Below are 57,315 nucleotides of genomic sequence, written 5' to 3'. Positions count from 1 at the left end.
TTCTTCTCCATGTCCATCGTGGTTTTGTTGTTGTTCAACATCCATTTGGGAGGCATAAAAGAGGAAGAATATGTTATTGAAATGAGTTTGGCGGATGAGGATATTGAAAAACTACTGGAAGAAGAGGAACAACGTTTGGAAGAATTGGCCAATAACGACCCCATTAAAAGTCACATGGCCTTGAACGAAACTGCAAAGCCAACCATTGGAAATCCAGAACCGCTCAAAACTTTGGAGGAACTCATGGAAGAAAGAGCCCTTAGCAGTGAACAAGGCGAATATTCCGATGTTGATGGTGAATTTGCAGAACAGTTAAAAGAACTGGCCAAACAGCGGGACGAAAAAAAACAACTTTTGGGAGAACGGGAAGCCCAGAAAGAGGAGTTTACAAATGCATTGAAAGACAAGCGTACGTCAATCAGCTTTTCCCTAATAGAAAGAAATGCCTATCACCTTCCACCTCCAATTTATACTTGTATTGAAGGTGGCAAAGTCGTTATCAACATCAAAGTGGATAATAACGGATATGTTACAGCAGCTGATTTCAACGATAGCAGCTCTGGAACCAGTAATGGCTGTCTGGTGGACAATGCCATTAGATATGCATTAAAAGCTAGATTTAGCCCCAGCACGAAGAATTCACAGATAGGAACAATAACTTACCTATTTCAGGCGAAGTAAGTTTTTTAGGTCCTCCAAAATATTTTCACCCTTGTTTTTGTTATACCAAAGCTGAAGATCTTTTTTAAAATCGGCAGTAAGTTGACCATGTTGTGCTTTAAAATCTTGCACCATTTTGGTAGCAATACTTGGCCTTGGTCCCCATTCCCCAACAACTTCATTGTTTTTCTTATCCAATATGATCAATTTGGGAATGGATCGGGTTCCATTGGTCAAAAAAGCATCCATAAGTTCCAAATTCTCATCCCTTAAGACAATTTTTAGATCAAAATTTGGATTTAACGCAACAAATTTGTTGATAATGGGTAAGCTAGGTGCGGCATCACCACACCAACTTTCAGTCAATACCAAAAATTCCAAACTAGCATCCAATTGAGCAATCTTTTCCTGTAAGTCAGAAGGAATTTTAAAGGTTTTGTCCCATCTTTTCATACGGCGATCTCCAAGTTGGGTATAGCTGATGTTCGCTTCGGATTGTACAGGACCTGTAGTTTGATGGCTCTCTGCCAAATGCTCTACCAAATCCCTGTATTGCTCATAGCTCATACCTTTGGCCAAACCCTCTAGAACAAGTTGTAATGGTTCTTTCTTCAAATTATTTTCAACAGCTTCCATATTTCGTTTTCATCAAAAATAAGTTCCAAAATCAGCAATATATCTGATTTTTGTCATTGGTTGGATTTCAACAGAAAAACTTACAGTGATCAAATTTGATGTGTTCCACTACAAAGCTTTAGGGTTAATGGCCAAACTCTTGAACAACATTGCTTTTGTATAAAAGAACTTGTTCTGAACCTCATTGCGTTTCAAGTTGGCATCGATGAGTTTGCTCTCCCTGGAGTTGATCAAAAACAAAGAGCTTTCCCCAAAGCTAAATTTTCGCTCCTCCGCGGCAAGCAAAGCCCCGTAATTATCAACGATATCAGCAATCAATTGATTTTGATTGGTATAAGAGTCCAACTCGCCATAAATGGCATATATTTTATTTTGAATTTCAACAAAGGCATTGTCTCTTTCAAACTCTGCATCCAACAATTTGAACTTGGCCAATTTTAAATCTCCTCGTTCTTTTCTAAGGAACAACGGAAACTTAAGACTGAATCCACCCTTATAATTATCGTTCACAAAAGAATTGATATTGTCTGGAGATTCTGTCAAGAAATTGTATTCAACATCCAGTTTGGGCAGTAGTTTATTTGCCTTTAACCGTTTGTCAACCAAAAGTCCATCTATTTTATAGTTCAAGGACCTTAATTTTGGGTGATTTTCAAGCGTAAAACTATCCAATGGCTTTCCCATAATCTCCAAAGTTCCATCAATATCAGAATTCACCTCTACATCTGGCACAACATCAGATTGTAATTCTACCGGCACATCATTGATCCATAAAAAATTGGAAAGTTCCAGAGACCGTTTTAGTAATTTTACTCTAGCCTGCTCCATGCTCAAAGCCCTGTTCTGAACTGCAATTTTGGCCTCTACCGTATCAATAATAGCAATATCCCCGGCAATCGCTCTTTGTTTAACTCCTTGTAGGCGAACTTGGGCATTTTCAAAAAAATCTCTGAACACTGCCATATCCTGATAAGCCCTTAACCAATCAAAATAAGCCAAAGAGGCTTTGTAGAGCACCTCATTCACCAAAAGGTCTTGGTCAGCTTTGGATTGCTCTCTAAAAAATTTTGCCTTCCGTAGAGTGGCCATCCGCTCGTTGATCCAGAAACCTTGTCCCAGAGACATGGAAACACCAGCACTATAAAGTCCATCATCTGGCAAATTTTCATCTGAATTGGTAAAATCACCTTCATTTTGGGAGAAGTTCCCTTTGAGCTCCACACCAAACCACGTTGGAATCTTAAATGTTGCATTAAGTCGATCCCAATATTCGGTGCCTTTAAATTCTTTCCGATCATAATCCACCTCAATATTTGGGTCAAAACCTCCTCTGGACTTCATCAAATTGGCCTGGCCAGCTGCAATTGTCAACTGAGCCTGTTTTGCCAGTGGGTGGTATTTCTTCACATAACCCAAATATTCCTTAAAATTGAGCACCAATGTATCTTGCTGACCATAGGTTAAACCCATGGAAAACAGAAAACAAAAAAGAAGGGTTAGGAGCTGGTTATTTTTTATCAGCATCGGCCATTTTATTTTCGGGTTGATAATAGTTGGGTGGGAATCCATTCAACTGTCTCCAAAGCTCAAACCAAATAGGCACATCATTTAAAAGTGCAAGTGTATTTGCACCGGACCCGACTCTTATAGCCTCTGGCCAAGGTTCATCATCTTTGTCCGGGGCCAGTAAAATTCTGTATTTTCCATTATCACTGATGAATGTTTCTATGGCCACTACCTTGCCTCCAAACGTACCAAAGGAAACATTGGGCCATCCATTGAACACGATAGCGGGCCATCCATCAAATTGAATTCTAACTTTTTCCCCAATATGAAGCAATGGTAAATCGATTGGTTCTACAAAGGTCTCAACTGCCATCTCGTAATCTGCAGGCATAATTCCCACTAAACGATCCCCTTCTTTAAAAGTTTCGCCAATTCCAGATTGCAGGGCTTTGTTGATATACCCGCTTTGTGGAGCCCTAATATATAAGAGATTATTTCTGATTTCGTAGTTGGTGTAGGCATTTTCCAACTTAGTCACCTGTGCTTCGGAATCAAATTGATTCGATTGTGCCGTGAACATATCGCTCCTCGCCTTAGAAATCTTATCGGTGTATTCTGCCAAAACACGATTCACCTCCACTCGGGCATTGATGACATTATTTTTGCTGGCCAATAATTTATTTTCTTGGGAAATTAGTTTGGCCTGCGTCTCCTGAAGTTTCAATCGTTTTTCTTCAACATCGGTAACTGCTTTAAGGCCTTCTTGCTGCAATTGAAGCGTCCGGTCATACTGTCGCTCAGCAATAGAAATATTGGTCTTGGCCGCTTCCAAATCAATACTATCACTTTGTACCTTAAGCTTAGATTGCATCAACTTATTTTTGGCCTGTTCCAATTTAAGTCCCCGCTCATTGGTCAGGGCACTAATTTGGGTGTTTAAGGCCTTTACCTTTTCTTGATAGGAAACCACAGACATGGATTTGGCCTTGATCTGCTGCCCAGTACGTTCTACCAGATCAGGGTCAAAATACTCACTTTTTACCTCCGAAATATAAAGAATTGTATCTCCTTTTTCTACAAAATCCCCTTCTTGCACATACCATTTTTCAATTCGCCCTGGTATTGGGGATTGAATGGTCTGCGGACGTTGATCCGGTCTTAAAGTGGTAAGATACCCCTTTCCAGAAATGGTCTGGGTCCACGGCAAAAACAAGACAATAAATGTAACGATGGAAAACACCACCAACAGCCGATTAAAATGCTTGTTGTGCTTTCTATCAAATACCTTCTTGGCAGCTTTGTAACCACTCAGGTCCACTTTTTGATTTAACTTATTAGGTGATATATTCAGCATGGTATTTCTTCTAAGATTCGTTGATCAATTTTCCGTTTTCCATGGTAAGGATTCGTCCACATCTTTCCATCCACTTTGTATTTTCACTAACAATGACCAATGCCCAGCCATTGCTTGAATCTGTTAAAAAGTCCATGATTTTTGTTGCCTCTACCTCACCAAACTGATCTAAAGGATCCTTAAGGATCAGAAGTTTTGGTCTTCGGACAATGCTTCGGGCCAAAACAATTTTTTTGGAAATAGTATATGGAATCTGCCTGCCTTCAGGATAAATCACCGTTTGCAACCCTTTGGGTTGTTCCTTGACAAATTGTGTTAAGCCTGTTTTTTCCAAGGCCCAGTATATATCTTCCTGGGTAATTTCCTTATCTCCAAAGGTGATATTGTTCAGCAAAGTACCTTCAAATGGGGTTTCTTCACTTAGTGATTGCCCCAAATGAGACCTATAATAGTTTAGATTCATTCCATGAAGGGCTACATTATTGATAAATATCTTACCCTCATCCGGTTCCAAAATTCCTGCAATCAACCTCAACAAAGTTGATTTGCCAGAGCCACTGGACCCTCTCAATAAAATTGTGCACGATGGAGTTATGGTCAAGGAAACATTATCAATGATTTTTTTATCCCTTTCTGGAACATTGTATGAAACCTCATCGAGTTCTACCGTGAAACCTTCATCACTCCCAAAGGGTTTTTCTCCCTCTTGATTCTCCAGGTCTTTGTCCACCACTTGACCCAATTTTTCCAAAGAGGTGAGCAAATCGTAGAAGGTTTCAAGGCCTAGGATTATTTTTTCAACAGAACTGATTACAAGAATGATGATGATTTCTGCAGCCACAAACTGACCAATATTCATCTCTTGATTCAATACCAGCAATCCTCCAATTAAAAGCAGTCCTGCAGTGACCAAGACCTTAAACCCAATCATTTGAATAAACTGGACTACCAGAATCTTAAAATGGCTTTCCCTTGCATCCAAATATCGGGCAACCAAAGTGTCATTTTTATCGAGTGCATGCGATGTTCTTCCGGATAATTTAAAACTTACCAGAGACCTTGCGATTTCTTGAATCCAGTGGGCAACCCTATACTTATTCTTAGACTCATCCAAACTGGTTTCCAACCCGCGCTGAGCGGTAAACTTGAACACCACATAAATCAAAAGCACCAACAGTAAGCCATAAAGAATAAAGAATGGATGGTAAAATGAAAGTAGCAACAATCCAAAAACTATCTGTAAAAATGCCGCTGGAAAATCAATCAAAATCTTTGACAAACCCTTTTGTACCGTTAGTGTATCAAAAAAACGGTTGGCAAGCTCCGGCGGGTAATAATTACGGAGTTCGTTCATTTTTATCTTGGGAAAACGATAGGCAAATTCAAAAGAAGATCTAGTGAATATTTTTTGCTGTACATTTTCAATGATTCGCATCTGCATGAGCTGTAACGTACCAGCAAAAGCAACGCCAAGTGTTACCAAAATTACCAGAACAACCCATGAAGTACTCACTTGTGCCCCTTGAATGAGGTTGATTATGGCCTGTATTCCCAATGGCAGGGAAAGATTGACCAATCCAGCGAAGATGGCATAGTAAAAAATCTGCAAAATGTCTTTTTTGTCTAAAGCCAGCATGCCCAGAAGTCGCTGCCATGCCGTTAAAACTTTTTCAGTCATTAGTGTTGGAATTTAAAATCCGAAAAACCAAATCAGTAAAATATTGGGTTGGGGTAACGGATTCGTTACAGTCAGTTAAGTTTGGGAAATGCTCCCTTAAAAAATATTGGTGCAAAGAACCTTCAAGAACCGTACTGGCCAAACTTGAAGGGTAAGGATAGTCTTTATCCAACATGATGATCATATCATGCAAACGATTTACCAAACGTTTGTAAATGACAAAATAACCTTCCTTATTTTCTTGATCCACCTCTTTAGTTAGATAAGATTTGGAATACTCATTGATTACAATTTTATTGAGCAATACTTCATTGACATGGGAGAAGGAAACATCTTCCTGAACTGTTTGGGTTAAAATTTCTATGGCTTTTCGTAGCTTTTCGCTTGGGTCTGAAATTCCATTTGTAGCAAATACCGTTTTATATTCCAACCAACCCCAATACCAAGAAGCCAAGTAAAGTAGCAACTTGTGCTTATTTTCAAAATAACGATAAATGGAACTTTCATTGGAACCGATTCTTTCGCCAAGTTTTCTGAAAGTAAAGCTCTCAAAACCCATTTCATCAATCATCAGAATACTTTGTTCCACTATTCTTTTTCCTAAATCTGAAGATTCTGGATCCTTTACATAAATTTTCTCGTTTATCCCTATTCGTATGGAATGCATCAGTCTTTCCATGGTTTTATAATTTTTCAGATTCCAAAATTAAAAGTATTACTATCATATTCTAATAGTTTAACACACTTTAACAATAGTAATTATATTTTAAAAGCGATTAATTCTATCTTTAATCTCAAAACTAAGCAGTTATGAAAAGAAATTTACTCTTTGTGAGCTTCCTAATACTCACCACATGTTTTCACGCTCAACAAAATAAATACCAATTAAAGGTTGAGCATTTTACAGAAAGTAGGGGAGATTATGACCACGAAAAACTTTTGAAGATTCCTCAGTCTCAGATGATTCTTGTACAAAACTCTTTGAATTCTTCATCGGGTTTTGGGCTTCGAATGAATTTTCATGGTCAAGTAGTGATTGTGGACCATATGGAAAAAATGTCTGATGGAAGTACTCAGGTAATTCTAAGAAGGGAGGATGGTAAAAACTTTTATGGATTCAAACCAACGATTAAAGCAATCTTGGTTAAATAATAGTACTAAAATTAAAAACTAACAAAATGAAGCATCTATTCTTAACACTACTCTTTTATGTTTGTACAACTAGCTTTTTGCAAGCTCAGGAAAACTATGTCGACCTTGTTCAAATAGGTGATCAACTTACCTTAGGAACCCCATCCGGAAATCACTACAAATATATTAGTGTTCCCCGTAAAAATTTTATCCTTAAACGAGGCGGAATAGGAGATATATCCTCCTTGGTGAATCAAAAAATTACGATTACCAACATCAGTTATGGAAAAGTAGCCAAGGTAACCTTTAAGAAAACTAACGGCGGGAAATTCTTTAGGGTTTACAAGACCTTTACAGCTGATTTCAACAAAGCAGTAGATGCAGGTGAAATAAAAATCCCCAGCAGTACATCTCAAGTAGCTATTGTTAAATAACTATATGATGGATGAAAAAGCACTTATCTTCACTTAAACAAAGTTTATTCAAAAGTAAAGGCCACAACAATGTAGACTCATTTTTGCTTATAGAAGGTGTTTTTTCACCCTCTGAAGCTGCAGATGTACTATTATCCTTGCTTAATGATAAAATTAAATTTCACTCTGTACAACTGCTTCATCTCAACGATTCCAATCACATAGACATCAGCAACTCCAAGAACAGAATTCAGGAACTTAAATCAGCAAAAGAAAAAATCACAAACATTATTTTAAATGCCAGAGACCAAGGCTCCAATCTAAAAATCCACAGTACAATTGAGATTACCGAAACAACTTCTACAGCCTAATATTTCTCATACCAATCAAAATTATTTTGTATGATTTTTTCCTTGTCGCCTTCCAAATAATTCAACAATGCCTCTGCTACGGGCGATAATTTTTTTGATGCCAACCAAACTAGGTTCCAAGTGGTTTGTATTGGGAGATTGCGTTTGGGAAATATTTTTAAATCACCATTACCCAATTCATTCTTAATCCCTATCAAAGGCATAATGGAACATCCAAGTCCTGCAATTACAGCTTGTTTTACCGCTTCATTGGAAGTCAGTTCTATACGCTTTCCCACCTGTATTTCTCCTTTTTTCAAATAATTTTCCATAGCCATTCTTGTTGCAGATCCCGGTTCTCTGAAAATTAACGGAGTATCTTGTGAAAACATCTTTTTTGACAATAAAATCTTATTGAAATGGTTTGGATTAGCAACTAAGTACAATACATTTTTCATTAAACTTACCTTACTCAACTTTAAATGTTCAGGAAGCACTGAAACCAAGGCAAAATCCACCTCATTCTGTTCTAGACTTTCAACTACCCTTGCCTTATTGGTCACATCCATTACTAAATCAACCCCAGTATGGGCCCGCATAAAACCAGATAGGAAATACGGCATAACATATTTACCGGTAGACACCACAGATATTTTTAATGTGCCTGCAAGTTTTCCCCTATAGGATTGCATTCTATAGTTGATTCCATCTACTTCATTTAGAATCTTGGTTGCCGAATCAGCAATTTCCCTTCCAAAATCAGTTATAAAAAGTTTTCTCCCCACAACCTCAGTCAAGGGAATTGGGAACTGTTCCTGAAAATTTTTAAGCTGTATCGACACTGCTGGCTGGGTCAAAAACAACTCTTCAGAAGCCTTTGTAATGCTTTGTTTTTCAACAATTTTAGAAAATATACGAAGCTGATGTAAGGTATAATTCATAAACTATATTTATGTTTTGTATAATAAATATAAATAATAATATATTGATTTGATGTGTAACCTTTGCAAAAAAACAAACATCATGAGCAAGGTTCTATTCTCTCAAAAAATTGAAAACAAAGCCACAAAATCGACTAAGGAAAATATTTATTACCCTTTGTACTATGCCCTTACCGGATTTCTCTTTGGTGGAATATTAGTTCTTTCAGCTTTAAACGATTTCCTCTTTTTTGGATGGCTAAGCATTTCAATATCAATTGTATTTGGGCTCATGTCCATTCACCTTACAGGTAAAAATCAAACAAAAAGGTCTTAATTAAAAATCAAGAAAAAATGGAAACAATTGTCAAAACAAATCAGAAAATTCAATTAGTTGACGGAACATTTACAGCTTCAGAGGCTTTAGATGTTATCACCAGTCTTTTGAATGAAAAAATAAACTTCCACAAACTTCAACGTTTGTCCTGGTGTGAAGGAAATCAGGATGCCAACACCAAATATCCTGATGGAAGGATTGCAGAGCTTGAAAATGAAATCAAAATTGCCCGAAAATTTATCAGCAGTGTAAGACAAGAAGGAAAACGTTTAAAAATAGATGGCATTCTTAACATAACCTTGGAAGAATAACCTTTATGGATCTACACCTACTACTGGATAACCTTACCAACCCCGCGCTGCTCTTTTTCTTCTTGGGTATTATCGCAGTTCAATTAAAAAGTGATTTAGAAATCCCCTCCAATTCTTCAAAGTTCATTTCCCTGTACCTCCTTTTTGCCATTGGGTTTAAAGGCGGGCAAGAGCTATCACACAGCTCCCTTAACATGGAAATCATTTGGTCACTTCTTTTTGGAGTGCTATTGGCTACAATTGTACCGATATACACCTATTTTATTTTAAGAAGGAAGTTCAATGTACAAAACTCTGGTGCTATTGCAGCAGCCTATGGTTCAGTTAGTGCGGTCACCTTTGTGACCGCAATTTCTTTTCTTGAAATTGAACAAATTGAATTTGGGGGCCACATGGTGGCTGTGATGGCCTTAATGGAAGCACCATCGATTATCATTGGCGTTTTGTTGATGACCCTTTTTAAAAAAGAAAAAGAACAAAGCTGTGATTTTTCAAAAATTCTTCGCCATTCATTTACCAATGGAAGTGTGCTGCTCATTTTGGGCAGCTTGGCCATTGGGTTTTTGGCCAATGACCAGCAAGCGGAGGGAATAAAACCATTCACTACGGATATTTTCAAAGGATTTTTGGCAGTATTTCTTCTGGACATGGGCATAACCAGCGGCAAAAAACTCAATGATTTCCTGAAAAAAGGTTGGTTTGCCCTCATATTTTCTATAGTGATTCCAATAATCAATGGATGTTTTGTCGCTTGGTTCAGTCAATTTATAACCGATAGTATTGGGAACAGATTTCTTTTCTCCATACTAGCCGCAAGTGCTTCATACATTGCAGTACCTGCAGCCATGAGAATTGCCGCTCCCAAGGCCAATCCAAGCCTATATTTGCCAATGGCCCTTGCCATTACATTTCCCTTCAACATTACATTGGGCATGCCCCTATATCTCTATCTCATTCAAAATCTTTAGCACTATGGATAAAGGACAAAAAACATCAAAATTGCAGGAAATTGCAAAAGAAAATGACATCCAACAAGAAATCAAACTTGGAACTACTTTTACTATAGGTCTTGCGGCCAACAACTCTTATCTTTTCTTGGGTAAGACCATAGCAGAAGTAGGCCCCGAAGAAAACTCTACTCTTCCTAAAAACAAATTGATTGGGCAAAAAGCTAAGATTGCAGGCATCATTAACCGTTCTTCCGGTTTTAAAATACATGTACTCCGCCGACAAGATGGTAAGAACTTTTATCACAGTTTAACCCAAATTTATGCAGACGTTGCCCGTGCCCTAGTTGCCAAAGAATTAAAATTACTCTAACCCTATTTCCACTATCTTTAGCAAAAACCAAATCTATATGAGCAAACATCGATGTGGTTGGTGCTTGGGAGATTCATTGTATGAAGCCTACCATGATCAGGAATGGGGCGTGCCTGTCAGGGATGACAAAACCCTATTTGAATTTTTGATATTGGAAACCTTCCAGGCCGGATTGAGCTGGATTACCGTGCTTAGAAAACGAGAAAACTTCAGAAAGGCCTTTGATGATTTCGATTATTTAAGGATAGTGGATTATAATCAAGGTAAAATCGATGAACTTTTGGAAAACAAGGGCATCATCAGAAATAAACTGAAGATTAATGCCACTATTTCCAATGCAAAGGCATTTATGCAGGTTCAACAAGAGTTTGGAAGCTTCAGTGACTACATTTGGGCATTTGTGGATGGCAAACCCATAAAAAATGCGTGGAAAAACTATAAGGACGCACCGGCCACCTCATCCGAATCTGATGCACTCAGTAAAGATTTAAAAAAGCGGGGGTTTAAATTTGTGGGCAGTACCGTGGTCTATGCATTTATGCAGGCCACAGGATTGGTAAACGATCATGAAGTGGGATGTTTTAGATACAATGAAGTATAGATTTCTATTTTGTTCTTTTCTTTTTTTGGTCGGACTAAATACTTCGGCCCAAAACAAGTACGAGCAAGAGTTTAGAATTTCTGAAGAGGATTTCCCTGCCAAAGCATTGGAATCCATAAAATCTTATGTAGAAGATGCGAAAAGAATTCGGTTTTATCGTGAAATAGATAGTGCCAAAACAAGTTTTGAGGCAAAGTTCAAAAAAGGAAAACTTCACTACAGCGTAGAATTCAATTCCAAAGGAGAACTTGAAGATGTGGAATTCATTATCAAAAAAACCGATGTGCCTGAAGATGCCTGGGTGCAAATTCAACAGTATTTAGATACAGAATTTCCTAGGTCAAAAATCAAAAAAATACAGCAACAATATCCTGCTAATAATGCTGAAACACCAAAGGTGTTAAGAGAAGCCTTTCAAAATTTGCTTTTGCCCTATATCCGATACGAGCTCATTTTTACAAGTAAAAGCAATCATGGCTTTCAGACTTATGAAGGGCTTTTTGATGCTGAAGGTCAATTGCGCAATCTCCGAAAATCCCTAACCCCCAATTATGACCATCTCTTATATTAATTGGTGGTTTGTTTTGATTTTCGGGCTGTTCACATTCATTTGTTCTGGTCAGGAAAATTTCACTGCATATTGGCAACCCCAAGTGGCCATAAATTACAACGTGTCCAACACTTATTCCCATAATTTTTCTTTGGGACATAGAGCTTATCTTGTAGATGAAGGCAATACCCTTTTTAGGGGAAGACAGTTGGATTTGGTTCATTTTTCCAAGTGGGGGTTATCCGATAATCAAAGTATTGCCATGGGTGTTCAATATAGATTCAGAGACATTTTTGATGGAAAATCCAATGAATTGCGGTTGACACAACAATACAATTTTACCAAGCGCCCTTTAGTGGTTCGTTTTGGACATCGCTTCCGAGCTGAGCAGCGAATCCTAAAGGAACTCACTGTTCATAGGTTTAGGTATAGATTCGCCATTGATTTCCCTTTAAAAGGGGAAAAACTGGATGTTGGAGAACCTTTTTTAGCTACCAGCATGGAAAATTTATTAAGTGTGGGTAAAGGAAGAAGCTCCCAATATGATAATCGAATTAGTGGGCAAATAGGCTGGAAATTCAACAAAGGTTTGAAAGTGTTGTTCGGCATAGAATATCGTTTGGAAGATTACACTTCCCAAAAAACCGATAATGTCCTGTTCTTGCTTAGTAATATCCAATTAGGACTTTAGGATTTCCATAAATTCCACTCTTGGAATCAATTTGGCCCCAAGACTTTCCAAATGCGACGTATGAATTTGGCAATCTATGAGTCTATAGTTCTTTTCGGCAAGTTCTTCCGCCATTCTAATAAATGCAAACTTAGATGCATTGGGTTGAAGGCTGAACATGCTTTCTCCACAAAAAACATGGCCCAAATCAACCCCGTACAATCCTCCAACCAAATCCTTGCCTTCCCAAACTTCATAGGATTTGGCAAAACCTTTTCTGAACAATTCATTGTAGGCCGTTTTCATTTTTGAAGTGATCCAAGTACCTTCCTGTCCCTTTCGTTCCATCCTTGCACAATTTTCCAAAACCTGGTCAAAACAGGTATTTTGGGTCAGCCTAAACTTTTTATCCCGGAGCACTTTGCGCATACTTTTGGAGATTTTGACCTCATCAGGGTACAAAACCATCCTTGGGTCTGGTGCCCACCAAAGAATTAAGGCATCATCATTGAACCAAGGAAAAATACCATTTTTATAAGCCAGTAAGAGTCGCTCCGAAGACAAATCACCCCCCACTGCCAAAAGACCATCTTCATTGGCCATTTCAACAGATGGAAATTCCAATCTATTGCTCAAAAAGTACAAGGGAAACTTATTCGCATCGTTTTCCAAGGCGCAACTTTTATTTTAAAGTTACATAAAAAGCTTTAAAAAATTAGAAGCCCGGCAACATAAATAAGGCTTCCAAAAAATAGGAATAGTAATGTATAAGGAAGGATTTCCTTGGCCTTTAATTTTGTGATTCCCAAAAGCGGCAACGCCCAAAAGGGTTGAAGCATGTTGGTAACTTGATCTCCATAAGCCAGAGCCATAATTGCTTTTGGTAAAGGAACTCCCAACTGTAATGCAGATTCTAGGACCAAAGGTCCTTGCACTGCCCATTGACCACCTCCACTTGGCACAAAAATATTGACCAGTCCAGCGCTCAAAAAAGTAAAAATAGGTAAAGTGGTTTCGGTACTTATCGAAACAAAAAAATCAGAAATAGTATTGATCATGCCACTGCCACTCATAATACCCATAATTCCAAAATAGAGCGGGAACTGAATCAAGATTCCCGCAGTATCACTTATTGCTTCTTCAACAGCCAACAAGAAACTTTTAAAGCTTCCATGTAAGAGAATAGCCAGGCCCAACATGAAGAAATTGAGCATGTTTGGGGTAATATTTAAGGTCTTGAGTGCAGGTAGGTATTGTATCAAAAATGTAACTAGCAACAAAGCTCCAAACAAGGTGGATACCCATTTGGAATGGTCTAATTTTTCTGCGCCATCCAACTTTTTGCCATCTACCGATTTAAATTGATACGTTTTAAGTTCCACGATATTCATATCAGTTCTTTTTCCTAAAAAATAGACCAAAACCGTTATCGACAAAACCACTGTTAGAAAAAGTATGAGGTTCCAACTACTAAATACAGTTAGCGATGTGGAGATGCTCTCAGGCAATTTTGAAAGTACCTCAGAACTTGAAACACCTTCCAATAATCCTTTCAAATGACCTGCTTCAGCAACTTTAATAGGAGCTGATCCGCTGATCCCTCCGTGCCATACCATCAAACCTGAGTAACCACATGCTCCTATTAATGGGTAATTAATGTTGATGTTATGCTCTTTGGCATATTCACCAACTTTTCTGGCCAAAATCGCCCCAAAAATCAATCCAAGACCCCAATTAAAAAAGGATACCAACATAGTTGGCAACGCAACCAGTACCGCAGCACTGGACCCATTGGACACCCATTTGGTAATGAGCAGTATAAGTCTTTCCATGGGTTTACTCAATACCAAAACATGCCCCAATACCAAAATGAGCATCATTTGATAGGCAAAAACCAAGAGTCCGTTATTCCAGACCCCATTTTCCCAATAGGATAGAATTGTGAACAGGTGGTTCTGGCGCGAGGTATTGTTAGTAAATACCAAGGCCAAAAGTATAGTGAAAACCGTAAGGAGTACCGCTATAGTAAACGGAGAGGGCAAATACCTCTTAAAAATACGTTCTATTACTTTGGTAAGGCCCAAAGTAGTTTAGAATGGGAGGTCGTCGTGGTCTTCCTCATTAAGGTCATCAGCAGGTTCAAAAGCTTCCATTGGAGGTACAGGCGGCATGTTTTCTGCATTATTTCCCGCTTCCAAGTTTTCAATGCGCCATCCTTGGATAGAATTGAAATATTTGGTCTCCCCTTGAGGGTTTACCCATTCCCTACCTCTTAGATTGATGCTTATTTTCACCGATTGTCCTACATTATAATTGTTCAGCAGGTCACATTTATCCTGAACAAATTCAACCAAAATATGCTGCGGATATTGCTCTTCCGTAGTAACAACCACTTCTCTTTTTCTGAAACCATTGTTGCCATAGGTTTTGGTTTCATCTATCATTTTTATTCTTCCCTGAACTTCCATGTAAACTTCTTTTCAATAAATTTCAAATGTACATAAAATGAAGCCCATTGGAAACCTGATGCGTATATGAAGTATCAACATATTTTTCCATTTTCCGCTATCTTTATTCACAATTCCATCAAAAACATGAACTTCAGCCCCAAAAGGAAAGCTTCCTACATCACTTTATTGATCTCTGCCTTTGTGATTGTAAGTCTCATTCTGTGGAATACCAATAGCTTTTTTAAAAAGTTTAAAGAAGAGGAACGATTAAAGATGGAAATATGGGCGACTGCACAGTTGGAGCTCATACAATCATCAGTGGATCAAGAATTAGGAAATTTGACCCTAAAGGTCATGGGAAACAACACTTCTACTCCCATGATTCTGGTAAATGAGGAAGGTTCCATTAAAACGCACAACATTACCGAAGAAAAAGCTTTAGATAGTGCATACATCCAAAGAAAGATACGACAATTTCGAAGCGAGAACGAACCCATTGAAATTGTTCAAGAGGGAGAGCTTTTGGAAACTTTGTACTATGGCAATTCCGAAGTTCTGAACAAACTCAAGTATTATCCCCTTGCTTTACTGCTCATCATATTTTTATTTGGGGCGGTAATCTTCTTCTTCTTTAAAACCAATAAAGCATCGGAACAAAACAAACTTTGGGCCGGCATGGCCAAAGAAACAGCTCATCAAATTGGAACCCCACTTACCTCGTTGCTAGGTTGGAACGAATTGTTGAAATCAGAAAACATCAATCCAGATATTACCAAGGAAATTGCAAAGGACATCACCCGTTTACAGACTATTACGGAGCGGTTTTCAAAAATTGGCTCTATTCCAGAACTGCAAGTACATGATATTGTGGAGGAAACCAAAAAAGCATATCAATATCTAAAACGCAGAAGCTCTAAATTGATTCATTTTTCCTTTACCACAGAGATTGAAGAACTTCCTGTACTCTTGAATCCTCCTTTATATAACTGGAGTATCGAGAATTTAGTTAAAAATGGCATCGATGCCATGAAAGGTAAAGGAAATATTAGCATCCATATTGAGAGAAAAGGGCAAAATGTCCATATATTGGTATCGGATACAGGGCACGGTATCTCCAAAAGTGATTTTCAAAATATATTTAATCCCGGAGTAACCTCGAAAAAAAGAGGCTGGGGATTGGGACTTTCCTTGGTCAAAAGAATAGTGGAAGAGTACCATAAAGGAAAAATTAAAGTACTTTCGTCCGGCAAGGAAGGAACTATTATGCAAATTTCCCTCAAATCAATTGAACTTTGAACTGATGACAAAGGAAAAGCGAATTGCAATAAAAAAAGCTGAAATCACCAACAACTGCCCTGAATGCTTTAATCAAGAGTTGGAGCTTACCTTCTACCAAAAACATACCTACAATCCTTTTTTTCATCGTACCACTCCAGAAGTAACCTACGAAATAAAGTGTAAAAAATGCCATTCAATTATATATCCAGTTGACTGGACCACAGATATTGAAAGAGTATTTGATTACTATAATAAATTGGTACGACCAGACAGACCATCGGTGCGGTTTACAACATTGTTTTTTGGTCTTTTAATACTGATTTTAGGCGTAATTGGGACCGTTTTCTACCTACACTTGGAAAATCTTATTTGATTTGATCTCTAATTTGCTCTGCTACTTTCTCAAATTCTTCAGCCGTTAGACTTTCCTTATATTGAAACGTGGCATTTTTCATTGATTGTAGCGGAATTAAATGTACATGGACGTGTGGAACTTCAAGTCCAATCACAGACATTCCCACACGCTCACAAGGAACAGCAGCTTCAATGGCCTTGCCAACTTTTCTGGAAAAAGCCATAAGCTTCATGTATGATTCCTCATCCAAATCCAATAGTTTGTCCACTTCCTTTTTGGGAACACAAAGTGTATGTCCCTTGGCATTTGGATTAATGTCCAAAAAAGCAAAATTATCTTCGTCCTCAGCTATTTTATAGCAAGGAATATCTCCATTGATGATTTTAGTGAAAATAGTGGGCATAGTTGGTTTGGTTTTAATAAAAAATCCCGCCATAAGACGGGATTAAATATAATGATTTTACTAGCTCTTACTCACGGGTAATTTCCAAAACATCAAACTTTAAGGTTCCATTGGGCACCTGAATTTCTGCTACTTCACCAACAGATTTTCCCAACAGACCCTTACCAATGGGTGAGGTCACGGATATTTTGCCCGACTTCAAATCGGCTTCACTTTCTGCAACCAAAGTGTATTTCATTTCCATACCATTGGCCTGGTTTTTTAATTTAACCGTTGAAAGCACCAGTACTTTTGAAGTATCCAGCTGAGATTCATCAATCAATCTAGCATTGGCCAAAGTTTCTTCAAGTTTGGAAATTTTCATTTCCAACAAACCTTGAGCTTCTTTAGCGGCATCATATTCGGCATTTTCGGATAAATCTCCTTTATCTCTAGCTTCAGCAATGGCTTGTGACGCTTTTGGACGTTCTATGTCCTTCAATTGATTGAGTTCTTCGCGTAAATTTTTTAATCCCTCCGCTGTATAATATGATATTTTACTCATCTCGTCATTTTTTTAATGCAAAAGAGCATTGCGGAAAATGTATTTATTTTCCCAATGACCTTTCTCTTTACAAATACAAAAAATCCTCAACGACTACTATGACCAGCATAGTTTTTAGCGAGGATTTAACGCAAATATAGGTAATTTTTGTTCAACTTTGTTCAGTAACATATTGAAATCCAAACTATGAGGCACGTATGGGGCTTTATCCTACTAGCATTTCTAATTTCTTGTAATTCAGACAGTACCAATCGAAATCCTTATCTCCAAGAAGTCAGTTTCCGATTCGATTTAAACCTTAATCTACCTCTCTATAATGGTCTCAACACCATAGGAAACCCTGTATATGTGGGCAATGATGGCGTTGGAACACGTGGAGCTTTTGTAATGAGAGCAGGTTTGAGCGGCACTCAATTTGTTGCTTTTGAAGCCAGCTGCCCTAACCATACGCCAAATAGTTGCTCCACAATGACCATTGAGGGCCAAACCGTAGTTTGTGGTTGTGAAGGGTATACCTATAGCCTTTTTACGGGGCAACAATTGGATAGGCCAGATGACGGAGAACGTTATTATGACCTCCTTTTTTACAGTGCTACCCAAAGTGGGGATGTTGTAATCATATCAAACTAAAAACCAATCAATGAATTATAGAAGACTTGGAAAGACCGGAATGGACATTTCCGAAATCTCGTTGGGCACATGGCAGGTGGGTGGCAAATGGGGTTCCGGTTTTGATGATTCCCTTGCAGAAAATATTATCAACGAGGCTATTGATGCCGGCGTTAATTTTATTGATACTGCTGATGTTTATGAAGCAGGCGCCAGTGAAGCTGCTGTGGGTAAAATGATAAAATCCAGAAGTGAGGAAGTCTTCATTGCTACTAAATGCGGACGGCAAATCAATCCGCACATCAATGAAGGCTATACTGTTAAAGCACTGCGAAAGTATGTGGAAGACAGCTTAACGAACACCGGATTGGAATGCTTGGATTTGATACAACTGCACTGCCCTCCCGTTGAAGTTTATTATCGACCAGAAATTTTTAGCCTCTTTGACCAGCTAAAACAGGAAGGAAAAATTAAAAATCTGGGTATAAGCGTTGAAAAAATTGAAGAGGCCATCAAAGGAATGGAGTTCGACAATGTGACCACAGTTCAAATTATTTTCAATATGTTTCGGCAACGCCCTTTAGAATTGTTTTTTGAGCAAGCCCAAAAAAAGGATGTTGGCGTCATTGTCAGAGTCCCTTTGGCCAGTGGCTTGTTAACCGGCAAGTTTTCTTCAAATTCCAGTTTTGAAAAAGACGATCACCGTTTTTTTAATAGAGATGGTGCTGCATTTGATAAAGGGGAGACATTTTCTGGTATTCCTTACGAAGTTGGTCTAAAGGCTGTGGAAGAACTTAAAAATGCATTCCCAACATACACTAACTTGGCTCCCATAGCCCTTCGTTGGATTTTAGACTTCCCAGAGGTAAGCTGTATCATTCCTGGGGCTTCCAAAGTGGAGCAACTACATTCCAATATTGAAGCAGTTACACTTTCAAGTTTGACAGAGGAACAGAAAAAAGCTGTGGATTCTATTTACAAAAATTATATTAAGGAACATGTGCATCAACTTTGGTAGGATTTAAATCCTTCCCAAAATCTTGTCCATTACCCAATTGGCCTGTAGTCCAGATTTTCCTGTGGAAGGGTGTTCAGCTATTCCTTGAAGATGGTTTTTGATATTTTCCGCATGAAACTTTTGAATATGCTCCGGATTTGGAATATCAAGGATATGATGCCCTGAAGCATTTTCCAACTGAACGGGTCCTTCGTCCAAAACAGTAAACGTAATTTTACCATCGGAGCCTAAAATTTCAACTTTATCCTCTCGATGCTGGGTGCCAAAGTTCCAAAAACCATCACCGGTAATGCCATTTTCATGTAGCCAAGCTCCCGAAATAGCATCATAAGCAGAATATAATCTTTGTTGATTAGTAGTAAAACCGTTTGCCTCCTTAATATCACCCAAGAGAAACGCGAACAAATCCAACCCATGACTGGCCAGATCATCAAAATATCCGCCGGGAGCAATTTTTTTGTCTGTTCTCCAGTTGTATTCCCTGCTTAAATCCAAATCATTTGGCGGTTTCGATTTTTGCCAATGAATGTGCCGAACTTCACCAATCTGTTTCTCATCCAACCATTGTTTTACCTTGAGAAATCTAGGTAATGACCTTCTATAATAGGCAATAAATAAAGGAATATTTTTCCTTTCAAAAGACTCATAAATCGCTAAGCTTTCTTCATAACTTGAGGCCATTGGCTTTTCTATACAACAAGGCTTACCAGCCTTAGCCACCTCAAGGGCATAAAACTTATGGGAATCTGGAGGAGTGGCAATGTAGATAGCATCAATTTCAGGGTTTTCAAGAAGTTCCTTTACATCTGTTGTCCACTTTGGAATTTGATGTCTTTGGGTATAGTCCTGAACTTTTTCAGCATTTCGGCCCATGACCATCTCCACCTCAAAGCCATCAATTCCTTGATAAGCTGGAACACTTTTTTTTTCGGTAACATTTCCACAACCGATAACGCCCCATTTAATGGGAACATTTCTCTTAAAATAAAAAGGGGATTCCATACTTTAAAAGTAAAGAATCCCCAACAATAGTTGCGATAAACACTAGAAATTTAAGGTCGCTCCCACCAAAAAGTTTATTCCCGCCTGGGGATAGAATCCAGCTCCTTCAATTGTGGTTATGGTACCTGGATTTGAGAAATCATCATCATAAGTGAAGAAATATCCATTGGAGACTATATCCTCATCAAAAATGTTGTTCACCAAACCTGTAAGTACAATACTTTTTACAAAGGCATTGGTTTCAATCACGTATTGTACATTAAAATCAGTTTGGGAGTAACTATCCAAAACTGAAGCCTCGGCATCTATATTCCCCATATATTGTTTGCCCACAAATTTTGAAAGCAGGGACACCTGTAGTTTTTCATTAGGCTGAAAAGCAAGGATATTACCTGCTACCACTTTTGGTGAATAAGCAATGTTTGTGTTACCTAGGTTTTGAAGCACTCCATCTCTTTGAAAGAAAAAATCGATGTTTTTATTATCGCTTAACGCAATATTTGGCCTTAGCGCAAACTTATTTCCCAATTTAAGGTTTGCATCAACTTCCAGCCCTAAACGGTAACTATCGCCAACATTGGCTCTAAGTGGAGCCCCCACATCGTTCAGTTCACCGGTCAGCACCAATTGGTCCTTGTAACGCATGTAGTAGACATTGGTATTGATTTGAAAACCGGAAGAAACATAGCGCCATCCCAATTCAAAATCGTTGAGACGTTCGGGTCTAGGATTACCATTTTCATAATCATTCCTATTGGGTTCTCTATTGGCCCGGGCATAGGAAAAATAAAAATTGTTGTTTTTATTCAAGTCGAACGTAAGCCCCGCCTTAGGATTGAAAAAGTTAAAGGTATCGTCCACCAAACCTGTATCCTCGCCATTCGCCTCATATCCAACTCCTCGATATTGTACGTCGCCAAATACAGACCATTGATTGTCCAACTTATAGTTGGCCTTTAGGTAAAGGTTAAAATCAGTTTTAGTGGAATTGTCGTCATAATAACGGTCACGAATAGTACTGTTTGAAGCAAAACGTGCCCAGATGACTTCACCAAAATGATCTCCTTTATATACATTGTATCCTCCACCAGGTATCAATGTTAGGCTTCCATTGTCGTAAGTTGCCGAAAAAACGGTTCCATAGAAATCATTGTCCAACCATCTTCTTCTGATCACATCGGTTGTGTTTACTTCCTCACCATCAACTGTTATGGGTTCAAAACCATAGGTTGCAAAGTCATCATCCTCACGAAATTGTTCAAAATAGCCCCTCCCACGGGTATAGTGCAGCGCAAAATTGGTGCTCCATTCAGCATTTATGGTTTGATTCCAATGTAATTGTGCATGGTCTTGTTTGTAGTTGTCCTCTTCCCTATCATAAAATTGGGTATTCCCATTTTCGTCAGTATACATCCCAGCAGAATTGAATGTTCTATTGCTTCGAAGTGTTTCTGCATCTATACCATTCCAAGATTGATAGGTAATTTCATGACCGCCAAAAAGCAAGGCTTTCAATAATGTTTTATCACTTTTGTACACTCCTTGTAAAAAGTAGGCATCTAATTCTGAACTGGCTCGATCAATATATCCATCCGAAGTAATTCTTGAAAGTCTTCCGGACAGCTCAAAATGTTCATTAAGAATTCCTGTACTGAATTTTACATTGTTTCTAAGCGTATTGAAGCTTCCGTAAGAAGAAGAAATTCTTCCGTAGGCTTCTTCGGAAAAAGCATCTGTCAACAAATTCAAGCTAGCTCCAAAAGCTCCCGCTCCATTAGTAGATGTACCAACACCACGTTGCAATTGCAAACTTTGAGTGGAAGAAGCAAAATCGGGCATATTGACCCAAAAAGTCCCCTGCGATTCCGCATCGTTGTAGGGAACACCATTAATGGTAACATTTACCCGGGTGGCATCACTACCTCGCACTCGAATACCCGTGTAGCCCACACCTGCGCCTGCATCTGAAGTAGTTACCACGGCCGGTAAAAAGTTCATTAAAATTGGGATGTCTTGCCCTAAGTTACGAGGAGCAATCTCCTCTTTGCTTAAATTGGAAAAGGTAATGGGAAACTCCTTGGTAACCCTAATGGCCTGGACAAGTACCTCATCCAGTACAATTTCTTTTCTCTCCAAAGAATCCTTTGGTTTTTCCTGGGCGTACAGACCCAGTCCCAGCCCTGAAAGGGCGAATGTTGTGCATAAAGTTTTAATGCGATGGCCTTTATTTTGTTTTACCTGTCGCATTGAACCGCATGGTAATCCCGCAGTCCTGAAATTAATTGAATAAAGCGGTTTCATTCGTAAAATTTTACGAATAAAAGGGGTCATTATTCTTGTTAATAAATGATTTTGTGTTTCTATATAGAAACTTAGAAATTCCAAGATGCGCTTTGCGCATTCCCTTGGCAGCATTACCTGCCCAGGTTCATTGGGTATAATCTCAGCCTTATTTAAAAAGCACCCCTTTGAGATGGGGCAAATGTAATAGCTGGCACTAAATTTTCATAATTATATACGCACTATTTGACTTTTTTGAGCATGTATAATGGAATCCGTCGCAATTGATGCGGGATAGATGCCATTTAAAACAAAAAGGCCGCAGTTGCGGCCTTTTCTACTTGGTCAACATTTCGGTTGACGCAGACGGATAACGCAAAGGTTAGTGTTTGCATAGCATCATCCAAAAGAGTTTAATTGCTGTTCCTTTTTCGTTTTCTATCATCGAGGGAATGGGAAACCACCAAAAAAATTGGCACTAAAAAGGATACCAGACTTACAATCAATACTATTTTATAAATCATCATATCAGTGTTCTACTCATAAGACACAACTATTTTATTCTGGTCACAAAAAAAGGTCGCACTAAGTGCGACCTTCAACCAAATCAACCAACCGAAAAAAACCAAGCTATTACGCTCAGACTAATTCAAATTCTCATGATGGATGATGCATCCAATCAATCCTTTGCCTTAGCTTTTCATTTATATGACACTTCTTTTTTATTCTGGTCACAAAAAAATCCCTTCCAAATATTATGGAAGGGATTTTTCATTAAAATAATAGCTTTTTTATGGCTGATGCGTGGGCTTCAAAAGATCATTTACTGTTTTAACCGGATTAAAGGTTACCAAGGGAACCTCTACAAAAATGGTGTTCCAAAAGGCCATGGCACCGTTCCAAAGTCCAGGAAGCTCCAAAGCCTTCAGCTCTTTTCCTTCTTTGGTCTTACCGGTAATGAATCCCTGTTTGGTATCCACAAAGTCCAAAAGATTATATTTTTCTCCTTTATAGTTTCGAACTCCACAAACCAAGTCTACTGGATTAAAATGGGTAGAATTTTTAAGAAGTCCAGCCTGCTCCTGATTGGACATGTCCACTTGGGCAGATTCAATGATTTGAAGTGATATGTTTCCGGCTCCATCTTTTATCCAAAAGGGACCTCCACCAGGTTCTCCTTCATTTTTAACCATTCCACAGATTCTAATAGGGCGATTTATGCCCTCTTTTAGCAAAGCAATTTGTTCATCAAAACTCAACTCTGAGAAATTTTCAGAAAATCTTACATTAAGCTCATTTTCCAAAAAGGTTTTGACTTCCGCCATCTGTTCTTCTGATATGTCGCTTGTTTCTAATAAAGCTGCATAGTCAAAAGCCTGTTCCTGGACTTTTCTTAAAGCTCCTGCCAACATTTTTTTGCTGTTGGCTATTTTTTCAAGATTGGCATCAATAACAACATTATCAATGTTTTTGATAAAGATGATATCGGCATCTTGATCGTTCAGGTTTTCAATCAATGCGCCATGACCCCCAGGTCTAAACAAAATAGAACCATCACTATTCTTGAAAGGCTTGTTTTCCAAATCTACTGCAATGGTATCCGTAGATGGTTTTTGCTGCGAATAGGAAACTGCAAATTCGGTGCCGGTTGTTTTAGCAATTTTAGGAGCTACTTTGCTTTCCTCATCAGCAAACATTGCTACATGCTGCTCAGATACTGTAAAGTGTAAGTTGGCCCTACCATCTGTTTTAGCATAAAGGGCAGCTTCTTTCAAATGCTCTTCAAAAGGTGTGGCTCCTTCTTCCCCATATTTGTGGAACGGCAGCAATCCTTTGGGATAAAACCCATAATTGAGTCCGTCTTCCATCAACATCTCTTTCACAAAAAGGTGGGCAGTTTCTCCCGGGTTCGATGTTTTGTCCTTAATTTTTTCCATAATCAAATCATAAAATGGAAATGCGGACATCTGTTCCGTAAATTGTTTTACGGCTTTATCTCCTGTCCGCTCAATATATGCTGAAAGTTCTTCTTGGGCAGGGTCGTAAGCATCCAAAAAATTGAACATGGCCTTGAACATTCTAGAAGCAGCCCCAGAAGCAGGCACAAATTTTAACAATTCCAGATTTACTCTGGCATCCTCAAAATATTGAACCAGGTCTTCCTGTTGGCTTTCGGAAAACCTTAATATCCCATCAGAAACTATAGCGGCCCGCACCAAGTCTGCAAATGGAATTCCTTCTTGAAATGTTTTGATTTGTTGGGATACTTTTTCTTTGGAGATCCCTTTTTTATCCAATTGTTCCAAGTCTTTTTGACTTAAGTCGATCATGTCTCTGAAGAAGTTTATCTATGTGTTTAACTGCAGTTTTGAGTCTTGTTTTTTTATCTCCCTTCAAGATAACGAAATTACGGTCATATTTTTTTAAGGTATCATGAAAATATGCAAACATATGTTCCCTCTCATTGGGTTTATCCCTTAAATCATCTGCTTCCCAAGGAATATCTATATAAGTAAGAAAATAGAGGTCATAGGTGTTTTCTAGAGCTGCCTTTTCTAGAATGGGGTCGCAATATCCCAAATAATATGCTTCTGAATATACTTTGGTCTCCAATAGGTCTGTATCGCAGATAAGCACATCTGTTGCTTTGGTCGCTAGCTCATTTTCCAATTGTATTTGCCCCTTGGCGATGGGCAATAAATCTTTGGGCTCACAGGTCTTGCGTTCGTTGTTCCATTTATTTTGAAGATACTCCCGGGCATATTCTGGCACCCAAACCGTATTGTATTGTCTAGCCAATTGTTCGGAAAGTGTTGTTTTTCCAGTTGATTCTGGTCCAAAAAGAACAACTTTTATGATGTCTGAGGGTTGCTGACTAAGCTTTTCTTCCATGCTAGATATCCCTGAATGGCCAATACTGTGAAAATGAGGTATTGCAATGAAAACATCCCCCATCCCCTATATGCGTACAAAGGTACGGTAATTAGGTCCCCAATAATCCAAAGTGTCCAGTTTTCCAGCTTTTTTGTCGCCATATACCACATGGCAGTAAAAAATATGCCTGAAGTAAAAATGTCAATATAGTTGGTAGGTCCTATTTCAACATCAAAAGCCTTGTAAACCCCAAAGGTAACCAACATGGTAAGCAGAAAAAGTACCACACCAATCCATTTTTCCTTTACAGTGGTTCTTGAAATATTTACCACAAATTCTCTATTGTTTTTTCTCCGGGCCCAATTCCACCACCCATAAATGCTCATGATGGAATAATAAAAATTCATCATCATGTCGCCCAATAAACGGTCAATAAAAAAAATATAAACTGTTATTGCTGTAGCTACAAGTCCGGTCGGGTAGACCATGATATCTTCTCTCTTAGCATAGATTACACTGGCTATTCCAAAGAAAAAAGCGGTAGCTTCCAAAATAATCAACGAGAGCTGTCTCTCTTGATATGGCCCTAGAAAAAAATCAAAAATGGGGCTCATAATCGCTTCGGTCCGATTTTACGATTTTCATATAGAGCAGTCCCCTTTCAATAAGTTCAAAGGCTTCTTTGATTTCAGTCTGAAGGAGTTCCATTACAGCATCGTAATCCCCATAAACTTGGGTACTCAATGGGTTTTCCAAAACCGTTAATCCAGAATTCCTTAAATTTTTGATGAAGTTAATGATTGCAGGTTCAAAATCATCCTGAAGCGGGGTCAAGGTAAGTTCTACGGATATTCTCATGGGCTATGCAAATTCTTAGGTGGCAAATCTACTAAAAAGACTGCTCTCATCCACCCAACATTTTAAGTGCATATACACATGTGAAACCTTCAAATTCCAAAAACTCAATTTCGTAATGGGACCTTTCTCCTTTATATAAGATTTTGGCTACGGTACGTGAGTCATCAAAGGCAAAATCCAATACATCAATGTGCTTTAAAAAACTAAGCCCTTGTTGTGCATATATTTTATAAAGTGATTCCTTGGCTCCCCAAACAATGGTCAATTTTCTAATAATAGCTTCGGTATTGGCCAATGTACGGTATTCTTCTATTGGCGTAAACTTATAGGCAATCCTGAGGATTTTTTCCCTTTGCATCTCAATATCTATTCCCACCTCATCTGTACTGCTCACTATTATTCCCGTAAAATTTCGTGAATGGGTGATAGAAATGTAATTACCATCTTTAAGATGCGGCTTCCCAAAATCATCGTAAAATAAATCCTTGTCTTCATAACCTGCCACTGCCATAAGATGGCGAATGCTCAAAAATGCCCTTCGATGTGCTTCAGATTTCATCCCATCCATCCTATTCTGGCAATGAGGGGTCAGTTCAATTCCATCTGCAAGAGCATTTTCAGTTTCCACCACTTTCCAAATGTATACTTTAGTGGTAGGTGAAACTGTAATGGTTTTATATAATGGCACGACTAGAAGTTAAGTGATTTCGTATCTTTGCTCCGCTATGAAAGCGAAGCTACAAAAGTAAATTTATTTAAAGTATGAGCACAAAGACAATTCCATATGTCCCTTACAAGGTTAAAGATATTTCCCTAGCGGATTGGGGCAGAAAAGAAATTGAGTTGGCTGAGGCCGAAATGCCTGGTTTGATGGCCTTGCGTGAAGAGTATGGGAGTGAACAACCCCTTAAGGGCGCACGGATTGCCGGTTGTTTGCATATGACCATCCAAACTGCAGTGTTAATTGAGACCTTAGTGGCCCTTGGTGCAGAAGTTACCTGGAGCTCTTGTAATATTTTTTCCACCCAAGACCATGCCGCCGCCGCCATTGCCGCTGCTGGAATTCCCGTTTATGCATGGAAAGGCATGACCGAAGAGGAATTTGATTGGTGTATTGAACAAACATTGTTCTTTGGTGAAGAAAGACAGCCTTTGAACATGATTTTGGATGATGGAGGGGATTTGACCAATATGGTGCTCGACCAATATCCAGAGCTTGCCGCTGCAATCAAAGGGTTATCTGAGGAAACCACAACTGGAGTACATCGTTTGTACGAAAGAGTGAAAAATGGCACATTGCCCATGCCAGCCATTAATGTGAACGATTCTGTTACTAAATCCAAATTTGATAATAAATACGGTTGTCGCGAGAGTGCCGTAGATGCCATTAGAAGGGCCACAGACACAATGTTGGCCGGAAAACGTGTTGTGGTAGCTGGTTATGGCGATGTTGGTAAAGGTACAGCTGCTTCTTTTAGAGGAGCGGGAGCTATCGTAACCGTTACTGAAATTGACCCTATTTGCGCGCTGCAGGCCTGCATGGATGGTTATGAGGTAAAAAAACTAGAGACCGTGGTACAAAATGCTGATGTTGTAATCACCACAACCGGTAATAAAGATATCATCCGTGAGGAGCATTTTCGAGCATTGAAAGACAAAGCCATTGTTTGTAATATTGGCCATTTTGATAACGAAATTGATATGGCATGGCTGAATGAAACCTACGGACATACAAAGGATGAAATAAAACCTCAAGTTGACAAATACACCATTGACGGAAAAGATGTGGTGGTCTTGGCCGAAGGTAGATTGGTCAACCTCGGCTGTGCAACTGGCCATCCAAGTTTTGTAATGAGCAACTCGTTCACCAACCAAACTTTGGCACAGATTGAACTTTGGAAACATAGTGACAAATACAATAATGAAGTGTATATGCTTCCCAAACATTTAGATGAAAAAGTGGCTAAATTACATTTAGCCCGTTTGGGTGCAGAGCTTACGGAATTAAACCCGGAGCAAGCTGAATACATCGGTGTTACCGTTGAAGGCCCTTATAAACCTGAATATTATAGATACTAACCTTATTAGGTTTTAGTAAAAGGGCCCAATCATAGATTGGGCCCTTTTTGTTTTACGTATATGTATGATATGCTATCCTTTCAACCAAGCACTTCGTAATTGTTTTTGTGCTTCCGTGGCATCAGGGTTTTCAATCAAGGTAGTAGTTTTAGTGTAAGTTGGTATTGTGGTGGTTTTAATGACAACCTCTTCATCGCCCCGTAAAAGAACCACTTCAATCTCCCTGCCAGGTTTCCATGTAAATACATCGCCAAAAACCTGATTGGCACTTGACAAACTGACTTCTGTCCCATCAATGGATTTGAAAATATCATCCGGTTTGGCCCCGTTATCATTCCAAAAGCTATTTTCAGTCACCAACTCGTTGAACTTTATTGCCTGTTTGATAGGATCGCCATCAACAATTATGTTCCCAGCGTTTTGAATGTAATTGGTCTCCACTTCTGCCTCTCCAAAATAAAGCCCTACTTTTTCAAATATCTTGTCATAGTCGATAGGCGTGGTTCCCACCACGTTTGTATTTAAAAACTCGCCAACTTCTGGATAGGTCATTGCGGTTATTTCGGCAATTAGGTTATCGTCAACAAAGGGGTTATTTTTTCCATATTTGGTAGAGAGCTCTCCCATTAATGATCTTAAGCTTCGATTACCGTCACTGTGTTCCCGCATCAAAATATCAATGCACATCCCTATTAAAGCTCCTTTCATGTATACATTGGCATAGTTTTCCTTATAAGGACTTTCCAAGATGTTCTCGCTCATTTGGGTAAAACTCATGGTGTCATCATAATTGGACTTTGAGGTATTGATTTTTTCCATCGTACGAGCGTAGAATTTCTCTTGATCAATCAGTCCCTCATAGACTTGAAAATGCTGCGCAAAGTATTCTGTTATCCCTTCATACAACCAAAGATGCTTGCTGAATGTCGGATTGTTATAGTCAAAATAATGTACATCCTCAGAATGCACTGAAAGAGGCGTTACAATATGAAAGAATTCATGGGCAACCACATCAATCATTGATTCTGCCAAAGCCTCAGGTTGCATTTGCTCGGGCAGCACCACTACTGTAGAAGTATGGTGTTCCAAAGCTCCAAATCCTTTTGGCGAGCCTTCTTTTTGGGTGTCGGACAGATAAACTAGAATATCATATCTAGGTGTACTGTTCAAGTCTCCTAAATACTTTTTTTGCGCCTGCATCATTTCTTCCATGGTCTTTTTCATATCCGAAGCCTTATGTACTCCATTGGGCGAAAAGACACTTAGAACAATTTTGATGTCCCCTACCATAAATTCCTCAACCTCAGTTTCACCGAACATCATTGGGTTGTCCGTTACCTCAAAATATCGACTAGCCAGAAAAGTAGAACTCTTTGCGGTTCCATCTTCACTTTGAGCTGATTGAATTTCTTGTAATGGTGATGTATAGTTGAAGTTTATGGGTGATGTGATATCGATTTGATAAGAGTTATTTTTTAGGGTATCAAAGTACCCAACAAAACCATGAAGATTCAACATTACCTGTTTGGGCTCTATATTGGTGCCTGAAGGAGAAAAGGGAACTTCCTCTCCAATACCTCCATCCACTTCTTGATCAAAGGTGTCATTAACCGCATAAAGGATTTTATCCAAATTCTTGGCAGAGGTGAGCATCCAGCTATTGGCATCCATTTTTTTCAACTCTAGCTCATTACCGTCATAATCTATGGCCTTAACCTCTTCAATATATTTTCCAAAATCAGAAACTGCATAAGTCCCCTGTACCACTCTAGGCAATCTGTAAATGACCGTATCTTGAACAAATCGACCTGGGTCAATGATCACACTGACCTTGTCATCTTGAATATTCACCAAATCTAATTGCGCTTTAATGGGATTGCTAACGGCCAAATCATTGGATAGGTTCTTTGGGCCACAAGAAACAATGATTCCTAAGGTAAGGGCATATAAGCCTAGTTTTTTGAACATTTTTTGGGTTTTAAAAATCGTTAACTAATATATAGAGAAAAAATCTCTGACTACCGTTGGTAGTCAATAATGAAGAATTGTTACAAAGTTCTGGGAATTTAATATTAACTGCAAAGAAAATCTGCGCCTATATTTTGGACATTAAAAACCCATAAAGTATAACCCTATTCCATAGGTTTTACAAGTCACATGTCCAACCACCGCTTAAAGTTGGTGGTTCTTTCTCTGGAAACAATTACTTGTTCTTCTTCCTTTGGAAGAATTTTCAACAATAACCGACTATTAAAATAGCTGTGGATTTCGACCACTGCTTGCACAGAAACCATAAACTTGCGGTTGACCCTAAAAAAATGGATAGGGTTTAAGATATTTTCCAATTGGTCAATAGTGTACTCAATAGGGTAGGACTGTCCAGAGTGTGTAAAAAGGCATATCAATCCTTCATGTGATTTAAAATAGGCAATATCCTCTACATTAAACGACCTAAATTGGTTCCCTACCTTTACCATAAACCGATGTTTGTATTCTTTATGGAAAAGCTGTTTTAGATGCTCTAGGCTATCTGTTGGGGTATGCCCATTTCGGGTAACGTTCTTTTTGAATTTTTCAAGTGCTTTTTTAAGATCCGTCTTAACAATAGGCTTTAAAAGGTAGTCTACCCCATTGTATTTAAATCCACGAATCGCAAATTCATTATAAGCCGTGGTAAAAATAACTGGGGGATGATCTTCCATATCGTCCAGAATATCGAAACCATAGCCATCATTTAACTGAATGTCCATAAAAACAAGGTCCGGAAGGGCATTTTTGGTAAACCAATCGACCCCACTTTCCACCGAATCCAAACTGGCCACAATATGCATCTCTGGAGCAAGTTCTCCTACCATCTGCGCCAATCTTTTGGATGCAAATTCCTCATCCTCAACAATAACTGCTTTCATTTTAAGAAATAGCTTTCAGATTCATTTCAGTTGCTTTTTTATCCATTAACGGAATAATGACTTCAAAATATGCCTCTTCCTCCCTAACCAAAACAGGTTTATTGGTATAATACGCATATCGTTTTTTGATGTTTTCCAAACCCATTTGGGTTGTTTCTTCTTTGATTTCCCTTTTTCTCAGGTTATTTTTTATTGCCAAAGCTTCATTTTGAATAGAAGTAATGGATATTTTCAAAGGTTTTTCTTTGGAATACATATTGTGTTTCAGGGCATTTTCAATCAACATCTGTAATGTTAAGGTCGGAATCCAATAATCTTCGGGGATTATTTTGATATCCATTTTGATGGATACTGCTTTTTTATGTCTTACTTCCATCATAAAAATATAGGCATCCAAAAAATTCAGCTCTTTTTGAAGACTTACCAAATCCTCCTCCTTATTGTCTAAAATATAGCGATAACTAGAAGCCAAACGGGTAACAAAATCTGAGGCCAAATCACGATCCTCATACATTAAAGAGGTAAGTGTATTCAAACTATTGAACAAAAAATGGGGACTGATCTGGCTTCGCAATGAAGAATATTTGGAGGCTATCATTTCCCTTTTAAGGTTTTTCATTTGTTCTTCCATTTCATCCTTTTGCTTCATCGAATAATAGAAAAGGTTGATAAAAATAACTGTTGATCCAATTACACATGCCCTTAAAAAATCACCCCAAAAGTCCAACACATAGGACTGGTCACATTCTATTTTCAGTACATCCCTTAATGGAAAATATGCCATATAGTAAACTGCGGCACTTAAGGGAGCCAAAACTGTCATGGTTTTTAAATAAATCCCAATGCTATTTCTAAGATTGAGTTGAGAACGCCTGCGCACTCTATGAATCAGCCAATCGTTGAGTTCCCAGGTCACCATAAAAAAGAGAAAGGCGGTCCAATAATAAAACTGACTGGTTGATGAGAAAAAAGTTTGCAATGCATCCTCCTCATGTTCCGTGGTGACCTTAATGATAAAAAAGACCACATTGACCACCATCCATCGAAACAAAAACTTTTTGACCTCTTTGTTTTTGTATATACGCAATGCCATAGGTTAAAGATACGCAAGACCTTATTATCAAATTTAATTCCCCTTCTCAACTGTTAAAAAACAACCTGAACTGTAAAGAATCATCCTTTATCCGGAATCGCCCTTAAAATTTACCCCTTAAGTGATTCAATCTCTTCCCTAACAACACAAACCTCAAAACGGCAATCCAACTATTTCCTTGTTTCACCAGAAAAGAGAATGACTCATCTTCGGCAAAAATCAAATAACGTCATCATGAAAAAATTCATTCTAATCTTTACTTTACTTTCTGGATTTGTAACCCTTGCCCAAACCGGCACCCTTAAGGGTGTTGTGCTGGACAAACAATCCGAAAGCCCATTGGAAGGCGCCACCGTTGAACTTTTGGACATGGAAATTGCCACTGGTGTCATTACCGACTTTGATGGACAATTTATTTTAGAAGATATTCCCTTGGGTCGTAAAACATTGCTTATCAGTTATATAGGATTTGAAAGCGTTACAATTCCCAATGTAGAAGTAACCTCTGGAAAAGATGTGTTCATTACCGTACAATTGCAAGAATCCTTCAATCAATTGGATGAGATCATCCTTACCAATGAGGATGGCAAAAATCTGCCTTTGAACAAATTGGCAACTGTTTCCGCAAGGCAGTTCGGTGTAGAAGAGGTTACTCGTTTTTCTGGTGGAAGGAGCGATGTAGGTCGTTTGGCCGCTAATTTTGCAGGAGTATCGGCCCCTGATGATAGTCGGAATGACATCGTTATCAGAGGAAATTCACCTGTTGGACTCCTATGGAGATTGGAAGGAGTTCCCATTCCAAGTCCCAACCATTATTCTACCATTGGCACCACCGGAGGTTCCGTATCGGCCTTGAATCCCAACCTACTTAAAAACTCAGATTTTATCACTTCTGCCTTTCCTGCAGAATACGGAAATGCGCTTGGTGGCGTTTTTGACCTTGGTTTCCGCAAAGGAAATGCAGACGACTACGAGTATACCCTTCAAACTGGAATTTTTACCGGAGTGGAAGCCATGGCCGAAGGTCCTTTGGGTCAAAAAAGAGGTTCGTTTTTGGTTGCGGCGAGATATTCTTTGGTAAGTCTTTTGGGTATTGGCGCCGGTGGAACCTCAGCGACTCCAAACTACAATGACCTTTCTTTTAATATTGATTTTGGCAGGGTGAATTCTGGAAACCTCTCCATTTTTGGAATTTTAGGAACTTCGGACATAGAATTTTTAGGAAACGATATTGACCCTGATGATCTTTTTGCCGCAGAGGATGAAAACACCTTTGTGGATTCCAGATTTGGTGTGGTGGGATTAAAATATAATCTGAGTTTGGGCTCCAATTCTTTTCTTAGAACTATAGCTTCCGCCTCCTATTCTGGAAATGAATTCATCGTAGATCGATTTATAGATATGGATACCCCTGATGAAAGATTGATCAGGTTTACCGAAGCCGACAATTCTGAAACCCGATTTACATTTTCTTCCCTTTTCAATAGCAAGCTAAGCAGTAGATTCACTTTTAGGACGGGAGTACTTTTAGAGACCTTCAATGTGCAGAGTCTTTTGTTAGATCGCGACGAGCAATCGGACAATGACGGGGATGGTGATCCAGATTTGGTCAACTTTAGAGATATTGATGAGAATATCACTTTGTGGCAACCCTTCGCGCAAGGTCAGCTGAGAGTTACCGAAAAATTTACTTTAAATGCTGGGTTACACACCCAATACAGTTCTTTGAACAAACAATTTGTTCTTGAACCCAGAGCCGCTATCAATTATGCTATTTTTCCTAACCACAGCATCAATTTGGGTTATGGCCTTCATCATCAATCCATTCCATTACCCTTGCTCTTTTTAAACGAAGACATTAATGGAACCCTGCAACAAACCAATAGGGATTTGGACTTCGTCCGAAGCAATCACTACGTATTGGGATATGACGTCAGCTTTGCCAACAGCTGGCGAGGAAAAGTGGAAGTTTACTATCAAGATATTGACAAAGCCGGAGTGGAAGCCTCTCCCTCTAGCTATTCCACTTTAACCGAAGGAGCAGATTTTGGTTTTGACAATGACAAAGTCTCGTTGGTAAATGAAGGGACAGGATACAACCAAGGGGTCGAATTTACCTTGGAAAAATTCTTCAGCAAAGGCTATTACGGTCTATTGACCAGTTCCTTTTTTGAAAGCAAGTATGAGGGAAGTGATGGCATAGAACGAAATACTCCGTTTAACAATGGATATGTGGTCAATCTTTTGGCCGGCAAGGAATTTAAAACGGGGGCATCTGGTAAAAATGTTTGGTTTGTGGATACCCGTTTAACCACTTCGGGCGGCAGGTATTATACTCCTGTGGATTTAGAAGCATCACGCCAAGCTGGTTTTGAGATTTTGCAGGAAGACATTGCTTTTAGCCAGCAATATGATGAATATTTCCGGTGGGATGTAAAATTTGGCATCAAAATAAATAGTAGAAACAAAAAGAGATCGCACCAATTTTATGTGGATCTTCAAAACGTTACCGCCAATGAAAATATTTTTGTTAGACGCTACAATCGCTTGACCAACAATGTGGACCAAGTAGATCAAATTGGGTTCTTCCCTGACTTCGGATACAAATTTCAATTTTAACCTAAAAAGAACCTCATGAAAAAGGTCGCACTAATTTTATTAGCTTTAATATTTATAATAAGTGTATTTGTTTTGGTTAATAATTCTGAATCTGGACCTGATTTTTTGGATGAGCAGTTCTCTGAAATGGTAAATTATATCCCACAAAGGGATGCTAGAAACATAAAAGTTTCTGAAGCTGATGTGGCTTGGCATTTAGACCATAGCCTTAAAACCATCAACAGGATTTGTGAGGCTCTTGAGGAATCTGAACCAGATAAATTTAAGTCCAGTTTTAGCTTCTCCAGAATTTTTGTATTTACCTCGGGTATCATTCCACGGGGGGTGGCACAATCCCCAAAATCGGTAAGGCCACCAAAGGACATCATAACAGACAGCCTTTATTTACAGTTGGAAGAAGCCAAGGAAAATATAAAGAAAATAGAGGGCCTGGATACCAAGGCCTATTTTAAACATCCCTATTTTAAAAAACTGGATAAGGGTCAGACCCAACGATTTTTAAAAATACACACTCGTCATCATTTAAAAATTATTCGGGATATTTTAAAGTAAATATTTTCATTTTTCACTTGGGTTTTCTGGGCAAATACCTACATTGGTTTCAACTCAAACTATACAGAAAATGACCAAAGAATGGTATGAGATTGAAAATATAGAAATGGTGGATTCCCCTTCCATTGCTATTTACCCAGAGCATATCAAGTATAATATTGAAGCGATGCTTTCTCTCATGGAGGGCAATACCGAACGCTTGATGCCCCACGTGAAAACCAATAAAATGCCCAAAGTCATTACGTTGTTGTTGAACGCTGGCATCACCAACTTTAAGGCTTCAACCGTAGCAGAGGCAGAAATGGCAGCCGAGGCTGGAGCAAATTCAGTAGTAATAGCCCATCAGTTGGTAGGGCCTAAAATGAATCGTTTTCTGGAATTGATTCCTCATTTTCCCTCCACTCAGTTCTCAACGATTATAGACGATATTTCCATAGCCCAATTACTGAATCAAAAAGCAGCGGAAAAAGGTTTATCCGTCAATATTTATATCGACATCAACAATGGGATGGACCGTTCGGGCATAAAAATTGGTGCAGATTTGGATAATTTAATGGCCATTTTGAACAACTGCAATTCACTTTCTCTCCAGGGTCTTCATGTGTATGATGGTCACCTTCGGGACAGTGATTTTTTACAACGAAACCAAAAAATTGAAAAAGGATTTGAGGCCGTCACCCAATATTTCAATTCTTTAAAGAAAACCTATCCAGATATAAAACTGATCTGCGGTGGAACGCCTTCGTTTACTTCCCACCTAAAGAAAAATGGTAGAATTACTAGTCCAGGAACCTGTGTACTTTGGGATTGGGGTTATAGCGAAAAGTTGACAGAGCAAAATTTTAAATTTGCTGCCCTAGTGGTGACCCGGGTAATTTCTAAACCTACTGAGGGTATTATCACCATCGATTTGGGACACAAATCCATAGCTGCTGAAAATACCGTCGACAAACGAGTCAAATTTTTAAATCTTGATGGTTATGAACTGCTTTCGCAAAGCGAAGAACATGGTGTACTCAAAGTAGGCAATTGGAAAAACATAAATGTCGGCGATGTTTTTTATGGTATTCCCTACCACATTTGTCCAACGATTAATTTACATGATGAAGTTTCTGTGATTCAAAATGGAAGGAAAACAGACTCTTGGGCCATTACAGCGCGGAAACGGAAGCTACATTTTTAGAATTCAATCTTCCAGAAGCTCTTTTAAATTGATTTTAACCTCCACCCCGCTAATCTGTTTGGCAAACGATTGTTGAATCAAGTACCGCACTAGAGTAGCTGCTTGTTGATGATCAAGTCCATTTTCATGAATATTTGAGATACAGTTCCTACGCTCATCTGTTAAACCCAATTTTGGTGCGTATGTTGTATAAATTCCCATACTTTCTGGAGAGGAAAGTCCTGGTCTTTCCCCTATAAACAAAGTCACAAATCTAGCGTTGAGATGACTCCCAATATCATCCCCCAAGGCTACCCTTGCCATTCTTGCTATTACAAATCCAATGGAATATCCATCCAAATTGGTGAGCAAGGCCCTTAGCAAAGGAAGGGCATTTTGATTCACCGCTTGGGCAGAAAGTCCGTCGGCCAAGACTATGATTAAATCCAAGGGAGCCTTATCTTCCAGCAAAACTGATTTCGATTGCGCATCAAGTCTTCGCCCCAAATCTGGTCGCCTCAAATATTCATTTCGATTTTTAACTTGACTTTTTACTTCCCAAACCGGATAGCCCCATGATTGGATTTCTGTTTTTAATGTAACACTATCCAATTCCGAACCTATAGCATCTTTGGCATGGGCATGGGCAAATCTAAATTGGAGCACCTCCTCCAACGGAATTGCGTTGCCCACACTTCCCAATGCAATTCGCGCATTGGTAAATTCCTTTAGGTCTTGCCAAGGATCTATTTTAGCAGGAGTTGATTTTTCCTTTTTCATAAAATAGCCTTTAACAATCGATGTGAGGGTTTAACAGCTATTCGGGTTCCTGTATTATCCATAATTCCCATGTTTTGAAGCCAATTTTCAAATTCTGGGGCAGGTCTTTTCTTCAAAACCTTTCTAACATACAAAGCATCATGGAACGAAGTGGATTGATAGTTCAACATCACATCATCAGAACCGGGCACGCCCATGATGAAATTACAACCTGCCACCCCCAAAAGCGTCAATAAGTTGTCCATATCGTCTTGATCGGCCTCGGCATGGTTGGTATAACATACATCCATCCCCATGGGTAATCCCATCAACTTACCACAAAAATGATCTTCCAAGCCGGCACGAGTAATTTGTTTGCCATCATATAAATATTCCGGACCAATGAATCCCACCACAGAATTCACCAATAAGGGATTGAAGTGTCTAGCCACAGCATAGGATCTAGCTTCGCAGGTCTGTTGGTCCACATCCCAATGGGCATTAGCGGATAAGGATGAGCCTTGTCCTGTTTCAAAATACATGAGGTTATTGCCCAAGGTTCCCCGGTTGAGTTCTAAAGCACCTTCATAGGCTTCTTGCAACATGGAAAGGTCAATTCCAAAAGAAGCATTTGTTTTTTCGGTTCCGCCTATGGACTGAAACACCAAATCCACCGGAGCTTTATTCAGCAATTCCAAGGAAGTTGTTAGATGACATAATACACAGGATTGCGTGGGAATATTAAACCGTATTCGTATCTCATCCATCATTTTAAGTTGGTCCCCTACAATATCCACACTATCGGTTACTGGGTTGATACCAATTACTGCATCTCCACTGCCGTACAAAAGTCCATCCACAATACTGGCTGCTATCCCTCTTAAAGCATCCGTAGGATGATTAGGTTGCAATCGTACTGATAAATGCCCCTTTTTGCCAAGGGTATTCCTAAACTGGGTAATCACCTCACACTTCTGGGCAACGGCAATCAGGTCTTGGTTACGCATGAGTTTGGACACAGCAGCGACCATTTCTGGTGTAAGTCCTTTGGAAATCTGGGTCAATTTTTTGGTGTCTACCTCATGGGAAAGTAACCAATTGCGCAAATCGCCCACCGTAAAACTGGATATTTGCTGAAAAGCTTCCGCATCGTGCGAATCGATGATCAATCGGGTAATTTCATCCTCTTCATACGGGATGATGGTTTTGTTCAGGAACTCTTTTAGCGGAATCTCACTAAGTAAAAACTGGGCAGCAACACGTTCCATATTGCTTTCTGCTGCCAAACCCGCAAGGGCATCTCCCGTTCTAAAAGGGCTGGCTTTTGCCAGTACCGATTTTAGACCGGGAAATGAATATACATTTTGTTGACAGGTATATTTATAGGACATCCATTATGATCTTCCCTTTAAATATAGCCTGTAATATGGCTCGGGAAAAGGAATCAGTCAACTTTTAATCCCAATTTGCCTAAATCATAAAAATAGAAATCTTTGGCATCGTTCATGGCAACAAAAAGTCCATTTTTGAACATGTCATTTAAAGGAACCGTGACCACGTCACAACCATCTGTTTCGGTAGTGGATAGATTTACTGCTTTTATAAAAGTGTTATCCTTTCTTGAAAAGATGTTGAATTCTCCTTGTTGTTGGTTGGAAACAATGATATAACCCTCACCGTTTTCATAAGAAGCAATAGCTATCCCTTCAATATCCTCCAAAAAATATTCCCCGCCAAAACACGATAATTCTTCATTGCCCATACTTGGTTCGGCATAGTATTTTTTGATGCACACTCCTTCATCAGAATAATACACCAGTCCGTTTTCATCATCAACGGCAATTGCTTCAATTTCTTTTTGACCACTGAACGAGCCAAATTTTCTAACCAATTTAGCAGTTACTCCCGTGCTATCGGACTCTAATTTCAACTGATGCAAATACTCTTCTTTTGGTCCTGCCTTTCTTCCTACAATGGCATAAAAAGAACCGTCTTTCGGCGATTTATAAAGTGCAACGCCCATTGGTAAATTGTGCTCTAACCCTGTAGCCTCTGTAAACATTTTAAATCCGCCATCATCTAATGGTGTCATATCTGGTACAGAAAACATACGAATTTGTTGTTTTTCCCTTTCGGTAAATACAATAATATCAGTAGTTGTAGAATCATTTAAAGGAAAACCATATTCCAAATCAATATTATTGGGCCTTTTAATGTTTCGGATGGTTTTTTCCTCAATAATTTTTCCGTTAAGATCATACGCATAAATAGCTCCGTTGGTCTTTTTATCGGTGCCAAATACAATACTCTCGGCAGGATTTTTCGGATTTATCCAAATAGCGGGGTCATCGGTATCGTTGATGGACTTTTCAGTAATTATATCTGGAGCAATAGGTGGCAAACTTTTTTTACATGCAAAGCAAAGTAATACAACCAAAAATGCTGTTAGTTTTTTCATTAGTATACTTTTTAGCTATAAAAAAACCACCTGTCCTTCGACCTTTGCTCAGGAACAGGTGGTCTTTTATGAATTTAAGACTATTTCTTCTTGAACAAATCGTATTTTAAACCGATTTGCAATCGTTTTTCATAGAACTCTACTTGCTGGGTTCTATTGGAAACCCCTTGGTAGTAACGCAATGGCTGGTTGGTAATGTTATTTAAGCTAGCATAAATTCTAAGATTGTTGTTGATAGTGTAGTTGGCACTGAAATCCAGAAATATTTGCTTGTCATAAAAACGGTCTTCAAAAGCATTCCCTCCCAATTCATCGATATAAGCATCGGAGAAGTTCAATGATAAGCTTGCACTAAACTTTTTATCGGCATAGCCCAATGAACCATTGAACATGTTAGGCGCAGTACCTGGCAAATCCACATCTTCTCTTACTTCATCTTCGTTTGTTATACCATCTGTTGAAGAAGTCAACCAAGTATAGTTTAAGTAAAGGCTGAAATTTTTAGCAAAACCAGGCAAGAAATCCAATTGTCTTTGAAAAGCAATTTCTGCACCAAATATGGAAGCGCTGTCCCCATTTAAAGGTTGGAACAAATCAAAGCCTGTTGCTGTATCAGTGGACAAGGATGTATATATAAAATCTTCAATGTCTTTGTAGAACAATCCTCCAGAGATAATTCCAACAGATTCAAAATAGTGCTCGGCCATTACATCAAAATTCATAGATGTGGTTGGATCCAATTCTGGATTACCAGCCTCTACCTCTTCATCTTCCCTGACAATGCTTCTAAAAGGCACCAAATCTTCATAATTAGGTCTTGCAATAGTATTTGTCCATGCAAAACGAAGGATGGTATTGTTGCTTGGGGCATATCTAAAATGAACGCCAGGCATTATATTTGAATAGGAATGTTCATTGTTAACAGAGGTAATAACCACCTGTTCATCTATACCTTGTTCCTCATCTTCAGGAATATAATCAATGGCACTACCCTCACTATCCACTTTGGTACTTTCGAACCTAACCCCTGCAAGCACTGTTAGTTTATCGGAAAGCTTTTGGTCAAACATTGCATACGCAGCAAAAACGTTCTCTTTTACATCATAATTACCTGCCACATATTCTTCTTGAACATCAGTCTCTTCAAACAGAGAACTGTTGGTGAAATCTAGATTACCCAAAAATTCCTTGGAAACAAAACTCCCTGCGGCGTACTGGCTACCTGCCAAGAAATCTTTGGTTTCGTCTGATGTTTCAACATCGGCCAAGGTATCGAATCCACTTCCTGTTGGTTCGTACTCAAAAAAGTTGTTGTCACGAACTTTATTCTTAGCCCTGTAACGTCCACCAAATTTGATGAAGCCATCACCTGCCCCAAAAATATCCGCAGGCAATTTAAAGTTTAGAAAAGTATTTACATCCTCTTCGTCAGTATACTGGTTTTCTTCAGTAATCTCTTTTAATTCGAAGTTGGACAAAGAAGCATCCGATGCATTTGTAGCCCTAAATGAAGGATAGCGAGGGTTTGACAGGTCTGCAGAAATAGGAATGGCATCGCCAATTTCATATTCAGCATAACGTTCATTTAAACGCTCTTCAGATGCTTTAGCGTAAGAAGCCATCCAATCCATTTTCAAGTTGCCGAACAAGTGGTCACCACCCAAGGTATAGTTCTGCATACGTTGGTCTTCCAACCTTCTGTTTTTGTTACGGTCGTTATCTATACCTCCTTTTGTTTGCCTTCTTATCTCTCCTTGGAATCCTAGGCTTGGATTATCCTCATCAATAAATTCAATACTTCTAAACCGTAAACGATATCTGTTTTCACGGTCATCGCGCCAGTTGTACATGCTCTTAAAATATACACTGTTATTGGCATCAAAAGCATAATCAAAATTGGCAGAAAAACTTCTACGGATACGTTGTACCAAATAAGTCCTTACATCCGATTCTTCAACATAGGGATTATCCTCATTTACCCATTCTGCCTCAACATTGTCCGATCCAAAATCGACATTGTTATATGATGCTGCCAACATATAACCAAACTTGCCATTCTTTGAACGATCACCTAACAAAAAGCTAGCATTGTAAATAGGTTTATCATTGATAAAGCTAAGACCGGAACCCAAAGTGGCAGATACTCTAAAACTTTGTGGAGATGAACGTGTCACCAAGTTTACAGAACCCCCAAGTGCATCTCCATCCATATCTGGAGTTACCGCTTTGTTTACTTGAATAGACTGAATCATGTCTGATGGAATCAAATCCATCTGTACATTTCTGTTGTCCCCTTCGGCCGAAGGAATACGGCTACCGTTCAAGGTAACAGAGTTTAATTGTGGAGCAAGACCACGGACAATAATATTACGGGCTTCACCTTGGTCCACCTGCATAGTAATCCCAGGAATACGTTTAACAGCATCACCAATGTTGGCATCTGGGAACTTCCCTATCTGGTCTGTAGAAACCACATTGGTAATGTTCATGTTGTTTCGTTGCGTGTTCAAAGCCCTAGATTGACCGGTTAGGCCATAAGCACTTACCTGAACCTCATCAAGCTCAACATTAGTAGGATTCATGATAATGGAAACCGTAGTAGTTTGACCGGAAGTAACAACTACTTCTTGATTTATAGATTCATATCCTAAATAAGAGATTTGAAGCGTATACGTTCCCTCTGCAACATCTAATAATGTAAATTTTCCATCAAAATCGGAAATTGCCCCTTTGGACAAGGAGGAAATTAAAACGTTTGCTCCTGGTACATAAATACCGTTGGAATCGGAAATTGTTCCTTGAATATTTCCTGTTTGCGCCTGGCCTTTTGCGAAGCCGACCATCAGAAAAAGCGTTACAATTAAAAGTGATTTTAAGTTCATTGATTTCATTTTGGTTTGAGTTTATGACAAGCCAAAACTATGTATATCAACCCATTAAGTCTTAAACAAAAAGGAAACAAAAGGGAAACAAAACTCAAACAAAGCAGAAACAACAAGGCAACAATTACAGTTTTTTTACATTGGGTTAACCTTTTCAAAAAAAGAGGGGTAAAATGCGCTAAAGTTCAATCATAAAATTTACCAATTCCTCTTTTTGGTCTATGGGCAGTTTTTTCCTCAATCTATGTCGAGCAACTCGAACACTATCTGGTGTAACTCTAAGAATTGATGCAATTTCTTTTGAGGAAAGATTTAGACGCAACAACATCCCCAAACGAAGTTCAGCGGGCGACAAACTATTTTCTGAAATAGAAGATAGTTTTTTGATGAACTCTGGATGAATCTCTCTGAAAAAGCTCATAAATTCATCCCATTCATCTTCTTGTTGGAGATTAAAATCTATTTCCTTTACCAAGTTTTTAATCTTGCCAGAAGTGTTCATGTTTTTTCTGAGGGCGATGTTTTTGAGCGTATTGGACAAATCGAGTAGGATTTTGTTCTTCTGGGCCAAGTGAAGACTATACCTCGATAGGGATGCCGTTTTAAGTTGTACTTCACGCTGAAGATTTCTCTCTTCAATTTCTTTTTTGTCCAATTCAGCCTTGAGCATGCGCTGTTTGTAGTTTTGAATCTTTAGTTTGGCCTTCCTTTTCCTGCCCAAATAACTATATAAAATGGTAAGAATTGCTGCTATGGCAAATAAGGCTACCCATAAAACACTTTGATTTGCCGCACTTACTTTATTCTTCTCCTTCAATAATTTAATCTCAGCCTCTTTTTTGTTGGTCTCATAAATGGTCTGTAATACACTCAGCTGGTTGTTGTTTTGTGTCTCAAACATAACGCTATTGTACCTTTCAGATTCCATGAGCTGTTTATGGGCATTTTTATAGTCGCCCATTAAGGCATAAGTCTTGGATAAATCTTTGTGAGCACTTTCCAATTGGTGGTACTCACCAATTTCTTCGGCAACCTGAAGAGCCATTCCAGTATAATGCAATGCTTTTTCGTAATCTTCTGTTTTTCTATAGGAATCACCCAAATTATTGAGCACATTGATTTCTTCAAAAGTTTTGGTCCCCTTCAAATGACCATAGGCTTTCTGAAAATATTGATACGCCAAATCAAACCTCTCCAAATCTTCATATATACTACCAATATTCTCGTTGGCCATTGCAATACCACGATTATCTTTAAGTCTTTCGAATAATAGTAAACTTTCTTTCTGATACCCCAATGCTTTTTCATAATGACCTTGTTTTTCATAACAAGACCCCAACAAACCCATGGATATTGCCTGCCCAGATGTATATCCCAGATCAACTGAAGCATTCATGGTATCAGCAAAGTATTGTTTGGCAAGTTCAAACTCATTTTGAGAGAGATATACTCTACCAATATTGTTGTTCAAAGCTATGTAAAGTGTGTCTGAAGAGTTGGCCCCAATCTGTTCCAAAGCTTGATTGTACTGGTTTACCGCTTCAGAATACAAACCCAAGGTATGATAATATTCGCCTAAGTTGAGATGGTTTTGGGCAATTTTTTGAGGAGAATGTGGCTGTTCCTTGGATGTTGCCAGTTGTTGGTGCAAAGTCTCAAAAATGGAATCTGATACTTTCCTTTCTAATAGTCCTTTGTCTTGTTGTTGAGAGAATGACTTTGTTGGAATCATCAGTATTCCCAAAACCAACATAAACAAGAATTTCAACACCTTTTGCATACCACACTTCTGGAATAAACAGAAGTTCAATAAAATCAATTACGGCATCCCCAATATCACCATTAAGTTATGAAACCTTTAAAAATGGGTTAGGGAAACAAAAAAAGGCCCTGCAAATGCTGAGCCTTTTTATCTAAGATAATTTATGTCTTAAGCTTCAAAAGGGTCGATGGACACATAAGATTTTCCACCTGCTTTCTTTTCAAACTTTACGATGCCGTCTACTTTGGCATGCAAGGTATGGTCTTTACCTGCATATACGTTTTCACCAGGATTGTGCTTGGTACCACGTTGTCTAACAATAATGTTACCAGCAATAGCAGCCTGTCCACCAAAAATCTTTACGCCCAAGCGTTTCGATTCTGATTCTCTACCGTTTTTTGAACTACCTACACCTTTCTTGTGTGCCATGATATCTTAATTTTAGTTCTTTTCTTATTTGCTAAGTGCTTCAATCAATTCGGCTTTCTTCATGGAAGAGTACCCTGAGATTTCTTTGGCCTTTGCCATTTCCTTCAATTCAGCAACTGTTTTGGAACTTAAATCCTCTGTTGCTTTTGGAGCGGCTTTCTTAGGAGCTTCTGCCTTTTTCTCAACAGCTTTTGGCTCTGCAGCTGGTTTTTCTGCTTTAGCTTTAGCTGGAGCAGCTTTTTTAGCTCCTTTGGCAACAATACCTTCAACAACAATCTCAGTCAAATATTGTCTGTGACCGTTTTTCTTGCGGTATCCTTTACGTCTTTTCTTTTTGAAGACGATTACCTTATCTCCTTTTAGGTGCTTTACTACTTTGGCTTCAACAGCCGCACCTTCTATGACTGGGGCGCCAATAGTTACGTTACCACCATCATCCAAAAGAAGAACTTTATCAAAAGTTACCTTTTTGCCTTCTTCTGTCTGTAAACGGTGAACGTACACTTTCTGGTCTTTTGCAACTTTAAATTGCTGCCCTGCCATCTCTACAATTGCGTACATATGCGTTGATTAAAAATTAAAATTTCCTCGCTTTATGAAAATTAGCGGGTGCAAATATACTGCTAAATCCTTAACCTACAAGTATTATTCGCTCTTTTGAGGCATTATTTTTTGGGATTATTAGAGGTTTTGAAGAGTTGCATAAAGGATAGGGTCAAAACCAGAGTGGTAGCAAAGCCCATAATGGCAACTGTAAAGAAAACAATTCCTTCAAAATTTTTGTAATCCTTGGCCCAAACCCCTGAAAGTTCATTCAAAAAAGAACCGTTCAGTTCTGTACTGTACAACGCAAAGAAAATGGTAAACAACAAAGTGGCAATAAATCCTGTGGTAACACCAGCCGCAAAACCCTTTCCATAGCCAAATTCCTTTCCTTGCCTCATCTTGGTATATTTGATGGTCTCATAAATGCCAAAACCTGTGATTACACCATTAAAAAGACTGTAAAAAACATTGGTGTGCTTTCCCAATAAGGATAAAATCAAAAAATAGGCAATAAGAACCGCGCTGGTCACGATTCCAAAACGGATAGGAAGGGTCAAATTTTTCATAACCTTAGTTTTTGGATACTCCTTTAATTTACCAAATGTTTATGAATTATGCCATATGTTTCCTGTTAAAGACTTGTTGTCGTTGCAAACAGCTAGTGAATTTTATGCTATCTTTAGTGTAACATCAATCAAAAAACATATACTTATCCTAATATTATTTCAAAACAAAAAATTTGTATCATGAAAAGATATCTACTTTCTGTTCTTTTCGTATTTGCCATTGGTAATCTTACGTTTGCTCAAGAAGTTGCCTTTGAGGAATATGATCTGGACAATGGTCTTCATGTCATCCTACATCAAGATAATGGAGCCCCTGTTGTTACCACCGCAGTAATGTACCACGTTGGATCTAAAGATGAAGATCCCGAAAAAACTGGATTTGCCCACTTTTTTGAGCATTTATTGTTTGAAGGAACTAAAAACATTGAACGTGGGGAGTGGGACAAAATAGTAGCTTCCAATGGAGGAAGTGGCAATGCCAATACTTTTTTGGACCGTACTTATTATTATGAAACTTTTCCCTCTAATAGTTTGGAAGTGGGTCTCTGGCTGGAGTCCGAACGTTTGATGCACCCAATAATCGGTCAAGTTGGCGTGGATACCCAAAAAGAAGTTGTGCAGGAAGAGCGACGGTCAAGATTTGACAATTCACCCTATGGTGCCTTTTTTGAACAGCTCTTAAAAAATCTCTATACAAAACATCCTTACCGATGGGGAGTTATAGGATCTATGGACCATATTGCCAGTGCCTCATTGGATGATTTTAAAAAATTCAACCAGATCTATTATGTTCCCAACAATGCCGTCTTGGTCGTAGCCGGTGATTTTGATACTCCCAAAACCAAAAAAATGATTCAGGATTACTTTGGACCTATTCCAAAAGGAGCAGAAATCCAAAGAAACGAAGTCAAAGAGGAGCCCATCACCAATACCATAATGGCCACCTATCACGATTCCAATATCCAGATTCCAGCTATTTTGTTGGCCTATAGAACTCCTGGACAAGCCGAAAGAGATGCCTATGTCATTAATATGATATCTACCTATCTGAGTGATGGGGAAAGCTCCAAATTGTACAAAAAACTGGTGGATGAAAAGAAAATAGCACTTCAAATATTCTCTGTCCCCATCGATGCTGAAGACTACAGTTGCTACGTTGTTGGAGGGCTTCCTGTTGGTGAAAACTCAATTCAGGATATCAAGGACGAAATTGATGCTGAAATTCTTAAGATTCAAACAGATTTAATCTCTGAAAAAGACTATCAAAAGCTTCAGAACAAGTTTGAGAACAATTATGTCAATGCCAATAGTAGCATATCGGGAATTGCCAATTCCTTGGCCGAAAACTACTTGCTACGTGACGATACCAACCTCATCAATACTGAAATCGATATTTATCGATCTATAACACGTGAAGAAATTAGGGAAGTTGCCAAAAAATACCTGAAGGTCAACCAACGTGTGGAATTAGAGTATTTACCAGAACAAAAAGATGCCAACTAAGATGAAGAAGTATATCATTTTTTCAGTACTGTCACTTTGTTTGGCAGTCTCGTATGCTCAAATTGATAGGAGCAAACAACCAAAACCAGGACCAGCTCCCGAAATCAACTTGAAAGAACCTGCTCGTTTTGATTTAATGAACGGACTCAAGGTGATGGTAGTGGAAAATCATAAACTACCCCGAGTGCGTATACAGCTGATGATAGATAACCCTCCTATTTTACAAGGTGATAAAGCTGGAGTGGCCGACCTAACCTCTAGTTTGTTGGGCAAAGGATCTAAATCCATCCCAAAAGATGATTTTTATGAAGAGGTTGATTTCTTAGGGGCCAATATTACGATTGGCGACCAAAGTGCTTCAGCGAGCTGTTTGTCCAAATATTTCCCAAGGGTGTTGGAATTAATGGCTGATGCGGCTTTAAATCCAAACTTTACCCAAGAAGAGTTTGATAAGGAAAAGGACAGAATTCTTACCGGATTAAAATCAGAAGAAAAAGATGTTGAGGCGATTGCCACACGAGTACAACTGGCATTGACCTATGGCAAAGGACATCCTTATGGAGAAATCACTTCTGAAGAAACCGTAAACAATGTTACCCTAGCAGATATAGAACAACACTACAGAAACTATTTTGTTCCCGCCAATGCCTATTTGGTTGTTATTGGTGATGTAGCGTTGGAAAATGTGAAAGAATTGGTCACCAAATTTTTTACCCCATGGACCAAAGCAGTTCCGCCATCTTTCAATTATTCAAAACCTACAGATGTCCAGTATAACCAAATCAACTTTGTTGATGTTCCCAATGCTGTTCAATCAGAAGTGTCCGTACAGAACATAACCGAATTAAAAATGAAGGACGAGGACTATCTTGATGCCCTTATGGCCAATAGAATATTAGGCGGTGGTTCACAAGCCCGACTGTACATGAATTTGCGCGAGGACAAAGGATATACTTATGGCTCCTACTCGGGCATAAGGGCCAACAAATATAGTCCCATGCGCTTTAACGCCTACGCACAGGTAAGAAATTCGGTTACGGATAGCTCAGCTGTTCAAATTTTGGAAGAAATCAACAGGATTATAACAGAACCCGTTACTGATGAAGAATTGGCAAATGCCAAAGCTAAATACGCTGGTAATTTTGTAATGGCATTGGAAAATCCAGAGACAATTGCCAATTACGCTTTGAACATTGAAACCGAAGATTTGTCCAAAGACTTTTATAAAACCTATTTGGAACGAATTCAGGGCATAACAAAAGAGGATGTTCAAAAAGCTGCCCAAAAATATTTCTCCACCACCAATGCTAGGGTTTTGGTCACTGGAAAAGGTAGTGAAGTGCTAGAAAATCTTGAAAAAGTAAGTTTCAATGGGAAAAAAGTTCCAGTACTTTACTATGACAAGTACGCCAACAAAGCCGAAAAACCAAATTATGATGTAGCAGTCCCTGAGGGAATCACATCAGCTACAGTACTACAAAATTATATAGCGGCCATTGGAGGCAAGGAAAAGTTGGAAGGTGTGGAATCTTATGCTTTGCTTGCTGAAGCCGAAATGCAAGGCATGATCCTTGAGCTGGAAATGAAAAAAACCACCAAAGATCAGTTTATGCAAGACATTAAAGTAATGGGCAATTCCATGCAAAAACAAGTGTTGGATGGCGACAAAGGATATATGGTGGCGCAAGGTCAGCGTAAGGACTTATCCCCTGAAGAAGTGGAAAAAGTAAAAGAAGAATCTGCTGCGTTTCCCGAGTTGAACTATTTAGCTGCCGGAAATATTACTCTGGAAGGTATAGAGTCCGTAGGAGACAAAAAAGCTTATAAATTAAAGATTACAGCAAAGAAAACTGCATTTTACGATGTGGATACCGGTCTTAAATTAAAGGAAATCAGCATTGAAGAAATGCAAGGGCAAGAAATGTCCTCAACCTTGGAGTATACAGATTACCAAGAAGTATCTGGAATAAAATTTCCTTTTGAACTAAGTCAGACTGCCGGGCCACAAACCTTGACGTTCAAAGTCAAGGAAATCAAAATCAATGAAGGTGTTTCCCCTTCTGATTTTGAATGACCCAAAGATTACATAAAAAAAGCGTTCCTTAGGAACGCTTTTTTTATTTATCCCTATCCATAATTTTACGGGATCAATCCATCTCAAATTTATGACCAAAAGACAATTCATTCAATTCAATAGAAAATGGCATCGATATCTTGGTGTTATTCTTGGTGTCCAATTCTTTTTATGGACATTGGGAGGGCTATATTTCAGTTGGACCAATATTGATGAAATCAGGGGTGATAACTTGAAGAAAAAACAATTCCTTTCATCATTACCTGATTCCATTGTTCCACCAACTCAATTTTTAAATCTTGGGGATATTCCTAAAGGTGGCATTCAATCCATAGCATTGACCACAATCCTTGAAAAACCTGTTTACAGGGTTACTTATACAGTTGAAAAAAGCAAAAAAGTGAAACTTTTTGATGCTGTCTCAGGAAAACAAAAACTCCCACTTACAGGGCAAGAAGCTGTTCAATTGGCCAAAGAAAGTCTTACTGTCAAAGCGGCTATGGAAAAAGTGGAATTCCTTACTGAGAGTGGAAAACATCACGAATACCGAGGAAGACCCTTACCAGTCTATGCCATAACCTTTGCAAAACCTGCCAACACTACTATATACGTCTCCCCAGAATATGGAAATGTTCAAACCTACAGAAATAATCAATGGCGTGCTTTTGATTTTTTATGGATGTTGCACACCATGGACTACGAGGGGAGGGACAATTTTAACAACCTGTTGTTAAGAGCTTTTGCCCTCTTTGGGCTTTTCACAATTCTCTCTGGTTTTACACTTTTTGTTTTGACCTCTAAACGATTTTCAAGAAAAAAACACAAATTCAGAAAATAGAAGAGGTAAATTGCAGTTATCTAATAAATTAAGATCGATGAATATCAAACTTCTTCCCTGCTTTTTGTTTTTATTTCTGTCTGTTCATTTTGTTGGTGCACAGACCACAAAAGATCAAACCTCTTCAAAAGACTTTCCTTCCGTGAGCCTTGCCAAAATAACCATTCATGGCATGGCGTGCCAAGAAGGTTGCGCAGATACCATCCAATTAAATCTTGGAAAGATACAAGGTGTTTTTAAGGCTACGGTGAGTTATGAAACCGGAATGGCCATGGTTGAATTTAATCCTAAATTGGTCACTTCAGAAGAAATCCAAAAAACCATAACCGACACCCGGGTGAAAGATTATATCTACTCCATTAAGGATATTGCCATCCTAGAAAATCCGATGTAGTAAAAAGGGCAGATAATCTAAAATCACCTGCCCTAATTATGAAGAACAACTAAAAACTATATTGCACAAAAGCTGAAAAGCTTCGGCCGGGGTCGTTTATTGGAACCCGTCCAAAATCAGCTTGGTTTACAAAAGAAAAATTCAAGTGGTTGTTGTAGGTCTTATCAAAAATGTTCATGGCCGCCACTCCCAAGGTGAAATGTTTGAAGGGCTTGGCACCGAATCTAAAATCAAAAAGACCATAGCCCTCTGTGACTTGTTCTCCAAATGAGGATGCAATGTCTGATTGCTCCGAGGTTAGGGTATAGGTTGCCCTTGCCCATAGCTTTTCCCTTTCGTACCCAAAGTTAAACCTCGTGACCAAAGGCGGTGTCAATGGCAACGCCTCATCCAAATCTTTGTTCTTGGTGTAGACATAGGCCATTTCTCCCTTAAAGTTGAAGTCATTTAAAAAGTGTAACTCCCCAAAGACTTCAAAACCGGTCTTATAAGCTTTATCCACATTGGTAAATCTTTTCACTTCCGTAGGAAGGGACATGGGCATGTACTTTTTGTCCAATGTTCCATCAATCAATGGAGCAATGTAGTTGTCATAAAAGGAATAGTAGGCAGACGCTCCATAATCCACCCTGTCAATAAATGAATCCGAAAAAGTCTTTTTGGCCTTTACTCCCAATTCAAATTGGTTGTTGACCTCAGCATCTAAAAACGGATTACCTACATGTTCGTATGGATCTTGACCTACATTGAAATGGTTAATGAATCTTTCTATCATATTGGCAGAACGCACTCCCCTTCCATAGGCAAATTCGAACAAAACATCTGAGGAGGCCATAAATTTTATGGACGCGGTGGCACTTATATTGTTTTCCGTACGACTTCCCACTTCGGGATACAATGCTACAAAATCAGCAGCAGGAGCGTTGATGTCCGAACGCACCATATCATACCGCATACCCATGTTGAGCAACCATTTTTCTGCAAGCGGGTATTTTCCTTCCACAAAAACTCCAAAATCATCGATCTTGGAATCTTGCCATACTTCATCCACAAATTCCATTGGCATTGGCAGTGGGTCTCCGTTCATGTTCAGTTTCATCAATCTTACCCTTTGTCCTTCTCTTCCAACAGAAAAAGCGTCAATTCCTGTAAAAAGTTTGAAGTTTTCATTGGGTCTCCACTCCAACTCAACTCGACCTCCCAAGGTGGTGGCATCAACCGTAGAAACGGCATCTACCCGCATAAAACTTGGCCGATCCATATTGGACATAATATGGTCAACTTGCGAAAAATAGGCTTTGGCACTTATTTGTCTGAGTGCACCACTCGCGTTTTCCCATTTATAATCCAATGAAGCTACGGTACTATTATCTTCGTCCGTATCCATTGGAAGTCCGGCATGTAGCACATCCCTACCATAGGATTGTCTAAATTCAGCTAGAAAACGTTGTTTTTCATTTGGATTGAAACCCACCTGAACACCATAGTCTGTACTCTTGAAAGATGAAGGGACTTCATTTCCATCTCCATCCTCGTAGTTTCCAAAATCGCGATACCCGATATTAAGGTTTACATCAAAAGCTTCGTGCACATATTTTAAATTGGCTAACGTGGTAATGGAGTTTCCATTGGTTTCATCTCCAAAACTTACCTTTCCGTGATACCCTTTTTCATCCTTTTCGGTTTGATGGGTGACCAGATTTATTAATCCCCCAAAAATTGACCCATACCTAAAGGTATAAGGTCCTTTAACCACCTCTATCCGTTCAATTTCCTCGGGTATGATATGGGTAGTAATGGGATCCATCCTATTGGGACAGGCGTGCATCACCTTGGTGCCCCCATTGAACTGAACGTTCAATTGTTCATATTGTGATGCCCTAAAGGAAGGGTCTATTGCATAATTTCCTCGTTTGATCAATGCAAACCCGTTGATATCCTTAAAAAGGTCTGCCACATTTTTAGGTTGAACTATTTTTTTTGATTGTTTATTTTCCACTACTGAAAAAACGGGATCAGTAGTACTTTTGCCCTCCACCACAACTTCATTCAACTTAACTGGTCTTTGGGCAAGGGAATCTTGCACAGTTTCAACCTGTGCATAGGACACGGTGGTCCAAAAAGACAAAACCAAGAGTTTTGCCACAGAAAAACTTTTCATTTAAATTATTGTTTAAGGTTATACCTATTCGGTCTGTAATCACAAAACCGATTTATATGTGAAAATGGCTCTTAAACAAGAGGTGGTTTGTATGAAGAGGAAATGAAGTTAAAGGAATAGTTATTGGTATAGTGAAAATATATGTTTTTTTCTTCTTTGGCTTCTTGCATAAAATACCCTAATGGGGCCATATAAAAGACTAAGAGCTGTTCCCAACCAATAATAGGCATGGGCAGTTCGGTATCATCACTTTGGGCGTTTAGCATTTGGGCCAGCATACATTTACCATCACATTTTAATTCGGGCCTGTCCTTGTTCTCGCAAAGTCTTTCAACAAAACCCTCCCGATCAACACTATAATAGATATACATTGAGGAAAACCGCAGATTGCCCATCAAAATCAGAATTATGAAGAGTGAAGAAATACAAATCGATTTATACCCTGTATTGGCCAATGGACAATTTTAGCCTTCAAAACTAGCTATCATTCCACCCAAAAAAACTGACAAATGTCATCTTTGCACTTCCAAAGATCAGTATTGTAGTGGAGCATGGTTAAGATTGCCCATCAATGCTTAAATTTGTGGTCAATTCTATTTCAATGAAAAAAATTATCCCTTTATTTTTAACCGTACTTTTTGTAGCTACAGTTTCCTGTAAAAAAGAAAAAAAGAAAGATGAATCCCCTTCCCAAATGGAACAAGTAATGGCCATCCATGATGAAGTGATGCCAAAAATGGGACATTTAGGAAAATTAGTTGGTGAACTCAAGGCTAAAGTGGATACCACTGCAATGGGACAACAGTATGAAGCTGCCATGGAAGACCTACAAGGAGCACATAAATCTATGATGGATTGGATGATGAATTTTGGTGATCGATTTGATTCTGATGAAATCCTGAACGGCAAGGCCCTCACTGAAGAAAAACAACAGTGGCTCAATGAAGAGGAAGAAAAAGTAAAGGCGCTTCGCGAAGAAATCAATTCAAGTGTTGAAAAAGCGGAAACCTTACTAGGCAAGGAATAAGCCTTAATCTTTCCAACGTAGGCTTTCCATTATCCTTTTAATATCGTTTTGAAGATATATGGCAGCCGGAAGTATGGAATCATAATTAGGTTTGGCATAAAAGTATAAAGATCCCGTTACAAAATGGTCTGTGCTGTCCGTAACATAAAATTGTGATTGCGAAGCAGCATTTCCACTTACTTCATAAAACATTCCGTACACTTTTGCTTCTGGATTTAGGTATTCCTTTGGCGCAATGTTATCTGCCTTTACCACATGCTCATAAGTCAACTTTTGGGCATCGATCAATAATTCCCTAACGTTACCCTCCACTTTTTTGTAGGTAAGAAAAATAGAGCCTTTCATCATGGGGTAATCCAAAACCAATGAGCAATCTTTGTTTTCTTTTATGGTAGACAATGTGTTTTGGTCAAACCCATAAACACAGTCTATATCTGAAGATTGGTAGTTTGCCTTGGGGTAATCCAATCGTAACATGGCCTTTGGTTTAGGAAGGCCTTCATCTTTGCAGCCCACAAGAAAAATGAAAACAAAAATGTACAGGATTGTGTTATACTTCATTTGGCAAAGTAACTTTTATACGTTTCAATCTTTTTTTGTCTAAACTTTCCACTATGAATTGGTAGTTTTTAAAAAACACCTTTTCTCCTCTTTTGGGGAAACTTCCAGAAATCTCCAACACAAATCCAGCTATAGTTTCAGATTCTCCTTTTTGATCTTCAAACTCTTCTTCATTTTCAATTTTTACTACGCGATAAAAATCTTTAAGTGTTGTTTTACCATCAAAAACGTAATTGTAATCGTCCAATTTGGAGAAAATAAGGTCTTCATCATCAAATTCATCACTAATATCCCCTACAATTTCTTCAATAATATCTTCCAAAGTAACTATACCTGATGTTCCCCCGTATTCATCCACCACTACGGCCAAATGGTTCTTTTTATCCTGGAATTCCAATAACAAATCATCCAATTTTTTGTTCTCTGGAACAAAATAGGGCTCCCGAATCAGTGACATCCAATTGAAACTTTTACGATCGATGTAGGGGAGTAAATCTTTTACATAAAGAACGCCCAAAACATTATCCATGTTCTCTGAAAAAACAGGGATTCTGGAATAGCCATTTTTCTTGATCTCAACCAATACCTCTGGAAACTTCATCTCCTCATTGAGTGCAAAAATATCAATCCGAGGGCGCATCACCTGCTTGGTGTCGGTATTTCCAAAAGTTACAATGCCTTCCAATATTTTTTGCTCTTCTTTTGTGGTATCCCCTTCAGAAGCCAGTTCCAGTGCCTGGGACAAATGATCCACACTAAGGTTGGATTTTTGCCTTCCCAATTTATCTTCAAGAAAAATTGTTGCGGAACGCATGGGAGAACTCAAAGGAGTAAATACTGAGTTTAAAAAATTAAGCGGATATGCCATAAGGTGTGAAAACTGTACACGATTTCTATTGGCATAGATTTTCGGAAGTATTTCCCCAAACATTAAAATTAAAAAAGTGGCAACCACTACCTCTAGTACAAATCGAACGGATACCACTCCAAAAAGAGTTTCATTCACTTGAGAAAAAATGGTATCGCCAATAGCGCTGAACAACAATACTATTCCAATATTAATGGCATTGTTGGCAATCAAAATAGTGGCTAGAAGTTTTTTTGGCTTATTAAGAAGTTTCACAATGATCTTCCCTCTGGCAGAATCCTTTTCCTCCATCTCGTTCAAATCTGTCTGGGAAAGTCCAAACAATGCTACTTCTGCGGCAGAAATCATTGCAGAGCAACCCAACAAGAGTACTAGCACTATTACCTTAATGGTGAATATACCGCTATAAGTCGAAAATAAAAATGCCAAACAATGGGGCTCAGGGTCCAAGATGTATTGCTTTAAACTTAGTTTTTAGAACGGAAGGTCATCGTCTTCCGGAGTTTCTTCAACAGTTGGAGTCTCTACCGATTTAACCGGTTCGCTTTGAGTTGGATGAACTGGTGCTTGTTGTGCATTGGCCATGCTTTCCTTTTTTGTGGATAAAAACGTAAAATCCTGAACATGCACTTCGGTGGTATACCTAGTGTTTCCGTCCTCTCCTTGCCATTGTCTATTTTTTAACCGCCCCTCCACATATACCTTATCCCCCTTGGAAAGATACTTTTCACAAATCTCCGCAGCCTTGTTCCTTACTACAACGTTGTGCCAATCTGTGTTGGTTACTTTCTCTCCTGTCTGTCTATTGGTATAGGTTTCGTTGGTGGCCAATGGAAATCTGGCTATACAATTCCCTCCCTCGAAATAATGGATTTTAACCTCATCTCCCAAATGCCCGATCAGCATTACTTTATTCAATGTTCCACTCATAACTCTTCAATTAATCAAAATTACTAAATTTTAAATGTTTGGATGAAATCTGCAATTAAAACCGGTACTGCAAATGAATTGATTTCCTTCCATGGAACCCCTTCTTTTAGATTTTCTTCAGTTTTTAATATCCAAAACTTGGTATATAAATGTTGATGGGACAATTTGTGAACAATTGGTGTCTCATTGTACAACGAAATTGAATCCAAAGAAGGGAAGCCATTATGACCGGTCATTTTAAGCTTCAAATCAAACGCATTCAACTCCTTATTAGATTCCAAAAGCGGAAACTGATACAGGTTCTGCCAAATCCCCTTCCCTATTCTCTGTTCCAAAACAGTACGTTTGTCATCATCAACAAAAACTAAATAATTAAAATGTCTGTTCTTGATTTTGATTTTGTTCAACTTAACCGGCAAACTGTCAATCTTATTTTCTTTTAAGGCAACACAACTCTCATGTAAAGGGCAGTGTAGGCAATATGGTTTTTTGGGAGCACATTGAATGGCTCCAAATTCCATAATACCTTGATTGTAATCCCTAACATTCTCTACATTCATAACTTCCCTTGCCAAACTTTTGAAGTATTTGATGCCCTCCGTGCTATTTATCGGCAATTCTACACCAAAATATCGAGCTAAAACTCTATATACATTACCATCAACAACCGGTTCTGGAAGATCAAAACAAATAGAAGCAATAGCGCTTGCCGTATAATCTCCAACACCTTTTAATTTTCTGAGTTCCTTATAAGTGTTTGGAAATTCCCCATTATAATCCTTCACCACCATTTTGGCAGTAGCATGCAAATTCCTGGCTCTGGAATAATACCCAAGTCCTTGCCAAAGTTTAAGAATTTTGTCCTCGGAAGCTTGAGCTAAATCATTTACAGTTGGGAAGGCCTCTAAAAATTTATGGTAATACGGCATTCCTTGGGCCACTCTGGTCTGTTGCAACATGATCTCAGAAAGCCAGATCTTATAGGGATCTTGAGTGGTTCTCCAAGGAAGATCACGCTTGTGTTCATGATACCAA

At 38.7% G+C, this 57,315-nt stretch carries 59 protein-coding genes (2 of these 59 running past the window's edge); 24 read left to right on the top strand and 35 right to left on the bottom strand.

Annotated features, from left to right (window positions below; translation table 11 throughout):
- Positions 1-681, top strand: the 3' portion of a protein-coding gene (locus HJC33_RS06205) for an energy transducer TonB (protein ID WP_171657932.1). Its footprint begins 39 nt before the window's first position; the window shows 681 of its 720 coding nt (coding positions 40-720); its start codon lies off the left edge, out of view; the stop codon is at positions 679-681.
- Here HJC33_RS06205 and HJC33_RS06200 read toward each other — a convergent pair.
- The 5 genes from HJC33_RS06200 to HJC33_RS06180 all read right to left on the bottom strand — a co-directional run bounded on the left by HJC33_RS06200 (position 664) and on the right by HJC33_RS06180 (position 6,513).
- Positions 664-1,296, bottom strand: coding sequence for a thioredoxin family protein (locus HJC33_RS06200; protein WP_171657931.1), 633 nt, complete (start codon positions 1,294-1,296; stop codon positions 664-666). The two genes, HJC33_RS06205 and HJC33_RS06200, sit on opposite strands and share 18 nt — an antisense overlap.
- A gap of 108 nt (positions 1,297-1,404) precedes the next feature.
- Positions 1,405-2,766, bottom strand: a complete 1,362-nt coding sequence (locus HJC33_RS06195; protein WP_246245499.1) for a TolC family protein — start codon at positions 2,764-2,766, stop codon at positions 1,405-1,407.
- Between the two features lie 37 nt (positions 2,767-2,803).
- Positions 2,804-4,156 carry an HlyD family secretion protein gene (locus HJC33_RS06190; RefSeq protein ID WP_171657929.1) on the bottom strand — a complete coding sequence of 451 codons (1,353 nt, stop codon included), beginning with the start codon at positions 4,154-4,156 and terminating at the stop codon, positions 2,804-2,806.
- A gap of 10 nt (positions 4,157-4,166) precedes the next feature.
- Positions 4,167-5,834 (bottom strand): peptidase domain-containing ABC transporter, encoded by a 1,668-nt coding sequence (locus tag HJC33_RS06185; RefSeq protein ID WP_171657928.1) that lies wholly within the window; start codon positions 5,832-5,834, stop codon positions 4,167-4,169.
- Positions 5,827-6,513, bottom strand: coding sequence for a TetR/AcrR family transcriptional regulator (locus tag HJC33_RS06180; RefSeq protein ID WP_171657927.1), 687 nt, complete (start codon positions 6,511-6,513; stop codon positions 5,827-5,829). The genes HJC33_RS06185 and HJC33_RS06180 overlap by 8 nt, the downstream gene beginning before the upstream one ends.
- A 131-nt stretch (positions 6,514-6,644) precedes the next feature.
- Here HJC33_RS06180 and HJC33_RS06175 point away from each other — a divergent pair, with 131 nt between their 5' ends.
- The 3 genes from HJC33_RS06175 to HJC33_RS06165 are packed head-to-tail and all read left to right on the top strand — an operon-like array spanning position 6,645 to position 7,749.
- Complete coding sequence (locus tag HJC33_RS06175) at positions 6,645-6,986, top strand: hypothetical protein (RefSeq protein ID WP_171657926.1); 342 nt, start codon at positions 6,645-6,647, stop codon at positions 6,984-6,986.
- 26 nt (positions 6,987-7,012) lie between these two features.
- Positions 7,013-7,399, top strand: a complete 387-nt coding sequence (locus HJC33_RS06170; RefSeq protein ID WP_171657925.1) for a hypothetical protein — start codon at positions 7,013-7,015, stop codon at positions 7,397-7,399.
- An 11-nt stretch (positions 7,400-7,410) separates the two neighbouring features.
- Complete coding sequence (locus tag HJC33_RS06165) at positions 7,411-7,749, top strand: hypothetical protein (protein ID WP_171657924.1); 339 nt, start codon at positions 7,411-7,413, stop codon at positions 7,747-7,749.
- Here the strand turns inward: HJC33_RS06165 and HJC33_RS06160 are convergent.
- Positions 7,746-8,669, bottom strand: coding sequence for a LysR family transcriptional regulator (locus HJC33_RS06160; protein WP_171657923.1), 924 nt, complete (start codon positions 8,667-8,669; stop codon positions 7,746-7,748). The two genes, HJC33_RS06165 and HJC33_RS06160, sit on opposite strands and share 4 nt — an antisense overlap.
- 82 nt (positions 8,670-8,751) lie before the next feature.
- Here HJC33_RS06160 and HJC33_RS06155 point away from each other — a divergent pair, with 82 nt between their 5' ends.
- From HJC33_RS06155 to HJC33_RS06125, 7 genes are read left to right on the top strand one after another with little or no spacing between them, the layout of a single operon-like run.
- Positions 8,752-8,985 carry a hypothetical protein gene (locus HJC33_RS06155; protein WP_171657922.1) on the top strand — a complete coding sequence of 78 codons (234 nt, stop codon included), beginning with the start codon at positions 8,752-8,754 and terminating at the stop codon, positions 8,983-8,985.
- A 17-nt stretch (positions 8,986-9,002) separates the two neighbouring features.
- The gene (locus HJC33_RS06150) at positions 9,003-9,296 is read left to right on the top strand and encodes a hypothetical protein (RefSeq protein WP_171657921.1); all 294 of its coding nucleotides are present in this window, start codon (positions 9,003-9,005) and stop codon (positions 9,294-9,296) included.
- A gap of 5 nt (positions 9,297-9,301) precedes the next feature.
- The gene (locus HJC33_RS06145; RefSeq protein ID WP_171657920.1) at positions 9,302-10,264 is read left to right on the top strand and encodes a sodium-dependent bicarbonate transport family permease; all 963 of its coding nucleotides are present in this window, start codon (positions 9,302-9,304) and stop codon (positions 10,262-10,264) included.
- 4 nt (positions 10,265-10,268) lie between these two features.
- Positions 10,269-10,616, top strand: a complete 348-nt coding sequence (locus HJC33_RS06140; protein ID WP_171657919.1) for a hypothetical protein — start codon at positions 10,269-10,271, stop codon at positions 10,614-10,616.
- Between the two features lie 37 nt (positions 10,617-10,653).
- On the top strand, positions 10,654-11,217 hold the full coding sequence (locus HJC33_RS06135; protein ID WP_171657918.1) for a DNA-3-methyladenine glycosylase I: 564 nt from the start codon (positions 10,654-10,656) through the stop codon (positions 11,215-11,217).
- Positions 11,207-11,788: a hypothetical protein gene (locus tag HJC33_RS06130; protein WP_171657917.1), complete on the top strand. Its 582-nt coding sequence runs from the start codon at positions 11,207-11,209 to the stop codon at positions 11,786-11,788. Before HJC33_RS06135 ends, HJC33_RS06130 begins: the two co-directional genes overlap by 11 nt.
- Entirely contained in the window at positions 11,769-12,458 is a 690-nt protein-coding gene (locus HJC33_RS06125) for a DUF2490 domain-containing protein (protein WP_171657916.1), read from the top strand. The genes HJC33_RS06130 and HJC33_RS06125 overlap by 20 nt, the downstream gene beginning before the upstream one ends.
- On the opposite strand, the gene aat is transcribed toward HJC33_RS06125, so the two are convergent.
- From aat to HJC33_RS06110, 3 genes are all read right to left on the bottom strand, one after another.
- A complete protein-coding gene (gene aat, locus HJC33_RS06120; RefSeq protein WP_171657970.1) occupies positions 12,447-13,082 on the bottom strand; it encodes a leucyl/phenylalanyl-tRNA--protein transferase in 636 nt (211 codons plus the stop codon). The genes HJC33_RS06125 and aat overlap by 12 nt on opposite strands.
- A gap of 62 nt (positions 13,083-13,144) precedes the next feature.
- Entirely contained in the window at positions 13,145-14,521 is a 1,377-nt protein-coding gene (locus tag HJC33_RS06115; RefSeq protein WP_171657915.1) for a short-chain fatty acid transporter, read from the bottom strand.
- 6 nt (positions 14,522-14,527) lie between these two features.
- A complete protein-coding gene (locus HJC33_RS06110) occupies positions 14,528-14,905 on the bottom strand; it encodes a DUF3127 domain-containing protein (protein ID WP_171657914.1) in 378 nt (125 codons plus the stop codon).
- Positions 14,906-15,031: 126 nt separating this feature from the next.
- Between HJC33_RS06110 and HJC33_RS06105 the strand changes: the two genes are divergently transcribed.
- Positions 15,032-16,183, top strand: a complete 1,152-nt coding sequence (locus HJC33_RS06105; protein ID WP_171657969.1) for a sensor histidine kinase — start codon at positions 15,032-15,034, stop codon at positions 16,181-16,183.
- Positions 16,184-16,187: 4 nt separating this feature from the next.
- Entirely contained in the window at positions 16,188-16,538 is a 351-nt protein-coding gene (locus HJC33_RS06100) for a hypothetical protein (RefSeq protein WP_171657913.1), read from the top strand.
- On the opposite strand, the gene HJC33_RS06095 is transcribed toward HJC33_RS06100, so the two are convergent.
- Both HJC33_RS06095 and greA read right to left on the bottom strand, forming a co-directional pair.
- Complete coding sequence (locus HJC33_RS06095) at positions 16,531-16,923, bottom strand: HIT family protein (RefSeq protein WP_171657968.1); 393 nt, start codon at positions 16,921-16,923, stop codon at positions 16,531-16,533. The genes HJC33_RS06100 and HJC33_RS06095 overlap by 8 nt on opposite strands.
- 67 nt (positions 16,924-16,990) lie before the next feature.
- Entirely contained in the window at positions 16,991-17,467 is a 477-nt protein-coding gene (gene greA / locus HJC33_RS06090) for a transcription elongation factor GreA (protein WP_171657912.1), read from the bottom strand.
- A gap of 186 nt (positions 17,468-17,653) precedes the next feature.
- On the opposite strand from greA, the gene HJC33_RS06085 reads away from it, so the two are divergent.
- Entirely contained in the window at positions 17,654-18,097 is a 444-nt protein-coding gene (locus HJC33_RS06085; protein ID WP_171657911.1) for a Rieske (2Fe-2S) protein, read from the top strand.
- 10 nt (positions 18,098-18,107) lie between these two features.
- Complete coding sequence (locus tag HJC33_RS06080) at positions 18,108-19,094, top strand: aldo/keto reductase (RefSeq protein ID WP_171657910.1); 987 nt, start codon at positions 18,108-18,110, stop codon at positions 19,092-19,094.
- A gap of 3 nt (positions 19,095-19,097) precedes the next feature.
- Here HJC33_RS06080 and HJC33_RS06075 read toward each other — a convergent pair whose 3' ends face one another.
- The 7 genes from HJC33_RS06075 to HJC33_RS06045 all read right to left on the bottom strand — a co-directional run bounded on the left by HJC33_RS06075 (position 19,098) and on the right by HJC33_RS06045 (position 26,796).
- Positions 19,098-20,096, bottom strand: coding sequence for a Gfo/Idh/MocA family protein (locus HJC33_RS06075; protein WP_171657909.1), 999 nt, complete (start codon positions 20,094-20,096; stop codon positions 19,098-19,100).
- Positions 20,097-20,138: 42 nt separating this feature from the next.
- Positions 20,139-22,343 (bottom strand): TonB-dependent receptor, encoded by a 2,205-nt coding sequence (locus HJC33_RS06070; protein ID WP_409557872.1) that lies wholly within the window; start codon positions 22,341-22,343, stop codon positions 20,139-20,141.
- 824 nt (positions 22,344-23,167) lie between these two features.
- Positions 23,168-24,706 carry a DUF4301 family protein gene (locus HJC33_RS06065; RefSeq protein ID WP_171657907.1) on the bottom strand — a complete coding sequence of 513 codons (1,539 nt, stop codon included), beginning with the start codon at positions 24,704-24,706 and terminating at the stop codon, positions 23,168-23,170.
- The gene (locus HJC33_RS06060; RefSeq protein WP_171657906.1) at positions 24,666-25,268 is read right to left on the bottom strand and encodes an AAA family ATPase; all 603 of its coding nucleotides are present in this window, start codon (positions 25,266-25,268) and stop codon (positions 24,666-24,668) included. Before HJC33_RS06060 ends, HJC33_RS06065 begins: the two co-directional genes overlap by 41 nt.
- Positions 25,229-25,864, bottom strand: a complete 636-nt coding sequence (gene pnuC, locus HJC33_RS06055) for a nicotinamide riboside transporter PnuC (RefSeq protein WP_171657905.1) — start codon at positions 25,862-25,864, stop codon at positions 25,229-25,231. Before pnuC ends, HJC33_RS06060 begins: the two co-directional genes overlap by 40 nt.
- Positions 25,848-26,108: a thiamine-binding protein gene (locus tag HJC33_RS06050; RefSeq protein ID WP_171657904.1), complete on the bottom strand. Its 261-nt coding sequence runs from the start codon at positions 26,106-26,108 to the stop codon at positions 25,848-25,850. Before HJC33_RS06050 ends, pnuC begins: the two co-directional genes overlap by 17 nt.
- 46 nt (positions 26,109-26,154) lie before the next feature.
- Positions 26,155-26,796 (bottom strand): 4'-phosphopantetheinyl transferase family protein, encoded by a 642-nt coding sequence (locus HJC33_RS06045; RefSeq protein ID WP_171657903.1) that lies wholly within the window; start codon positions 26,794-26,796, stop codon positions 26,155-26,157.
- 74 nt (positions 26,797-26,870) lie between these two features.
- Between HJC33_RS06045 and ahcY the strand changes: the two genes are divergently transcribed.
- Positions 26,871-28,187 (top strand): adenosylhomocysteinase, encoded by a 1,317-nt coding sequence (ahcY, locus tag HJC33_RS06040; protein ID WP_171657902.1) that lies wholly within the window; start codon positions 26,871-26,873, stop codon positions 28,185-28,187.
- A gap of 72 nt (positions 28,188-28,259) precedes the next feature.
- Here the strand turns inward: ahcY and HJC33_RS06035 are convergent, their stop codons facing one another.
- From HJC33_RS06035 to HJC33_RS06025, 3 genes are all read right to left on the bottom strand, one after another.
- On the bottom strand, positions 28,260-30,155 hold the full coding sequence (locus tag HJC33_RS06035) for a M61 family metallopeptidase (protein ID WP_171657901.1): 1,896 nt from the start codon (positions 30,153-30,155) through the stop codon (positions 28,260-28,262).
- A gap of 185 nt (positions 30,156-30,340) precedes the next feature.
- A complete protein-coding gene (locus tag HJC33_RS06030) occupies positions 30,341-31,096 on the bottom strand; it encodes a LytR/AlgR family response regulator transcription factor (protein ID WP_171657900.1) in 756 nt (251 codons plus the stop codon).
- 1 nt (position 31,097) lies between these two features.
- Positions 31,098-32,189, bottom strand: coding sequence for a sensor histidine kinase (locus HJC33_RS06025; protein WP_171657899.1), 1,092 nt, complete (start codon positions 32,187-32,189; stop codon positions 31,098-31,100).
- Between the two features lie 234 nt (positions 32,190-32,423).
- On the opposite strand from HJC33_RS06025, the gene HJC33_RS06020 reads away from it, so the two are divergent.
- From HJC33_RS06020 to HJC33_RS06010, 3 genes are all read left to right on the top strand, one after another.
- Positions 32,424-34,808, top strand: a complete 2,385-nt coding sequence (locus HJC33_RS06020) for a TonB-dependent receptor (protein ID WP_171657898.1) — start codon at positions 32,424-32,426, stop codon at positions 34,806-34,808.
- Positions 34,809-34,823: 15 nt separating this feature from the next.
- The gene (locus tag HJC33_RS06015) at positions 34,824-35,360 is read left to right on the top strand and encodes a DUF1569 domain-containing protein (RefSeq protein ID WP_171657897.1); all 537 of its coding nucleotides are present in this window, start codon (positions 34,824-34,826) and stop codon (positions 35,358-35,360) included.
- A 70-nt stretch (positions 35,361-35,430) separates the two neighbouring features.
- Complete coding sequence (locus HJC33_RS06010) at positions 35,431-36,543, top strand: alanine racemase (protein ID WP_171657896.1); 1,113 nt, start codon at positions 35,431-35,433, stop codon at positions 36,541-36,543.
- 3 nt (positions 36,544-36,546) lie between these two features.
- On the opposite strand, the gene eutC is transcribed toward HJC33_RS06010, so the two are convergent.
- From eutC to HJC33_RS05970, 8 genes are all read right to left on the bottom strand, one after another.
- The gene (eutC, locus tag HJC33_RS06005; RefSeq protein ID WP_171657895.1) at positions 36,547-37,302 is read right to left on the bottom strand and encodes an ethanolamine ammonia-lyase subunit EutC; all 756 of its coding nucleotides are present in this window, start codon (positions 37,300-37,302) and stop codon (positions 36,547-36,549) included.
- Positions 37,299-38,672, bottom strand: a complete 1,374-nt coding sequence (locus HJC33_RS06000; RefSeq protein ID WP_171657894.1) for an ethanolamine ammonia-lyase subunit EutB — start codon at positions 38,670-38,672, stop codon at positions 37,299-37,301. Before HJC33_RS06000 ends, eutC begins: the two co-directional genes overlap by 4 nt.
- 53 nt (positions 38,673-38,725) lie before the next feature.
- Positions 38,726-39,739 (bottom strand): phytase, encoded by a 1,014-nt coding sequence (locus HJC33_RS05995; RefSeq protein ID WP_171657893.1) that lies wholly within the window; start codon positions 39,737-39,739, stop codon positions 38,726-38,728.
- Positions 39,740-39,819: 80 nt separating this feature from the next.
- Positions 39,820-42,630: a TonB-dependent receptor gene (locus HJC33_RS05990; RefSeq protein WP_171657892.1), complete on the bottom strand. Its 2,811-nt coding sequence runs from the start codon at positions 42,628-42,630 to the stop codon at positions 39,820-39,822.
- Between the two features lie 169 nt (positions 42,631-42,799).
- The gene (locus HJC33_RS05985; protein WP_171657891.1) at positions 42,800-44,401 is read right to left on the bottom strand and encodes a tetratricopeptide repeat protein; all 1,602 of its coding nucleotides are present in this window, start codon (positions 44,399-44,401) and stop codon (positions 42,800-42,802) included.
- 150 nt (positions 44,402-44,551) lie between these two features.
- The gene (rpmA, locus tag HJC33_RS05980) at positions 44,552-44,812 is read right to left on the bottom strand and encodes a 50S ribosomal protein L27 (protein WP_171657890.1); all 261 of its coding nucleotides are present in this window, start codon (positions 44,810-44,812) and stop codon (positions 44,552-44,554) included.
- Positions 44,813-44,836: 24 nt separating this feature from the next.
- A complete protein-coding gene (rplU, locus tag HJC33_RS05975) occupies positions 44,837-45,373 on the bottom strand; it encodes a 50S ribosomal protein L21 (RefSeq protein ID WP_171657889.1) in 537 nt (178 codons plus the stop codon).
- A 104-nt stretch (positions 45,374-45,477) separates the two neighbouring features.
- Complete coding sequence (locus HJC33_RS05970) at positions 45,478-45,924, bottom strand: DUF4199 domain-containing protein (protein WP_171657888.1); 447 nt, start codon at positions 45,922-45,924, stop codon at positions 45,478-45,480.
- Positions 45,925-46,104: 180 nt separating this feature from the next.
- Between HJC33_RS05970 and HJC33_RS05965 the strand changes: the two genes are divergently transcribed.
- From HJC33_RS05965 to HJC33_RS05950, 4 genes are all read left to right on the top strand, one after another.
- Entirely contained in the window at positions 46,105-47,427 is a 1,323-nt protein-coding gene (locus HJC33_RS05965; protein ID WP_171657887.1) for a M16 family metallopeptidase, read from the top strand.
- Position 47,428: 1 nt separating this feature from the next.
- Entirely contained in the window at positions 47,429-49,501 is a 2,073-nt protein-coding gene (locus HJC33_RS05960; protein WP_171657886.1) for an insulinase family protein, read from the top strand.
- 91 nt (positions 49,502-49,592) lie between these two features.
- Positions 49,593-50,339: a PepSY domain-containing protein gene (locus HJC33_RS05955; RefSeq protein ID WP_171657885.1), complete on the top strand. Its 747-nt coding sequence runs from the start codon at positions 49,593-49,595 to the stop codon at positions 50,337-50,339.
- Positions 50,340-50,376: 37 nt separating this feature from the next.
- Positions 50,377-50,733 carry a heavy-metal-associated domain-containing protein gene (locus tag HJC33_RS05950; protein ID WP_171657884.1) on the top strand — a complete coding sequence of 119 codons (357 nt, stop codon included), beginning with the start codon at positions 50,377-50,379 and terminating at the stop codon, positions 50,731-50,733.
- 49 nt (positions 50,734-50,782) lie between these two features.
- Here the strand turns inward: HJC33_RS05950 and HJC33_RS05945 are convergent, their stop codons facing one another.
- On the bottom strand, positions 50,783-52,894 hold the full coding sequence (locus tag HJC33_RS05945; RefSeq protein WP_171657883.1) for a TonB-dependent receptor domain-containing protein: 2,112 nt from the start codon (positions 52,892-52,894) through the stop codon (positions 50,783-50,785).
- 71 nt (positions 52,895-52,965) lie between these two features.
- Positions 52,966-53,265, bottom strand: coding sequence for a hypothetical protein (locus HJC33_RS05940; protein ID WP_171657882.1), 300 nt, complete (start codon positions 53,263-53,265; stop codon positions 52,966-52,968).
- Positions 53,266-53,495: 230 nt separating this feature from the next.
- On the opposite strand from HJC33_RS05940, the gene HJC33_RS05935 reads away from it, so the two are divergent.
- Positions 53,496-53,921: a hypothetical protein gene (locus HJC33_RS05935; protein ID WP_171657881.1), complete on the top strand. Its 426-nt coding sequence runs from the start codon at positions 53,496-53,498 to the stop codon at positions 53,919-53,921.
- Positions 53,922-53,924: 3 nt separating this feature from the next.
- Here the strand turns inward: HJC33_RS05935 and gldD are convergent, their stop codons facing one another.
- The 4 genes in view from gldD to mutY are tightly spaced (at most 24 nt apart) and all read right to left on the bottom strand, a layout consistent with a single transcriptional unit that may run on beyond the window.
- Positions 53,925-54,482 (bottom strand): gliding motility lipoprotein GldD, encoded by a 558-nt coding sequence (gldD, locus tag HJC33_RS05930; protein WP_171657880.1) that lies wholly within the window; start codon positions 54,480-54,482, stop codon positions 53,925-53,927.
- Positions 54,472-55,800 carry a gliding motility-associated protein GldE gene (locus HJC33_RS05925; protein WP_171657879.1) on the bottom strand — a complete coding sequence of 443 codons (1,329 nt, stop codon included), beginning with the start codon at positions 55,798-55,800 and terminating at the stop codon, positions 54,472-54,474. The genes gldD and HJC33_RS05925 overlap by 11 nt, the downstream gene beginning before the upstream one ends.
- Before the next feature lie 24 nt (positions 55,801-55,824).
- Positions 55,825-56,280 (bottom strand): single-stranded DNA-binding protein, encoded by a 456-nt coding sequence (locus HJC33_RS05920; protein ID WP_171657878.1) that lies wholly within the window; start codon positions 56,278-56,280, stop codon positions 55,825-55,827.
- A gap of 23 nt (positions 56,281-56,303) precedes the next feature.
- Positions 56,304-57,315 carry the 3' portion of an A/G-specific adenine glycosylase gene (gene mutY / locus HJC33_RS05915; protein WP_171657877.1) on the bottom strand. It continues 26 nt past the right edge of the window, so 1,012 of the gene's 1,038 nt are visible here — the last part of the coding sequence; the start codon falls outside the window, past its right edge; the stop codon is at positions 56,304-56,306.

Source organism: Flagellimonas amphidinii (genome assembly GCF_013090115.1).
Classification (GTDB): Bacteria; Bacteroidota; Bacteroidia; order Flavobacteriales; family Flavobacteriaceae; genus Flagellimonas; species Flagellimonas amphidinii.
Note: the sequence above shows the minus strand (reverse complement) of the source record. Positions and strands in the feature narration are given on the sequence as shown.

What these genes read in the sequence shown, in the direction of transcription:
- HJC33_RS06010 (WP_171657896.1), top strand. Translation starts at nt 35,431, where the DNA reads ATGACCAAAGAATGGTATGAGATTGAAAATATAGAAATGGTGGATTCC.
- HJC33_RS05945 (WP_171657883.1), bottom strand. Translation starts at nt 52,894, where the DNA reads ATGAAAAGTTTTTCTGTGGCAAAACTCTTGGTTTTGTCTTTTTGGACC.
- HJC33_RS05990 (WP_171657892.1), bottom strand. Translation starts at nt 42,630, where the DNA reads ATGAAATCAATGAACTTAAAATCACTTTTAATTGTAACGCTTTTTCTG.
- HJC33_RS06170 (WP_171657925.1), top strand. Translation starts at nt 7,013, where the DNA reads ATGAAGCATCTATTCTTAACACTACTCTTTTATGTTTGTACAACTAGC.
- HJC33_RS06080 (WP_171657910.1), top strand. Translation starts at nt 18,108, where the DNA reads ATGAATTATAGAAGACTTGGAAAGACCGGAATGGACATTTCCGAAATC.
- HJC33_RS06075 (WP_171657909.1), bottom strand. Translation starts at nt 20,096, where the DNA reads ATGGAATCCCCTTTTTATTTTAAGAGAAATGTTCCCATTAAATGGGGC.
- HJC33_RS06065 (WP_171657907.1), bottom strand. Translation starts at nt 24,706, where the DNA reads ATGATCGACTTAAGTCAAAAAGACTTGGAACAATTGGATAAAAAAGGG.
- HJC33_RS06110 (WP_171657914.1), bottom strand. Translation starts at nt 14,905, where the DNA reads ATGGAAGTTCAGGGAAGAATAAAAATGATAGATGAAACCAAAACCTAT.
- HJC33_RS05940 (WP_171657882.1), bottom strand. Translation starts at nt 53,265, where the DNA reads ATGTATATCTATTATAGTGTTGATCGGGAGGGTTTTGTTGAAAGACTT.
- HJC33_RS06140 (WP_171657919.1), top strand. Translation starts at nt 10,269, where the DNA reads ATGGATAAAGGACAAAAAACATCAAAATTGCAGGAAATTGCAAAAGAA.
- HJC33_RS06125 (WP_171657916.1), top strand. Translation starts at nt 11,769, where the DNA reads ATGACCATCTCTTATATTAATTGGTGGTTTGTTTTGATTTTCGGGCTG.
- HJC33_RS06180 (WP_171657927.1), bottom strand. Translation starts at nt 6,513, where the DNA reads ATGGAAAGACTGATGCATTCCATACGAATAGGGATAAACGAGAAAATT.
- HJC33_RS06145 (WP_171657920.1), top strand. Translation starts at nt 9,302, where the DNA reads ATGGATCTACACCTACTACTGGATAACCTTACCAACCCCGCGCTGCTC.
- HJC33_RS05960 (WP_171657886.1), top strand. Translation starts at nt 47,429, where the DNA reads ATGAAGAAGTATATCATTTTTTCAGTACTGTCACTTTGTTTGGCAGTC.
- HJC33_RS06185 (WP_171657928.1), bottom strand. Translation starts at nt 5,834, where the DNA reads ATGACTGAAAAAGTTTTAACGGCATGGCAGCGACTTCTGGGCATGCTG.
- HJC33_RS06050 (WP_171657904.1), bottom strand. Translation starts at nt 26,108, where the DNA reads ATGAGAATATCCGTAGAACTTACCTTGACCCCGCTTCAGGATGATTTT.
- HJC33_RS06135 (WP_171657918.1), top strand. Translation starts at nt 10,654, where the DNA reads ATGAGCAAACATCGATGTGGTTGGTGCTTGGGAGATTCATTGTATGAA.
- HJC33_RS06165 (WP_171657924.1), top strand. Translation starts at nt 7,411, where the DNA reads ATGAAAAAGCACTTATCTTCACTTAAACAAAGTTTATTCAAAAGTAAA.
- HJC33_RS06130 (WP_171657917.1), top strand. Translation starts at nt 11,207, where the DNA reads ATGAAGTATAGATTTCTATTTTGTTCTTTTCTTTTTTTGGTCGGACTA.
- HJC33_RS06100 (WP_171657913.1), top strand. Translation starts at nt 16,188, where the DNA reads ATGACAAAGGAAAAGCGAATTGCAATAAAAAAAGCTGAAATCACCAAC.
- HJC33_RS06195 (WP_246245499.1), bottom strand. Translation starts at nt 2,766, where the DNA reads ATGGGTTTAACCTATGGTCAGCAAGATACATTGGTGCTCAATTTTAAG.
- HJC33_RS05935 (WP_171657881.1), top strand. Translation starts at nt 53,496, where the DNA reads ATGAAAAAAATTATCCCTTTATTTTTAACCGTACTTTTTGTAGCTACA.
- HJC33_RS06030 (WP_171657900.1), bottom strand. Translation starts at nt 31,096, where the DNA reads ATGAAAGCAGTTATTGTTGAGGATGAGGAATTTGCATCCAAAAGATTG.
- HJC33_RS06095 (WP_171657968.1), bottom strand. Translation starts at nt 16,923, where the DNA reads ATGCCCACTATTTTCACTAAAATCATCAATGGAGATATTCCTTGCTAT.
- HJC33_RS05970 (WP_171657888.1), bottom strand. Translation starts at nt 45,924, where the DNA reads ATGAAAAATTTGACCCTTCCTATCCGTTTTGGAATCGTGACCAGCGCG.
- HJC33_RS06020 (WP_171657898.1), top strand. Translation starts at nt 32,424, where the DNA reads ATGAAAAAATTCATTCTAATCTTTACTTTACTTTCTGGATTTGTAACC.
- HJC33_RS05985 (WP_171657891.1), bottom strand. Translation starts at nt 44,401, where the DNA reads ATGCAAAAGGTGTTGAAATTCTTGTTTATGTTGGTTTTGGGAATACTG.
- HJC33_RS06035 (WP_171657901.1), bottom strand. Translation starts at nt 30,155, where the DNA reads ATGTTCAAAAAACTAGGCTTATATGCCCTTACCTTAGGAATCATTGTT.
- HJC33_RS06070 (WP_409557872.1), bottom strand. Translation starts at nt 22,343, where the DNA reads ATGCGACAGGTAAAACAAAATAAAGGCCATCGCATTAAAACTTTATGC.
- HJC33_RS05920 (WP_171657878.1), bottom strand. Translation starts at nt 56,280, where the DNA reads ATGAGTGGAACATTGAATAAAGTAATGCTGATCGGGCATTTGGGAGAT.
- HJC33_RS06025 (WP_171657899.1), bottom strand. Translation starts at nt 32,189, where the DNA reads ATGGCATTGCGTATATACAAAAACAAAGAGGTCAAAAAGTTTTTGTTT.
- pnuC (WP_171657905.1), bottom strand. Translation starts at nt 25,864, where the DNA reads ATGAGCCCCATTTTTGATTTTTTTCTAGGGCCATATCAAGAGAGACAG.
- greA (WP_171657912.1), bottom strand. Translation starts at nt 17,467, where the DNA reads ATGAGTAAAATATCATATTATACAGCGGAGGGATTAAAAAATTTACGC.
- gldD (WP_171657880.1), bottom strand. Translation starts at nt 54,482, where the DNA reads ATGAAGTATAACACAATCCTGTACATTTTTGTTTTCATTTTTCTTGTG.
- HJC33_RS06085 (WP_171657911.1), top strand. Translation starts at nt 17,654, where the DNA reads ATGAGGCACGTATGGGGCTTTATCCTACTAGCATTTCTAATTTCTTGT.
- HJC33_RS06200 (WP_171657931.1), bottom strand. Translation starts at nt 1,296, where the DNA reads ATGGAAGCTGTTGAAAATAATTTGAAGAAAGAACCATTACAACTTGTT.
- HJC33_RS06175 (WP_171657926.1), top strand. Translation starts at nt 6,645, where the DNA reads ATGAAAAGAAATTTACTCTTTGTGAGCTTCCTAATACTCACCACATGT.
- HJC33_RS05955 (WP_171657885.1), top strand. Translation starts at nt 49,593, where the DNA reads ATGACCAAAAGACAATTCATTCAATTCAATAGAAAATGGCATCGATAT.
- rpmA (WP_171657890.1), bottom strand. Translation starts at nt 44,812, where the DNA reads ATGGCACACAAGAAAGGTGTAGGTAGTTCAAAAAACGGTAGAGAATCA.
- HJC33_RS06150 (WP_171657921.1), top strand. Translation starts at nt 9,003, where the DNA reads ATGGAAACAATTGTCAAAACAAATCAGAAAATTCAATTAGTTGACGGA.
- HJC33_RS06105 (WP_171657969.1), top strand. Translation starts at nt 15,032, where the DNA reads ATGAACTTCAGCCCCAAAAGGAAAGCTTCCTACATCACTTTATTGATC.
- HJC33_RS06000 (WP_171657894.1), bottom strand. Translation starts at nt 38,672, where the DNA reads ATGTCCTATAAATATACCTGTCAACAAAATGTATATTCATTTCCCGGT.
- HJC33_RS05965 (WP_171657887.1), top strand. Translation starts at nt 46,105, where the DNA reads ATGAAAAGATATCTACTTTCTGTTCTTTTCGTATTTGCCATTGGTAAT.
- rplU (WP_171657889.1), bottom strand. Translation starts at nt 45,373, where the DNA reads ATGTACGCAATTGTAGAGATGGCAGGGCAGCAATTTAAAGTTGCAAAA.
- eutC (WP_171657895.1), bottom strand. Translation starts at nt 37,302, where the DNA reads ATGAAAAAGGAAAAATCAACTCCTGCTAAAATAGATCCTTGGCAAGAC.
- HJC33_RS05950 (WP_171657884.1), top strand. Translation starts at nt 50,377, where the DNA reads ATGAATATCAAACTTCTTCCCTGCTTTTTGTTTTTATTTCTGTCTGTT.
- ahcY (WP_171657902.1), top strand. Translation starts at nt 26,871, where the DNA reads ATGAGCACAAAGACAATTCCATATGTCCCTTACAAGGTTAAAGATATT.
- HJC33_RS06160 (WP_171657923.1), bottom strand. Translation starts at nt 8,669, where the DNA reads ATGAATTATACCTTACATCAGCTTCGTATATTTTCTAAAATTGTTGAA.
- HJC33_RS06155 (WP_171657922.1), top strand. Translation starts at nt 8,752, where the DNA reads ATGAGCAAGGTTCTATTCTCTCAAAAAATTGAAAACAAAGCCACAAAA.
- HJC33_RS06015 (WP_171657897.1), top strand. Translation starts at nt 34,824, where the DNA reads ATGAAAAAGGTCGCACTAATTTTATTAGCTTTAATATTTATAATAAGT.
- HJC33_RS05995 (WP_171657893.1), bottom strand. Translation starts at nt 39,739, where the DNA reads ATGAAAAAACTAACAGCATTTTTGGTTGTATTACTTTGCTTTGCATGT.
- HJC33_RS06060 (WP_171657906.1), bottom strand. Translation starts at nt 25,268, where the DNA reads ATGGAAGAAAAGCTTAGTCAGCAACCCTCAGACATCATAAAAGTTGTT.
- HJC33_RS06190 (WP_171657929.1), bottom strand. Translation starts at nt 4,156, where the DNA reads ATGCTGAATATATCACCTAATAAGTTAAATCAAAAAGTGGACCTGAGT.